Source organism: Bacillus sp. DHT2 (assembly GCF_026241455.1).
GTDB classification, from domain to species: domain Bacteria; phylum Bacillota; class Bacilli; order Bacillales; family Bacillaceae_G; genus Bacillus_A; species Bacillus_A pseudomycoides.
This window is the reverse complement of record NZ_JAPHWH010000001.1, coordinates 1-57,671: the sequence shown is the minus strand read 5'-3', so window position 1 is coordinate 57,671 and position 57,671 is coordinate 1. Positions and strand designations below refer to the sequence as shown.

Sequence of the window (57,671 nt, the reverse complement as noted above, 5' to 3'; positions counted from 1 at the left end):
GTCTTACTATTTGTATCTTTTAAACGTTTGAGCTCTTTTTTCATAAAGTATATGGCAATGAGAACGCCTGGAATTTCTGCAGCGGGACCTGTGTACCATATACCTTCTACACCCCAGAATTTCGGGAAAATAAATAGAAACGGTACCATGAACAACAGTATTTTGCTAACACTAATAAACGTTGCGGACCAGTTTCTCTCTTGTGATTCGAAATAACCTGAGATAAGCAAGCTGACTGCATTAAGCGTAAACAAAGAATTGAATACAACTGTCGTCCAAATACCCAGTTTCTGCAATTCAGGATTACCACCGGAAAAAAATGACACAATTGGATCTGCAAAAATGATTAGTATGGCTGTCACAATCACAAAGAAGGCAACCGTAAAAATGAGTCCCATCTTAATTGCTTGTTTAACACGATCAAGGTTGCCCGCACCGTAATTATAACTAATGATCGGTTGAAGTCCTGTCATCCCACCGAGCGCTGCTAAGGCAAGCAGATTTGTAATGTAACCGTTTTGAATCGTGAAAGCGGCAACGTGCAGCCCACCACCGTAGCTTTGCAGTAAGTTGTTGAAGAAAATAATTGCAATAAACATCATGAACTGACTCGAGAAAGATGCAAAGCCCGTCCAAGCCACTTCACCGATCGTCTTGAGATTAATCATCATATCTTTCATTTTTGGCTTAAGTTTTGTTTTACCAAACCAGAAATAAAAGATTAGGAAAACAGGGATCGATTGCGAAATCGTATTGGCCCATGAGGAACCCATCATCCCCATGTCATACTTCGTTACCATAATCCATTCTGTAATCCCAGCAACAACTGCTGCGACTAACCAACTGTTCATTGATAATACAGGTTTTTCATCGATATTGGTTAAAATACTTAATACAACGGCCAATATCGTTAATGGCAATGAAATCCATAGCAGACGGCTATATTGTACCGCATATCGAAGCGCTTCATTACTTGCTCCGAATAAGGTCATAATATTATTTTCAAAGACCACTCCAAGTACAGCTAACAAAATGGAGAGGAAAAGAGTAAACCATAAAGTTTGTCCCATAATACCTCTAGCTTCTTCGATCTTCCCTTTTCCAAGTCGAAGTGAAATGACCGCTCCGGCTCCCACACCCAAAAGAACGCCAAGCATACGGGTAATAACCATGACCGTAAATCCAATTCCGATCCCTTCGATTTCCAGCTCCTGAAAGCCACTGACGAAATACCCATCGACAACCGCTACAACTCCTAGAATCACGTTAGCCATAATTCCTGCCAAAGCAAACCGTAAATATAGTAACGGAATACTTTTGGTTCCCAGCACTGAATCATACGCCGGCTTATTCATTACTTCTAGTTGCTCTATCTTCGATGACGGACGGTTGTCTACTATTTTCATGAGCATGTCCCCTTATAAATAATTTATATAGCAAGTTAAGCTCAATTAATTCGCATACCAACCTACAGGCTGGGCATGCTGGTGGATATTGATTTGCTTCGTTTCCATAAAGTGCTCCAGCCCAACAGCACCTAACGCTCTGCCGATTCCACTTTGCTTATACCCTCCCCAAGGACCTTCAACATAAGCGAGATGATAACTATTAATCCAAGTAATTCCCGCACGCAATTTACTAATGACACGTTTTGCTCGATCCATATCTTCAGTAAATACAGCACCGGCTAATCCATAAATGGAATCATTCGCTTTTTGGATGGCATCTTTCTCATCTTTAAATTTCTGTACAACAAGGACTGGACCAAAAATCTCTTCCTTAACAATACGCATATTCGCATTTACATCAGCAAAGATCGTTGGCGCAATAAAAAATCCTCGATCAAGCCCATTTTCTGTTAAGCGCTTACCACCACAAACTAATTTTGCACCTTCTTCGATTCCGCTCTTGATGTAATGTAAAACTTCATTCATATGAGGCTCGTTTGTGAGGGCTCCCATTTCAATGTTCTCACTTTCCCCGTTGCCAACTACAATTTTGCTTGCACGCTCGGCCAATCTTTCAATAAACTTATCGTAAATGGTCTCTTGTACAAGCAAACGAGATGCAGCTGAACAAACTTGCCCAGCATTGTGGAAAATACCAAACATCGCATTCTCGACTGCAGTTTCAAAATCCACATCGTCGAACACAATAAGTGGAGATTTACCACCCAGTTCAAGTGTGATTTTTTTCATATTGCCCGCAGCTGCGCGCATAATGCTTTGACCTGTTTTTGTTCCACCGGTAAAGGCGATTTTGTCAACATCATGGCTCTCGGCAAGCTCATTCCCAACCTTTGATCCAGGTCCCAATACCAAGTTTGCCACTCCGTCCGGAAGTCCAATCTCTTCGATAATTTCAAATAATTTTAATGCGCTTACAGGAGTGACATCAGCAGGCTTAAGTACAATTGTATTCCCTGCGGCGAGTGCAGGAGCAATTTGCCAAACAGCTAACATAAGCGGGAAGTTCCAAGGTACAATAAGTCCACAAACACCAATCGGTTCATGAATAATAATTGTTTCTGAAGAATCAGCACGAGTGTAAGATTCCTTTTTCATGCCTTTGATCAAGTCAGCATAATAGCGGAAGCATTGAATCGATACCGGAATATCCACATAAGTGGTTGCACGAATAACCTTACCGTTATTTGCAGTTTCCAAGCGTGCAATTTCAGCTGCCTTCTCTTCAAGACGGTCTGCAATCTTATAGAGATAGTCAGCTCTTTCATCAGCCGATAAATTCGACCAGATTCCGCTGTCAAACGCTTTACGAGCCGCCTTGATTGCTATCTTCGCATCGTCTGCTGATCCATAAGCAGACGTTGCGATCACCTCTCCGGTTGCAGGATTGATAATGTTTCGTCTAGCACCGGATAACGCTTCTATCCATTTCCCGTCAATGAACATGTTAATTTTCATAAACAACTCTCCTTTACGCAATAATATCTAACAGTTTGAAACCAATATGTGCTAGATTTACCAGCATCGTTTTCTGATTATAGAACGGGAATGATTTGAGGCGTTCCTTTTCAAATCGATATCCACCTGCACTCCCCGTAACGATCCATTGTGCCAATAACTTACCAAACAATGTCGAGAGAGACGCACCGTGTCCCGTATAACCCGTTGCGAAATATGCGCCTTCTTTGGATCTGCCGATAACCGGGAACGTATCAATTGTAACCCCGATAAATCCACCCCAACGGAAATCAATCTTGCTTCCTGCTAGTTTTGGCATTATTTTAACCATGGCATCGTAAACACTTTGATAAACAGCATCGCCTAAGTTTGGACGAACATCGCCACCGCCAAATACGATCCGATTATCTGGTGTACGTCGGAAATAGTAAAGGAAACTGCTTGTATCAAAAACCATGCGATCTTTAGGAATGACGGTACTCACCAGTGATTCTGGAAGCTGTTCAGTAGCAATAATACGTGCCGAAATTGGCAGTACGCCTTTGTTCAGTTCATTCATGATTTTTCCAGAGTAACCATCTGTAGCCACAATAATGTCTTTCGCAGTAACAGCACCTTTTTCTGTTACAACTTTCACACTGTTTCGACCGTACTCAATAGATAGTGCTTTCGAATGCTCAAAGATTTTTGCACCGATCGATTTAGCTGCTTCTCCCAAACCAATTGCATAGTTCAGTGGCTGGAACGAGTAACTCGAGTTGTCGACTAAGCAGCCATAATAATGTGGAGAATCGATCTCTTGATGCAACTGACTTCGATCAAGCACGCTTGATTCGTACCCGAAATTTTCGTTTAAGTATTCGCTTTCATGTTTCAATCCTTCAAAATGCTTGGCTTTGTAAGCCGCCACAATGTGACCTGTCTTTCTAAAGTTACAGTTGATTTGATGCTCGTCGATGATGTTTTTAACCAGTTCAACACTAAATAGGGAGAGATCGTTAAGCTGTCTCGCCTCGTCGGCACCATACTTTTTGGCAAGCTCCTGCATCGTTGGCTTATAGCCTGGCAATACCATCCCGCCGTTACGACCGCTTGCGCCATATCCGATCGTTTCTTGCTCAAGGACAATGACACTCTTCCCTAATTTTTGCAAATGATATGCAGAAGAAAGACCTGTGAAACCTGCGCCAATAATGACAACATCCGCCTCTTCATTTCCTTCAAGAAGTTTTCCTTTTTCATAGCTGTTTGCAGTCGCTGTCCACAGTGAGAGAGTATCCATTCGATCCATCTTATCCATAGCTAATTCTTCTCCTTTTGTGACATGTATGTTACAATACAGTCAAAAATTATTCAAAATATTCAAACTCCTTGAGTCTATCATATGACTTAGAGTTTCCTCCAAGTCAATAGCCATTTGAGAGTTTTTTGAATTCTTTTTTGTGAAAAAAGTGGAGTAACTCCACTTTTTTCGTTGGGGGGCATCTATGAAAATTGGTACATTTGCAAAGCTTTTTCATGTTACAACTGATACCGTTCGTTATTACATTGAACTGGGATTATTAATACCAGACAAAAAAAACACCCAGTATCAAATGAACCAATTGTGTCTCGACGACATGACTTTTATTACTGAGCTGAAAAAACTTCATTTTTCACTGCTAGAAATTCAACAAATTTTATCGTATCAGCGTGTCACAAACTTCTCGGACCATGAGGATATCGACTACTACAACAACTTGCTCATTGATAAAAAGAACCAGCTGACCAAGAAAAAAGAAGACATATCAAAAGCTATCCAATTGATTGAAAAAGCGGTTCAAACCAGCTCGCCTTCATCCAAAGAAGAGAACCTTACAGGGATCCCACTTTCCTTTGTAAATCTGCTCTATTGTCCGAAGTGCCATATTCCACTTGAAATGAAAGATGTAACGATTAAAAAAGTCTACATTCAAACGGGGAGTTTAACTTGTACTTGTGGATACGAGGCAGCTATCGAGGAAGGTATTATCATTACCGCGAACTTGTACGAGACGTCTCCTTATCCATCTTATTTTTACGATAAAGAAACGATTAAAGAGATCAATCCCAAAATGATTAACTTATTTGAAAAAAGTAATTTTTGGTTTCAAAAAGTTCTACAAAATGTAGATTTGAAAAACAAATTAATCGTGGAAACAAACGTTGACGCTTTTGTGTCACTACCCAAATATATCGATGTTCTTGAAACGAGCGCATCCTATGTATTCAGTGGCTATTCGCTTGGGATGCTCAAGAAGGTTAGAAAGAGAATTGAGCGTATGAATCCGAAGCCAAACGTCCTTTATATTTTGAATTCTGATTTAAATCTGCCATTGAAACCGCTTAGCATCGATATTTTTGTGGATAGTTTTACAGCAACTGATTTTTCACTGCTCAATCCGCAGTTTCCAATTCATGTTCTAAAAAACTATTTCCATAGCAGTTCAACAATTGTCGGCGGGTACTCCTATTATGATAGCTCGACCAAATCCTTGAAAAACATTTCAGCCTTATATCCAAATTCCCACGAGCATATTTTATATCCAAAATACTTAGAAGAAAATTTATCAGTCAACGGATTTCAAATCACGCAAAGTGAAGATATCGGTTACTGTACAGATCCAGGACCTTATTTTGATTATCATGTAATAGACGAAAAATTCCACATGCTAATGTATTTGGCTAGTACGAAAAAATAGCGCACAAAAAGAGGCTGTCCGAAAAGTAGGCTAGTTCACGGATGAGACAGCTCCCTTGTAGCTAAAATCATGGTTAATCTGAAAAATTGAGGAAGCATTAAAAGATTATCTTCTGTAGAATGGTGTATTACAATGAACAATGTTACATGGTTTGCAGTAAGTAAAAAACAAATTACAAATAAAGAAATCCAAGCATTTTTGGGAAAGTTAAAGGCGGCCCAGACCAAATAAATCAAACAGCATTGAAACATCTTGAAGAAATAATGGATGGACCGGGAGGTTTTATCAAAATTAAAAATCCTAAAGGAATAGAATTTTTGGAGAAAAAACTACAAGATGGAAGTGGAGTTCGATTAAACCTTGATGGAACTTTTAAATGGTATATTGACCAGTAAAAAGGGTGAGTTATAAATGGAAAATTTAGAGATTATATTAACTGATTTTAATAAGAGAAAAATTGATAAATTAATTTACGGAGAACTTAAATTATCTACATTAAAACTTAAATCATCACATTTTTATAATAATATTTCAGAAAAAGATTTGGATTTTTCTCAAGTGAAAAACATAAAAGAGATTCTATTACCGGAAGGAACAGGAAATATATTTTTAGAAGAATTGAAGTTAGGTATTTCATAAAAAAAACGTAGTAATAGTTTTCTCGTTTGATGAACAATATGGTGACATTGTATTTAACTTTCCTGAAAATGAAATATTAAAGGATGAGAAGAACGATAATAAGTTAAGGTTGAAAAAGCTAGTACATTTTCTAGTTGATTTGAAAAAAAATTATGATATTCCAAAAGTTATAATTGGTTATGAACCTATAACTGATGAGGATACTTTGTTAATTGAAATTAATAATATAGTAACTAATTATGACAAAAAAATAGAAAAAATACTTTCTTAATTTATGAGCCTTAAGGTAACTACCTTAAGGCTTTTTTAGGGGCGGAGTATCGAATTAACCACTTCTTTATTCCAAGTCAATGGAATAAAGGTTCTTGACATTAACACGTTGAATACTGAAGTGGAGGAAATTTCGTTAGAGTTAAAAGAAACAGGAGTTACCATATATAATTGCCTGTTTGAAGATGAGTACTGAAAATTATTACCTGATTAAGAAATGAAAGTAGTATAATTTTGTGGAGATACTACTTGATTAGTCTTATAGTATACAAAATACATACCTAGGAAGGAAATGATTATGACAGAATTTAAAAATAGAATGGATGTATCCGATCAAGAAAAGTGGGATTTAACGGATATTTATAAAACGATTGAAAACTGGGAAAACGACTATCAAAAAATCGAAACCTTAACAGAGGATTTAAAAAAATTTAATGGAACTATCCATGATGGTCAGAGCCTACTTGCCTATCTTACGAAAAGTGAAGAAATATCAAGTTTGTTTAATTTAGTCTATGCTTATGCAAGACTTCAATCCGACCTTAATACACGTGATACAGAAGCGCAGTCCCTTGTAGATAAAGCATCACAATTACATGTTAAAATAAGTGCTGCTCGTTCCTTCTTTTCTCCATTTTTACTTAGTATCGATGAGAAAACATTACATTCTTATATAGAGGAAAACGAAGGCTTACAATATTTTAAAGAAGACTTATTTGAATTATATCGATATAAGAAACATGTTTTAAACAAAGATAAAGAAGAAATCTTATCTCAAATGGGTGAAGCTCTCTCTTCTCCTCAGCATACATACGGAATGCTTAATAACGCAGATATTACATTTGGAGAAGTTACAACCAAGGATGGTAATAAAGTAAATTTAACACGCGGGATGTATTCAAAATTAATTAAGGATGAAAGTCGAGATAAGAGAAAAGAAGCTTACAAAGCATACTATCAACCTTATGTGCAATTAAAAAACTCTATTGCTTCTACCTTAGCAGCAGCTATAAAAAACAATGTTACCATTTCAAAAATTAGAAACTATCCATCTGCTTTAGAAAGGTCTTTATTTGGTGATATGGTTCCAAAAGAAGTGTATGATACTTTAATTGATACAACTAAAAAGAACATTGCATCTCTACATACATATAATCATTTACGAAAAGAAAAATTGCAGCTAGATGAATTAAGACAGTATGACTTACATGTTGATTTAGTAAAAGGTGTAAAGCAAGAGATTCCCTATGATGAAGCATTCGAAATCATGCTTACATCCCTTTCTCCACTCGGTGAAGAATATCTTCAAACACTTCGAGGTTTTAAAGATAAACGTTATATAGATGTAAGAGAATTACCTGGAAAACGTTCGGGTGCCTATAATTTTGGCGTATATGGCGCTCACCCTTTCATCCTGTTAAATCATAATGATGACTTAAATAGTCTCTTTACACTTACTCATGAATGTGGGCATGGTATGCATACATATTATTCACATAAGTTTCAGCCGAGAATCTCTGCTCATTATTCAATCTTTGTGGCCGAAGTCGCTTCTACAGTGAATGAAATACTCTTAATTCACCATCTATTAAAAGAAGCAAAAGATATAGACGTACGCAACCATTTAATCAATCACTTTATTGATCAATTTAAAGGAACTTTCTTTACACAAGTTATGTTTGCTGAATTTGAAAAGATTACGCACGAAATGGCGCATCAAGGTAAACCATTAAACGCCCAAGCATTTAATGATGTATATGAAAAATTATTTAGAGAATACAATGGGGATACACTCATATTCGATGAAGAAGTAAAATATGGATGGGCTAGAATCCCTCATTTTTACCGACCATTTTACGTTTATAAATACGCTACCGGATTTGCTTCCGCAATTCAAATTGCAGATCAGCTTTTAAGTGGCGATCCTACCGCTCAGCAAAATTATATCGAATTCTTAAAAGGTGGAAGTTCAGATTATCCGCTCAATCTTTTAAAGAAAACTGGTGTAGATTTAACAACGCCAAAACCAATTGAAAGTGCACTAGGACGCTTTAGTAAACTAATTGAAGAATTTTCGTCACTGTAATAAAAAAGCCTCTCACGCTAGAGGCTTTTTTAAATTCATTTTCCTTCCAATAAATCTTTTGCCATCTTCCGAAATTCCTGATTAAATTCATCGGTCATACCGTTTTGAACATTAGAGAATAGAATAACAAAAATTCGTTTATCCCAATTGAAATTATTAAATGTATTCCACCCAGCTAATACACCGTGATTATGGTAATAATCTGGATAAATGTAAAAACTAAATCCATATTTTCTTGCAGGTGATACAGTAAACATATCTGATAAACTTTGTTTGGAAAGAAGTTTGCCAGTCATAATCGCCTCATCTAATCTCTTCATATCTTCTACAGTTGTATACATTTCACCACAACCGTATAGCCAGTTCATTCTTAACCTAGGAGTAGATATGAATTCATTATCTTTCTTTGTATAACCTTCTGCGAAAAATATATCTCCAGGGAATTTTGCCCCCATGCCAGATTCATGCATTCCAACTGGAGTGAAAATATGTTCTTTTACATATTCAGCTAATGGTTGTTTAGAGATTTTTTCTATAACATAGGCAAGTACCATATAATTATAATCCGTATATCTCCAACCTGTTCCAGCAGGGAATTCAAGATTTTGTGAACCAATCCATGTCACTAATTTTAAACGTGATGCCGCATCAACTTTCCCTTGCCCTTGTTCAGGTAATCCAGATGTATGTGTCAATAAATGTCTTAAAGTAATATTTTTATCCGCTGGGAATGAAGGAATATATTTATTTACATTATCTTCTATATTCAATTCCCCTTTTTCCTGCAACTGCAATATAGACACTGCCACTACTGTCTTAGTGATAGAACCAATACGATATTTTGTTCTTGGCGTTGTTAAGACTTTATCCTGCATATTTGCATAGCCATACCCTTTTCGCAAAATCACATTATTTTGATCCGTCACAAGTACCGTTCCATTAAATCCCTTTTCTTTTAAATATTGGTCTAATTTTTGTGTTGCCCCAGCATAACGATTTCGCTGATTTCTATCTACTTTCGGTGTATCTGTTTCTAGTTTACTAGTAGAATCTGAAAATGCCTTTAAATTCTGCGTTTTACCTTTATTTGTTTGCATGAACATATATACACTTAAGCAAAAAATCGCGATAATAAAGCAAACGATTAAACATCTCTTAAACATACAGGAGCCCTCTTTTTATTCAATTTATACTTGTTACTCTTTTCATTGTTTTATTCTATCTCTACTCATTTAAAAGAAGACTTTAATTTTTGCTTAAATTTATTGAAGAACTATATTCGAGAAATGAACTACATATTACTATTTCATCCTCAATTCTACTACTATAAATTAGCATGTCTCTTGATTATCTATATCTTCCTAAAAAGTTTGTATTATTGGGAATTTATTCAAGAGAAGCTTCCCATACTCAAATTTTTGATCACTTACTATTGTATTTCTTTCTTAGAAAATTTCCACCCAACAATCCGATTCATCTCACTATAATTTTGTTTTTTTATGTAACATTCCTTGCAAACAACATATACAATAATGCCAAAAAAGGTAATCTATTAGCATTCATCGATAAGCAAAATTAACTAGATAGTGAAATGTTCAGTTATCGAACAAACAAAAATAGCATGGTATTTATCGAGTATTACGGAAAATAAATTATGATTGTCAAAAGAAAAGAAAAGATGCAGAAAAATTTTCAAGTAAAATAAATCATGCAAACAATAAAAAGAGAGGAAGCTCATTACGGCCAAAATAATAGGGAATTTCAAAAGAGGAAATGAACGAAAAGCAAATATTAATAAGAATAAGAATCAAATTCATTTATATGTCATAATATCACCATTTTAAAATTCATACCAAAATTGATTATACATCATATTGCAAAAAAATGTCATTCGTATGACTTTTTTTTGCAATTTTTCAATAAACTTATTGCTGAAACAAACAGCAATATAGCCATACACACCCACGCCCACGTATACCCTTTGATATCCACTATGAAGCCAAAAACAGGCGGAGCTAAAATAATAGCAATTTGATTTAGCGTAAGTGCAAAGCTAACCGTAATTCCTACTGAATCCTGCCGCGATGTTTCAACAACTTCAACCATAAAAAGACTAAACCACCCAATGCCGAAGAACCCTAATAAGCCGCTAATTGAACTACCCCCACCTTCACTTCTTTTAGAGGTGGAGGTCTTCTTGGTTAAAATGATAAAATATTATAGTTTATAAAAAACAAGTACTAATACGTTTTTTTCATTGATTAAGGATATAATGTACATAACTACAAGTGAATTATAAAAACAATGCGCACCAATTAATCAATATTAAATTCCAATCTTCTATATTCTCAATAAAATGAAGAATATCATTGAGTATTTATATCTATGCTTTATGTAACAGAAAAAAACGTAAAAGAAGGAGATACAATGAAAAAGACAAAAGAAACAAAAGAAACCGGATGGAACTTAGACAATAGTTATGCCCGTCTACCGGAATCATTTTTTTCCACCCTTAGCCCACCCCCTGTAGGCTTACCAAAGTTAACCATTCTCAATCATCCTGTGGCAACATCCCTAGGGCTAAACATTGAGGAACTACAAAGCGAAGATGGAGTAGCGGTTCTTGCTGGAAACCGAATTCCCGAAGGTTCTATCCCTCTTGCTCAAGCTTATGCAGGGCATCAATTCGGGCATTTCAACATGCTAGGAGACGGCCGTGCGCTGCTAATCGGTGAGCAGCTTACTCCTTCAGGTGAACGATTTGATATTCAATTAAAAGGCTCTGGTAGAACACCATACTCCCGCCGAGGGGATGGCCGCGCCGCACTTGGACCAATGCTACGCGAGTATATTATCAGTGAAGCAATGCACTCGCTTGGTATTCCTACTACCCGTAGTCTAGCTATAGTATCAACAGGTGAGTCAATCATACGCGAAACTGCTTTACCAGGTGCAATTTTGACACGTGTAGCTAGCAGTCATATACGCGTTGGCACATTTCAATACGCAGCAGCAAGCGGTTCAGTTGAGGAGCTAAAAATTTTGGCTGACTATACGATTAAGCGTCATTTTCCAGCTATTCAATCACAGGAAAATCCATACCTAGCGTTACTACAAGAAGTGATGAAGCAACAGGCCAGCTTAATTGCAAAGTGGCAACTCGTTGGCTTTATTCACGGGGTAATGAATACCGATAACATGACCATTAGCGGAGAAACCATCGATTATGGTCCTTGCGCCTTCATGGATGAATATGACCCAGCAACGGTATTTAGTTCCATTGACACGCAAGGCCGATACGCCTATGGTAACCAGCCGTATATTGGTGTGTGGAATCTCGCGCGATTTGCAGAATCTCTATTGCCGATTCTACATACAGACCTAGAACAAGCTGCCCAAATAGCCCAAGATGCGATTTCAGATTTCGGCACACTGTATGAAAAGCATTGGCTCGCTGGGATGCGGACCAAACTAGGTATATTTAACGAAGAAGCAGAAGATAAAGCCCTTATTGATGAGCTCCTTAAAATTATGGAGAAATATCGCGCAGACTATACTAATACCTTCCTTGCTTTAACTTTTGGTACACATAAAGATACCGATTTGTTTAAAAGTCAAGAATTTGCGAAGTGGCATGAAAAATGGCAGGCAAGATTAAGCAGACAGGAGGAATCGAAATCTTCTTCACATCAGCTGATGCGAGACACCAATCCTGCGATAATCCCACGAAATCACCGCGTGGAAGAAGCATTAGATGCCGCAGTCAAACAAGGGGACCACAGCGTAATGGAACAACTGCTTGTTGTTCTTTCAAATCCTTATGCTCACTCTCCTGAACAGTCTGAGTACTGCACACCACCGGCGCCAGCATCCCGCCCTTATCGAACTTTTTGTGGTACATGAGAAAGAATTAAGTTAACACCTTCTCATGATTTACTATTTTTACAACATAATGCTACTCCTTTACCTAATGGAGTAGCATTTTTTCGGTTTTGGTGCAAAATCATTTAATATAGATATAGAGCCTACACAATTTGTTCAACTACTCTTTTCTCAGCGCTAAATACAATTGATTGTTTTTTCATAATATCTAGTGGTAAATCTAGATTTCTATTTTATTAGATAAAGAGAGGCCAGCCAGCATCCAAACCAGGAAGATAAAACATCTGAATAACATGGTGGAACAAGACCATCGTTTTATTAAGAAACGAGTACGCTCTATGTTGGGATTCAAGTCATTTAAAACAGCAACCTCTATATTGAGTGGCGTTGAAGCCATGCATATGATAAAAAAGGGACAGATTGATTTAGAAAACCAGTCTGTCCAAAACCAAAAAGAGTTCATCCGCCAAGTGTTTAGACTTATAGCATAAAATACGATTCCGTTAAGAGTCTACTATTCTCCGTGTTATTCTTCATATATTTGCACCAGAACCGATTTTATCCAATTATTTTAGAATATTAAAATAATTAATAATAATACAAGCAACGAATATACTATTCATTTTTTTGTTATCATTATCATTTTTTATTTGTGACAACTTGTTGAACACCGGATTATTATACATAACCTAGAAAAAAATAGAGAATAATGTAGATTTTTGTCTAATGATATGTATGTACACTTCCTATCTGCTAGATATAGACTGTGAAGTGTAAGGACCTTATCTTACAAAAAACTTAAAGGAGGCTTATAAAATGGGGAAATTTACAGGATTTTCAAAGTTTACACTTGCTACATTAATAGGAATAGGTAGCTTAGGTGCCTTTTCTCAAACAGAAGGTGTAAAAGCTGAAAGTTTGGATCGTATTTCTCATGAAAATGTTGAATTTAATTCACCTTCTACTATCACAAATACTTTTGAACAAAGAGCTAATATTGTCCCTGAATCAAAAGTAATCACAAATCATTATGTGAAGTACTCAAAAACTAGTTATCAGGTTAAAGAAAGTATTCCAAAAGAAATTTATTATTCATCAGATGGTTTTAAAGGTTATATACAAGCAACTACTATAATTGATATTGGTGACCATTTCCTGACTCTCTATTCCGGAACTGTAATTCGATGTTAATTTCATGATTACGTTTATTAAAAGTAGTTTAAAACTTGTGGATTTACAAAAAATAAACCACAAAATTATTCAATTTTATGGTTTATCAAATAAAAGATAATGCTAAGACTACGTCTAATGCTCTTAGATTACCTTCCCCAAAGTTAATTATAGAGTATTAAAGTATTACTGTACAATCAAAAAGCACTCGAATGAGTGCTTTTTGATTGCTATTCCTAATGAAATTCTTTTTCTTTTCTAAAATCTGTTCATACTATTAATTCACAAAGCACTTATGCCCAGATATACAAATCATTTGTGTGAGATTTTTACATACATGTTTGAAATAAAAACTTACATGAATGATTTTAAAAGTTCTTGTACGAATGGAATTACTCCACCCACAAATTTTAAAACAGCCATTGCGATTGCCATAGTATTTCCTCCCCTTGTTTGAGTATTAAGATGTAGTAAATCTTATACCTTCATTTTAGATACATTCCGATATGCAATATTTCATATTAAAAATGTGTTTTATACAGTTATAATAGAATAGGTAAATTCTAAAGCACTCTTAAGTGAACAAAACAGCTAATGAACATATAAAAAAGAAGAGGATTATAAAAACCCTCTTCTTTTTTATGTTAATAAATCTAAGCTTGAATTCATGTTGGTCCTACGTAACTAGTAATTTAATACATAACAGAATATCCAGAAGGGATAGTTTCAAGGGTTTTTTGTAGCTTTTTTATATAAATATCATATTTTTATCTTTAACATTAGGGAATATTGTTAGATGCATATATATATTTTCATTAATCTCTTTTTTTTTAGATATTTAATGATACACTATATGTTGTATAAAGCGAGAGAAATGGTTAAAGGTGGTTATTATAGGTGAAAAAGATATCATTATTTTTGATAATTATTAGTTTGTTATTAAGTGCTTGTAATGGTACTAATATTATTAAAAAAGAAGAGAAAGTTGTAGAAAAAAATACGAAGGGAAATAGCATTATTCCGAAATATTCTATTTCTGATAATTATTACAAAACTATTATTCCTTTAAAAGAACATAAAATAATAAATACAGTTAATATACAAACTAATTCTAAATTAGATATAGATAAATTAGAATTAGGTTTAATGAATATGGCATCTAAGCAATTTGATACAAAAAATCATTTATTACAAAGAAGTGAATATATTGCTCAAAAAACAATAGACGAATTACTCACAAAACAAGAAGTACCTTATGTATCTAATATTATAGAATATGATTATTATACTAAGAAAAATTCAGGTGAATTGAGTTTAGCTGGTGTTGTTATCGGTTTAGCCATGACTTCAAATCATTCTAATGAAGAAGCAAATGTTAAGGGCAGTGAAATTGCTAATCAACTTTTAAAAGTTCTTTATGATAATAAGAACTTTGTAAAAGTTCCTATTACTTTTTCTATTTTTAAACAGGAAACTTCTGATTCTTTAAAAACCGGTACTTTTATTTCTAGTGTAACAGTACAAAAAGGTGAGAATAGTATAGGACAGTGGGTTAATATTAACGAAAAATCCTTTGCTTATCCTTCTGATGATTTTAAACAAGTATATAATGAAGATAATAAAAAGTTAGATGATTTTTCTGTTGAAGTGAAAAAATTCAATAAAGCTGATTATATACCGGTTAATGCTACAATTTTTTATAAAGATGATCATATGGATACTGTAAATATGAATGTTTTAGTTAAATTTAATGGTAAATCAGAACTGATTGCTTTTACACAAATGATAGTCCAAAATATATTAGATGTTTTCCCTAAAGATGTTAAGGTTCAAATGAATATAAAGTCAGAGCAAAAAGTTGAAGCAGTTGTTGTAAGAGAAAAAAATGAAGATGAACCTTTTGTTTCTTTTATTGAATAATGAAAATAAAAAAGACAGTTATTATACTGTCTTTTTTACTTTCATTATTAGTTTAATGTACCATGGTTATTTTATCATTAGCGCTTTAAAATAATTAGGCGAACAAGTGAAAAAAGATTGTGCTCTAAAACAGATTATTTAGCTCTACAATTGTATCCGCTTCTATAAGCTTAAGTTGCTGCCCCGATTTAACCTATTCGTAACGAAGTGCTTCAATTGGATCTAATTTCGCCGCCTTATTCGCTGGAATTAACCCGAAGATAATACCAAGCGTCATCGAGAATAATACGCCGCCAACAACTACTTGCCATGAAACGAGTGGTGGCCATTTCGCAAATGTGGAAACAATATATGCGCCCCCGTAACCAAGACCAATCCCGATTAATCCACCAAGAAGCGTTAACATAACAGCCTCAATTAAGAATTGCAGTAAAATTTTACTACGCGTTGCTCCAAGTGCTTTACGTACCCCAATCTCACGTGTACGCTCTGTTACAGATACGAGCATAATGTTCATAACCCCTATACCACCAACGACTAATGAAATACCAGCAATACCTCCAATAATCATCGTCATGATATTTGTCATTTTAGAAATACCATCTTGAATTTCTTTTAAATTCATTACCTCATATTTACCTGTAAACTCACTTGGCTTACGACTATTTAATGCATCAGCCGCTTTCTTTCCAGCGTCATCTAAATTATCGACATTTTTCGCTTGGACAGAAATCTCTTGAATTTCATCTGTTCCATACAACGACGGCCATAACGTTAGTGGAATTAGAACTTCTGAACCTCCCATTCCCATGAATCCGCCCTTGGCTTTATATACACCAATAATTTGCAGCGGTTGGCCTTTCATTTCAATAATCTTTCCAACTGGATTTTCTTTTTCAAATATCTTTTCTTCTACATCGGAACTAATCATGACAACGTTATTTCCATAATCGATATCTGTATCATTTAAAGAACGGCCTTTTAACACCTTAACTTTATTCGCAGCGAAATATTCGCTGTCTAGCCCTTTAATATTCACCATATCTTTTTTATCATTGACATCAAGTGTTTCCATGTTTGAATTCGTCTTAATTACGTGTGAAATCTCTGGAAGCTTTTTAATTTCAAAAATATCTTCTTCTGTCAATTTCGGTTTTCCCATGGATTCCATACCAAATGAATCATTCATGTCAGGAGTATAGTGAATAGAAATCACACTATTCCCAGAACCAACAAATTGTGATTTTAACGCTGCTTCCCCGCCCTGCCCAATCGCAACAACAGTAATAATAGAGCCGACACCGATAATAATCCCAAGCATTGTAAGTGCTGAGCGCAGTTTATGAGCTAGAATAGAAGATAGGGCAATCTTTATACTATCTAGTAAACTCATATCACACACCTTCTATCTTCTGTAATTTCCCCGTCCCTTAGCACAATTCGGCGCGAAGAATACGCCGCAACTTCATCTTCATGCGTAACCATAACAATCGTTGTACCTTCTGCGTTTAACTTTGTGAAAATATCCATAACCTGCTCTCCAGATTTCGTATCAAGAGCACCTGTTGGTTCATCGGCCATAATGAACGTTGGGTCATTTGCAATGGAACGTGCGATGGCTACACGCTGCTTTTGCCCACCTGAAAGTTCGCTTGGCAAGTGATGCACGCGGTCAGACAATCCGACTTTCCCAAGTGCTTCAAGAGCTCTCTGACGGCGCTCCGCTTTCTTCACGCCGCCATATATAAGCGGAAGTTCTACATTTTCTACCGCTGAAAGACGTGGCAATAAGTTAAAATGCTGGAATACAAAACCGATATATTCATTACGAATAAGGGCAAGTTTTGCTTCATCTGCCGTTAAAATATTCACGCCGTTTAACACATATTCCCCTTCTGTCGGACGATCTAAACAACCGATAATATTCATAAGGGTTGATTTCCCTGAGCCAGATGGTCCCATAATGGAAACAAACTCACCGTTTTGAATTGTTAAACTAATACCATGTAAAATCGGTACCGCTAGCTTCCCTTGGTAATATGTTTTATGAATATTGTTTAACGTAATCATTTTTCTTTCACTTCCATTCCGTCATACACGTTGTCGGAAGGATTTTTAACCACCTTTTGTCCCATTGTTACACCTTCAAGAATTTCTGTCCAATCTCCATCAGTAGAACCTTTTTTCACATTTTGTTTACGAAGCTTTCCTTTGTCTTCTACATAAACAAATAGATTACCAGCTTTTTCAATAATACTTTTACTAGAAACAGCAATCATCTTCTTATTCTCTAAGTTTACTTGCAGTGATACGTGATAGCCTGGAGATAAACCTTCTTGTCCATCTAAACTAGCTTTATATGTATACTGAGACATATTTTGTGTTCCCTCACCAACACCAGCTGCTTGAGCCATCTCTACACTTGTCGGAAATTCACTTACTTCTGTAATTTTCCCTGTCCATTTCTTCTTACTATTTGCTTTTACAGTTGCAGTAAATGTTTGATCTTTTTGGATTTGTGATTTTTGAAGTTCTGTTAATGTCCCTTGAATTTGGAATGGTTCTTTAGATGCGATTTGTAAAAATGATTTTCCTTGTCCACCCATTGCTTGCGTCGAACCTTGTACTGCATCTTTATCTAATTTTTGTACAACACCAGCAAAGTTACTATAAATTGTGAGTTCATCTTGTTTTTTCTTTAATTGTTGTGATTGTAATTGACCTTTTTCTTTCTCAAGTTCAGTTGTTTTTTGCTGTATTTCTAATTCGCTTACTTGCTCTTCTAACGGATCTGTTACTTCTTTTCCAGCGCCGCTATCTTTTGCTTTCTTAATCTCTTTATTTAGTGAATCTATTTTCTTTTTCCCTTGATCATAGCGCATTGTTGCCATTTTTTGATCAAGCTCAGCTTGCTTCAATTGTAGATTGATTTCTTCATTATCATAAGAGAATAACTTCGTCCCTTTTTCTACTTCTTGCCCTTCTTTCACCGCAATATCCTTCACTTTTCCTTTTGTCGGATCTGCATAGAAGCTCTCAATATTCCCAGGCTTTACTTGTCCAGAAATCAATTTTGTATTATTGAGTGTACGTTCTGTTACTTTCTCAAAGCTAACAGCGTCTCCCTTTGCTGTCTCCTTCTTCTTACCTTGCATAACAAAAATATTGACGGCTGCAACGATGACAATTAATGCAATAACCCCAATGATAATCCATTTTTTCTTTTTAGTTGGTCGATGTGTTGTAGTTGGTAACATAATGTCTTCCCCTTAATGATGATATAATTTAGTACATACGTTTATTGAACAATTTATATGGGACAACCCCCTAAAGTAACTGGATATAAACCAAAAAATAAAAGCTAAAAACCTTTTAATACCTTAGGCTATATGAAGCACAAAATAAAGAGGTCGATCCTTTATTTTAAAGAAACTGACCTCTTTATTTTGTGCTTCATATGATATAAATAATTGCAAAAACTAAACTACATCACTGCTTTTAATAATTCTGTTACTAATGGAATTACTCCACCAATGAATTTCAAAACTGCAATTGCGATTTCCATATGATTTCCTCCTCTTTTTTAAGTATTGAATTGTGGTAAATTTTTATACTACTATAATAGCGAGAATTCATTTGGATATCAATGCATTTCAATATGCAATATTTCATATTTATACGCTTTTTTAATTTTTTAATATATCAAATCTAAAGTGTTTTCTGATGAATTCAACAGTTAATAAACATAAAAGTTTCCCTACTTAAAAAGAAGTTAATTTTTGTGATTTTCTTCTTTTTTGTGGCAGATCCTAGATAATTTGACTATTAATAAGTGAAATAATGTTCATTAGACATAGAGGACACCCTCCTATTATAAAGCATGACATTAAAAAAGTTATGGGATCTTCAAAAGAGGTGATACAAGCGACTCAATTGCGATATTTTAACAACCGAATACTCCGTCAGCCTACTCTGTTGTTTGATAAGTGTTTCTCGAAGCGGCTATTATAAATGGCTAAACTGACAAGGATTCCTTGCACCAAGACAATAGGAAAATGAAGAGCTGAAACACTTCATCTAACAGTGTTATGAGAAAGTAAAAGGTGTGTATGGTTATAGTAGGAGGTGATACATATGGTAAATTTACGTGAAATAAGAAATACTCATAAAAAAAGAGATAAAGCATTTTATGAAGTGCTTTATCTCTTTTTTATCAGTGAGGAATGTATTTGGGGATATTTTCGGTATGTTTTTACACAATTTCCGTATCGCATAAATTTTATTTTAATATGTGCTATTACATATTATTTTATCATTCCCCCGACAGAAGAATCCCACTTCAAAGAATGTAAAAGGTGTAGCCCAATGAGTAGGTGGGAGATGAATGTCGGTTAGGCGTAAGCCTAAAGGTTATTGGGTTTACAACGAATAAAGAATACTGGAATTTTAGTATTCAGCGTATCTAGAGATGTAGGTTGTGTGCAACGAATCCGTAAGTACCATATTTTAGAGTTTGTGTATCAAATTCAATGTGTTAAAAATGTATGTTATGTAATTTTATAGTTCTTGGTTTTAATTTGATGTAAAGTATTTATGAATACGATAGTAAAAATTATGACCAATAAAGCCTTTTCCCACAAAAAGTTATGTCTAAGTATAAGATTTTCACATAAATTATACCAATTAATAATTAATAAGATCCCAAAAATCCACACACAACTTTTTAATGTGTTTAAGCGGTATTGATATTCTAATATATTTCTCTTCATATATTTCTGCTCCTATTCGATATAATTAAATAGAATTGTAAACATGATAAGTTAATTTGAAACTTATGTGGAAGAACTTTCTCTTGGAAGAGTCAATAAATCTGGTTACAGCCCTAATTACACATAAAGAAAAAGAATCCCTTATGATTTCTAGGATTCTTTTTCTTGTTTAAAGTTTGCTCATACAAATGATCTGCACCTCAATTCATCTTTGATATACAGACCATTTGTATGATAATTTTTATAAATAATTGCTGAATAAAGAACTTACATAAATGCTTTTAAAAGCTCTTGTACGAATGGAATTACTCCACCTATAAATTTTAAAACTGCCATTGCGATTGCCATAGTATTTCCTCCTCTTTTTTGATGTTAAGATGTAGTACATCTTTATGCTTTTATTATAGTAAGCACTTACTTTCTTATCAATACATTTTAATATGCAATATTTCATATTAAGATGCATTTTAAATTCTCTTCCTTTTTTTATGTGTTCATAGATTAAGTGATACAGGGGTTCAGACGAGATACCTGTAAAACGGGGTACCTTCAACATTTTATAAAATAGTAGGCCTCTTTATCTTGTATATATTGAAGGTCTTTCAAATGAAAATAACCTAAGTCTCGGATACATAAATCATTCGCTGTCACAGTTGGGACACACAGAGAGCCGTAAGTGCGATCATGTTGTTTACCTGGACCTGTATGAATATGTAGGAACTGTCCACTTAACAGATCATACTCAAGTTGAATTTTTATCCCAGCTGTATGGCTGCATCCTCCTGCACCTGGATAAACGAATGAAAATATATCCGGAAGTTGAAATGCAGTTGAATCTAAAATACGAATACGCTTGAAAACAGAAGTGTATGGAGAAGAAATCGGCATAGATGAGGCTAATTTTTTGCTTAGTAGTTCGGCTAGTATGTGTTGTAAAAGTTGGACGGCCGCTTTATTAAATCGTTGATTCAGTCTCTCAGGACTGATGAGTACTTCTGTTGATGCTTCTAAACAGCTAGATAACTGAGTTAAAGAAGTCATAGCTACATTTTGGCTCATCCATACACATAAAGCGACTAAATCTTTTGCTTGGTACTTACTGGTTCGTTGTACAAAACCAACATCTCTAGCAAGATCCCGTAAGGTATTTGGAGATAAAAAACTTTGAATCTCTTGAGCAAATAGTTGTAATTCGTCAGACACAGAAACAAACATAAAAAACGCTATCCTTTTCTATGATTCTACAGAAAGAATAGCGTTTTTTTTCATTTTAGGGGGCATTTCTTTTTATTAGCTTGATAGCGATGTGGCGGTACCCCTATTCTCAATAGAGTACACTCTATTGAGAAGGTTAAATATGCAATTTTGCATTTTATTAATTTTATAGCATGTAAACATATTGATTCGTATATAATTTTAGGGTTATAAGGGTAGCATGCCATTCCGATCAAGTTAAGATATTAAAGTAGGTCCTGAACGAAAATTTTATTATTTTACAGTTATTTATGAGAATTCAACTCTTTTTTTCGTTTTGGGAAACAACCCATTTCTTAAGTTGATGGGTATGTGTAGTGAGTCCTATCTTAGTCTAAGTACATCATAACATTCTAACTATTATGGAGCGTGTATTATAATGAAAAAGATTTTATTATTGTTTATAACATTAGGAATACTTATAGGATGTGAAAAATCTGATTCGTGTGATGAATCAAGAGCCATCTACTCTGGAAATTGTAATTTTTCTAATACACTCACAAGCGACAAAGCTGAATTACAATTAGATTCCAGATAATTGCTTTTATACTTAATTTTAAACTAATTGTTCATCAGATTATTATACATTTCATGTAGATTATTCTTGGGGTTCTGCTGCACAGTTTCACAAGAGATAGACATAGATCAGCGTATATGACTAAATATGGTTCTGTTGCAAAATGTTAGTTAGAAACATAGAATAGCAATTTCCTCTACATTTCTATCTTATGAAGCTAAGCCAAACAATTTATGAATAAATTCTTTCTGGTTTTGGACGGATTCGTCCGGTAAAACAACTTGTCCTTTTTTCATCATATGCATGGCTTCAACACCACTTAATATAGAGATTGCTGTTTTAAATGATTTTAATCCTAACATAGAACGAACTCGGATTAATCACCGCATCTTCTGGCGCCATGTCTAAAAAATATTTAAAGGACATGTCATATTTTGAGCGTTCAACAACATCTACATCTGATAAGTCAAAAATGGACTTTAGCAATAAATATTTGAACATACGAACAGGCGGCACTGCATTGCGGCCATTATCAAGACAATATTTATTCTGTAATTCCTCTAAAACAAAAGAAAAATCAACCAATTCATTAAATTGACGAAGCATATTATCTTTCGGCACGACGATATCGTAAATTGCCATGAAAGGACTAAGGTTAAGAGATTGTTGGTTTGAAATCATCCGAGACACCACCTAGAATTAGTACAACTATTATACATAAAAATGGTGAAGGCTTCCTCGATTTCATCAAGGAAGCCTTCACTTGTTTAAACTATATGGACTTTTTCAGTGGCCTCTTTGATTCTGCCCTCTTTTTTAGCTCATTAATAAAAAATTATTTTTCGTTTCTTTGTCTGAATAACAAGCTGTGATTTAATCCACTTTTAATATAATTGGTTAATTGCTTCCCAATAAGAGTATACAGCTACTTTAGCTTGCTCTTCTGAAGTAAACTGTTCAATGTTTGGTAAAAAACTTCTTCCTTTATATTGAAATAATTTTTCTGTTCTAAATGCTTCTTTTTCATATTCTGCAATTTCTCTATGCAATAGATATTGGTTGTTTCCGACATGCTCAATTAAATAGTTGGACGGCTTAATGATTTTATCTTTAAAAATTTCTGGATTCGCTTGCATTAATTTCATAAGCTTTTCCTTTCATCTATTTCTCCTTTTCATAAACTACTTCTCCTTGTAAAATTGTCATTAAAACTTGAGCATCTGGAATCTTATCCTTACTCATTTCAGTTATATTTTCATCAAGTACTACCATATCAGCAGATTTACCTACTTCAATAGAACCAGTTATATTATCAAGTCCTAATGATTTGGCAGGCTTAATTGTATAAGCATCAATAGCTGCGTATACATCAGGTAAACCTTTTTCACCCATGCTTAGTGAATTCGAAATAGTGACAAGTGGATTCAGTTCATTTACGTCCCAATCACTACTAAGCGATACATTTGCTCCTGTTTTCCAAATTCGTCCTAGCGGCATAATTCGTTTCATCTGTTGATCTGAAAAATACATACTTGCCCAGCTTTGCTTAGGATCTTCCGCAAAATCATGCCCTACTTGAAAATCCGCACTAATACCTAAATCAGCAAAACGGTTAATATCACTATCTTCTACCATTTCCACGTGCGTGAGCGTATAAGGTTGTTTTGCTCCTTCTTTTTTCGCTGCTTCAATTGCATTTAAACTCTCTCTTGCTCCACCGTCTCCAATTGTATGAATCAATGCACCATAACCAATTTTATCGAGTTCGGTCAACCACCATTTCATTTTCTGCTCTGGAATATAGTTCAAACCATATGGAGTTCCTTTAAACCACTCAAATTTATATTTTTCTAGTGTTTTAGCTGTGCTGTTAATACTAATTCCATCACTATACATTTTCACTTGATTAATAAGCATTCGAGACGATGAATCGTCTCGCCTAATTTTTTTGAAATACTCAATTTGTTCTGCTTCATTTAAATTTGGATACACCCACGGACGAAGTACTACTCGTGATGTTAACTTTTTCTCATCATTAACTTTATTCCAGACATCTAACCAACCTCGTTTCCAATATAGACGTCCATCACCAACTGTAGTAATACCATTCTTCGCAACCTCATCTAAGCCATCCAATAAACCTTCGTAATTTTTTTCAAACAGATTTGGTTGTGAACTCCATGCTTTCTCCATCACAATATCACCAGCTGAGTCATAAAGAATACCAAAAGGCTCTCCTGTTCCCGGGTCCCGAATAATTCTTCCCCCCTGTGGATCTTTCGTCTCTTTATTCATTCCAGCCAACTCCATTGCTTTGGAGTTAACCCATACAGAATGAGAGGTTCTTTCCATAATTACTACAGGATTATTGGGGAACAGCTCATCAAGGAGCTGCAATGGAGTCTGCTCTTCCGATTCTTCGCTCATGTCTTTTAACAAACTTTCCAAACTAAATCCCAATCCGCTTATCCATTCCCCTTCTTTTAAATCTTTTTGACAATCCTTTAAATACGAACGTTGGTCTTGTAATGAAGCATCTGGTGACACACTACAATTTCCTGCCGCGGATGATTTTGCTTCAAATATATGATTATGATTGTCCACAAAACCGGGAAGGACGGAACGCCCTTGTAGATTTATGACTTTCGTATCTTTATTTATAAATTCTTCTACATCCTTGTCGGAACCAACAAATATAATTTTACCATCTTTAATTGCTACTGCTTCTGCCATATCTTGTTTTTCATTAGAAGTATAGATTTCCCCATTTTTAAATACTACATTGTCTGGCAAATGGTTAGGCAGAACAGTGCTATTTTGCTTGACTTCTCCCACTTCAGGAGCGCATGCTGAAATCAATACCATATTAAAAAGCAGACAAATGACCATTAGTGCTTTCTTTGGAATTCCCTTCATTTTTCTACTCCTTTTATTAAGATAAATTGCTTTTGAAAATAGAATAAACGTTAACATAGTGTCAAGGTCAAATCATTATTGTTGTTACTTTTTAATAACTGAAAAACAAATTTGCGTCACATAATCCTCTACTGGGCAATCGCATTCAGGACCCTTTAAATAGACTTCACATGGTGGAGCAACTATCAGATATCCATTATTTTCAATCCATTCTTCTAGTGCCATATCACCGTAATCTATATCGTCATAACTCCCATGATGCAAGGTAGTAACAATTTGATGCTGCCCTATTTTTTTATCTCCCACTCCCGTGATGAAGTTCCATTGTTCTCATAAATAATTGGAATTCTTAATTCGATATCACTGTGGTTCGGAATATACTCTTCATCATAGAAGATCGCGGATGGAGAACCTACTATTTGAAATTTATTCACTTGTACTTTTTCATATAGGGAATCAAAATGTTCATCCATATCATTAATATCGATTTGTAATCTTTGCGTTATGACAGTTATTTCACTTCTCATTCCAATTAATATATCGTAGTGTCTATGTTGGATTGAAATGAGATCTATGTTCCTATTTATCATTTCACTCATTTCGGAAATAACCTGTAAATGTTGTCTCACTTCATGAGATAACTCTATAATTTGCGATTGCATATGTTTGATAAGTGAATTTTGGTCTGATGACTGAAGAATTATTTTGATTTTCGAGAGAGGAAATCTGTACTCTCTTAGTTTTTTGATTTGTAATGCCACTTCCAATTGACCCTGTTCATAATATCTATATCCATTTATGGGATTAACATATGCTGGTTTCAGTATTTCCTCTTTGTCGTAATGTCTCAACATCCGAGTACTCATTTTGCAAATTCGAGAAAATTCAGTAATTTTATACATTTAAATACTCCTTGAGTAACTTTATTTACTACGCCTTTTATGATCTCATATAATAACCTTTCACCCTCATAATAAGCATGAACGTGAAAGGTATTATATTTTTTACAGGGAGTTTGCAAACAGACATCATTTCCAATTAAAAAAATCCGAAATGGAGAATTCATCCTCCCGACTTTTCATTCTTTTAAATTTTTGAGGTAACAAATGAATAGGACAATACCACGTTAAGCAATTAATTGCGCCTCCCATTGTCGATATATCTCCTACATGAACTGGAATCGCATGTTTATCAGTATGTTTTTGGATGTATTGTAAGACTTCCTGATCTTTAGATAATCCAAACCTAGGAACATAGAGAGCATCTCTTGTTTCTAACATGTTTATATATAAACCTTTGGCTGATGCTATCTCTTGATCATATTGCCCTTCTTCTGTATATGAAGAAGGAACAACTACAAACTCCGCTTCAGGCATTTGCTCTCGAATAATCTCTTGAATGCTATGCCTAAATTCATAATCTCCTAGAAAGTCACTGATAAACATTGTATGTTCATCAATAAACTTAATCATACCGTCTGCATGTGCAAACACATCTCCTGGTTCAGAAGGAATGATAATAACTCGACTGACATCTAAATCCCATTCCAGTTGCTCTATAATTTCTTTTTCTGTCCAATCATAATTATCATCAAGTATACGATCCGTTAATATAATTGTATCTTTTTTATTCCAAATGAGATTACCGCCATCTAATATCAATGGGGAAGTAATATATTCAAAGTCATTTTTCTTCAGCCATTTATTGAATTGTTGATTTAAATATCGACTTTGACTTTCAGGTAAGTAATTTGGTTGGTATTTAAATTTAACGAGGTGATTTGTTACAACTGGTGCAACGTCTCTTAACCAAATGTCGTCATACTCAAAAAAGTTTGTATCAAAGTCTTGTTCTTCCACAGTTAAAGATATAAGTTGATCAGTAAATGCTTTATTTTCATTTAGGTTCTCATTAAAATAAATAAGATCTTCATAAAATGGTCGATAATATTGATTCGATTTATTTGGTATTGCAGTAAAAATAATTCCATTGTGTATTTGATTCATATTGTTTACCTCACTATTTTAAGGGTTATTGAGTAACTGATTGAAACAAGTCATTATCAAGATAAAGTGAAACTTTAATCAGTGGGGGGCTTCATCCCTCAATGATTATTAGCTCTCACCAATCTGACTTTTACGAGCAGCCCGACCCCCACCTAATTTCTTTGCTTTTGCCGAATTTTGAGATGGGGTTCTTACTGCCCGCAAATAGCTGGATACATACAACTATTCCTCAATTCAATTCTCTTATGATTCTATATTTTAGAAACGTGCACATTTCATGAGTGGATTATAGCACGGAGAAATATTATATATTTATATAAAAAATATAAAGCCGTGGTTAAGCGGAAAATTCGCTCTTGACAAGATTTGAAAACCAGGCCATCATCCATATAAATTCAACTTTTAAAATGAATTACATAATAAAAAAGTTACACTCTCATAATAGTGTTTTGGAATGTAATTGGTTATTTGTTATTAGTAAATTGCGTAATAGTGACCTTTAGATAAATCTCAAGTAATTAATATTAAGTTATATCAAAAAGGAAGAATTATTTTCCCTCAAAACACCTTAGAGAAAAATGATAAATACCAAAATTAAATTTACAAAAATACATAACATAATGAAGAAGTATGAAAAACGAAATTGAGGAAATTTCGTGGTATTAACGTAAAACAGTTCACTATCATATAACTCTGGAGATAAAAATATCATATGTATTTTTTTAGTACTGCTAATTACATGGTAATTATCTATCATTAAACTGAAGCTATGATATAAAGAAAAGTCCATGTGTGTTTTATTAAATGTATTTCTACTTTTGAATTCATTTATGAAGGGAATATAAAAAGAGTTCTAAATGAATAGAACTCTTTTTGTTAATAATATGAATAAATAATTTAAAAAGTCTCATGAAATATGCAATTAGATGATTTTTTTATGAGAATTTAAAGCTGACGACTCTAATAGATTATTTTGATTGTATAAGTGTAATAAATGAGTTTCCACTCCTATACAAATCCCTTCTAGTGGAAGGTCATTTGGATCATGACCGAATGGATCTTCGATTTCAACTCCTATCGCTTCAATCCCTATAAATGCAAAACTAATAAACGTAGTTGCAAGCACTGTAAACCATCCGAGACTATCAACAAGACCAATTGGTAAAGTCCCACAAAATATAATCAGTAAACTTTTTATATGGGCGAAATATGCAAAAGGAATAGGGGTTGCTTTGATACGGTCACATCCACCAATAGCAGTAAGCAGATTATTCAAATCAGCTTCCATATTAATTATTATATTGGGGTGAAGGTGACCAGATCTTAATCCTTTTGATAGGATAGTTTTTAACATAAACACAATAGTAATCGGTAAATAGTTTGACTCAATCAATAGTTTTTTTCCTTATCAGAACATAATTTAAACAAATCTTTTACTTCAGATAAATCTTTTTCATCTCTCAAATGTTGTTTAGCCAATTTGGGAAAAGCAATTAATAGATGTAAAAACTTCAGCTTCTCCTGATCCGTATTTTCCCCTTTAAAATCCCAATGACTTAAAAAACTCACCGCCAAATTCCTAGTAGAGCCACCAATAGCGCCAAATAACTTTCTTCCTTCCCAATACCTATCATAGGCAGTATTGGTCCGAAATACTAATAGTAAACCTAAAGCTCCACCAACAATAACCCATGGAGTTTGATTTATATTTATTTCTACATAATAGTGATTAATTATAACCATACCTGTTGAGATACATATATATAATAAAATTCGAGGGAAAATACCCCTTATAATCGTTCCTTTTAATGTAAATACTCGATGTAAGCTATCTTGATTGTTGTAATGAACCATATTTACATAAACCTCTTTCTTTATTAACTTATTTATATTTTTACGGTAATCAAATTCAACATAAAACCAGCTGGATATTATTAAAAAATACAATACCTAACTTTATTTTACTTAGAGGGATAAAAAAATCCTTTTGTATGAAAAACATACCTGAGCTTTACCATCATCTAATTACAAATTCTTAATTTTACTTGATTGTTTTACAGTCTGTATGTTCTCTGTATTAAAAATTAACAGATTATAAAATTAAATAATAGAATAGTGAATCCAATATCGATTTATCCTTTGTTCATAAACATATGATTTTCTGAACAAGTATCTCTTAACGTACAGTAGCTGTCTGTACGCTAAGCATAAAGCAAGTTAAATAAGTCCATTCATAATGTCTAAAGGAACTTTGCTCACACAAATGATCTGCACATCAATTCATCTTTGATATACAGATCATTTGTATGATAATTTTTATAAATAATTGCTAAATAATGAACTTACATAAATGCTTTTAAAAGCTCTTGTACGAATGGAAGTAATCCACCTACAAATTTTAAAACTGACATTGTGATTTCCATAATATTTCCTCCTCTTTCTTGGTGTTAAAATGTGGGCATTTATGATGATACTCTACTAGAAAAAACTTTTTCCATATATTACATATTGTAATTATAATTTTTAAAGTTATACTTTTTCTATAACTTTAAAAATTTGTATTATCAATTATACACTATACGGAAATAATAACTACTCAGCAATACCTTTAATTTAGGAGTTTCATAGGCGAAAATTCGGTCTATTTTTTTGCTACAACACAAACATGTGCGATAACACTACATCTTGTGATAAAACAGGCAAACATATTTTGGTGAATTTTTTCCAAATATTTTATATCTTCATGAGGTGACTGAATAGTTACCAGAAATATTTATATAAGTTACGTATTAGGGGTGAGTTTTTAGGAGGTTTAAATGAGAAAAATATTGCCAGGAGCCATTTCATCTCATACCCAGTATGGGTATTTAAAGGTGCCGAAAAATGTCAAAAGCGAGTGTCCTAAATGCGGTAAATCAAGTGAATTTACGTTAAAAACGAATTTTTACCAAGTTACAAAAAGAGGATTATTCGCAGAAGGGCTTTGTTTTGAATGTAAAAAGCCATCAGAATTCGTGATTATGTTTAATGATTATATGGATCGAATAAATGAAGAAGTAGAAGTTTATATTTATAGTCCTTCGGATTTAAAAGATCCTTCGGATCAGCTCGAACGCAATAAACATGTCCCTATAGACCTTGTCAGGGCGTATCGCTCTACTTTAAATGTCAGTCAGTCAAAAGATAATTCTGCTGCTGCAGTAATGTCAAAACGAGTTCTTGAAAGTGTCCTCAAACATTTTCTTGGAGAGAAAAGTAATGGGCAGCCTCTTTCCCAGCAATTTGAGCAATTGCCAAAATATATCGATTTAACTAAACCGATTCAAGATGTTGGCCACCTCGTTCATCCAGACAGCCCTCTTTATGAGATGCTTGAATTGAAACAGGAAATTGATGATGAAACAGTAGCTTTATTAACAGAATTATTAGAAGTCCTTATCCAGTATTTATTTGTGTTGCCTGAAAAAATCGAATCCGTACATGATAAGATTGAACAGAAATTTAAAAAGGTGTAGCACGCACATTTTAATATTTTTATACGCTAAGAGATTTTCAAAAACCAACAGCATGATTTCAATTGGGATTTTAATTTAAAGATAAGTTTTGAGAAACCGTTTAAGCTATTTTTAACTTATTTTACGTTTTTTACGTTGAAGTGCATTTGTCTCAAATACTTACTGACGCTTTTGAGATTAGGGGATTTTCTTAGATTAGTAAAATCAACGCTTTTTCATGCCGAATTTTGCTTAGCGTATATTTTCGTTAAAATGTGGGCGGTACGTCCTACTCATCAACTTAAGAATTTTTCTATCCTCAAGTATAAAAAATGTTATTCTTTCTAAACCAACTAAATTATATTTCATAAAAATGTTTTAGACTGCAAAAGATATTTGTAACCTGAAAAGGGATTTTCCATTCACATAATCATCTCTATTGGAAGTGAGTGATATTAACTATTGAGTTCTTAAGAAAAATTGGCTTCTTTAGCTAACTAAAGGCATCAGATTTTAAAGTATTCAGCATCAATAAGTATGTATCCTATGAAGGTTAAGAGAAGAACTAGAGTAAAAAAGATTGTTTTTTGCTTTTTACTTCTTTTTCAAACCATCCCCATCTTTTGTTATCCATATCTAAACAATAGTAATCAACAAGAAGAAATAACAGAATGAGTAAGAAATAGAAAAAGATATTCAGTATAATCATCTCCTTTATTATCATAGACGTATTAACTTCCTTTTAATTCCATTTTATCAAAAATGATGCTATGTCACATTATGAATATTCTATTCATGGGGTACGGAAACGATTCACAGAATAACCCGCCATATCCGAAAATCCCTCTAATTTCGGCTGGTTCTTTTTATTATACTTTGTCTTGTAGTTCTATTTCTTCTGTCTATTTTAGTCAGAGTATATTTCAAAATTACATCAGCATTAAAATACAGGAACATTCTAAAAATCCCCCCTTATAAATTTAAAAATATATTGTTATATTCTTAAACTTATAATATAATAAACTTACAAATTTCTTAATATTCAGAAATTTATAAAGGAGGAATTATTATGGCAATCGCAATTGCAATTTTATCATTTTTAGGTGGAGTAATTCCGTTAGTAACAACTCTTTTAAAAGCGTTCATGTAATCCTTACTTCTTTACAATGAATTATCATCTTACAAATGATCTGTTTATCAAGGCTAAATTGATGTACAGATCATTTGTGTGAGTCTAAATAGCAAAAATGCTTATTTCCCTCTGAACTGTACCCTATAAAATGGACAGTTTAATAAAAAGACCTTTAAAAATTAAGCACTTAAAAAATAGCCACACTCTGTTTATGAAAAGATCGTGGCTATTTTGAGTAGCCCCAAAAAGAAGGAATCGTTGCCGTGCCCCTTATACATTCCTCTTTGTTCACTAATTTACAAAATTCATTTATTAAACTTTTAGAAACTATATGTTATACTTGATAGGTAGATAGTCAGTAGTCGGCAATCTAATTAAACTGTGGGCCCTAGCTTTGCACCTAGCTAGGGCTTTTTGCTATTCATCAAGTACTATGTGAGATACATTCACTATAATTATTTTTATCTATTCCTCATGGTTTCTAACATCTTGTCATTGTAATGTACTATTTCTTTTCTATGTTTCACGTTTTCCCTTGTTTTCCATCATTTCAAATCATAAATCCATTATTTAGTTACTTTATGAAGCAATACTACCATTTGAATTTAGATACAAAATATCAAAATTCAAATAATTAAAATTGATATATTATTGTTCCTACAATACTAGATCTATCAATATATCCCAGACCATTTCGACTATCTTTACTATGGTAACGGTTATCCCCCATTACAAATAATTTATTTGAAGGTACTTCTCTTTCTTCAAAGTTAGCAAGATATTTGGATTTATTACTTAAATCTTTATAAATATAGTTTTCTTTTTTTTCCTTTCCATTAATATACAGAATATCATTTTCTATTTTAACTTTGTCTTTTGGCAATCCAATTATCCTTTTCACATAATACTTAGGATCATTGGGTTTTTTTATAATAACAATTTCTCCATGCTGTAATGGAAAAATTGCTGCACCTGCTCTATTAACTAGTATATACTCTTCATTTTGTAAAGTAGGATACATAGATTTCCCTTCTATTTTACATAATAAAAAGTTTAAACTTATTATCATAAGCATCACTGTAATCAATAAAAACAATGTTATATTACGCCAATATTTTGGGTTCTTTTGCTTCATGTTTTTCCATTCCTTATTGATTATTTTCATGAAAAACGCCTCTACAAAATTTTAATGTAGGGGCGTTTCGTTTATATATATTTACTAGAAGCATTCAACTTGTTTGTTTATGGAGAAACGTTACTTCCTTGATTCTTTTTTAAAGCGAAATATGCATCTAAGATATCTTTACCAATCATTGAATTAATTCCACCTTTATCATCATTTACCCATGGTACAACAACGGAAAATGCAACCTCTGGATTATCATATGGGGCATATCCTGCTAAAGTTAAATTGTAACAATGAATACGATTCCCTTCTGAATCTCTACCAACAGGGTCCTCGCCTCCATAAACTGTTTGCGCTGTTCCTGTTTTACCAGCTGGTTTATAAGGAGCTTTTTGAAAATACCTCACACCAGTTCCATCACCCTCTTGGAACACTTGCCTAAAGCCTTCTTGTACTCGGTCGATATATTCCTTTTTCATATCTACGCGGTTCAGCACAATGGGTTGCATAGTTTGTACAACTTTACCAATATCTTCTTCTTGCGTTGTTTGCTCCCGAATTTCTTGTACAATCTGCGGCTTCATTCGATACCCCCCATTTGCAATGGTAGAAACATACTGTGCAAGTTGCAAAGGCGTATATGTATCAAACTGACCAATAGCTAAATCTAGTAAAAAACCTGGTTGATAATTTTGTTTTTTTTGTTGTCCCAACGTTTCATTTGGTAAATCAATTCCAGTCGAAACTCCTAATCCAAATTGCCCAAAATAATATCTCATCTTATCAAATGTAGCCGCTTTAATATCTAAAGAACTGTTCGGTACATAATTTATACCTGCAATTTTTAAAGCTGTATTAAACATATACACGTTAGATGAAACTTGTAATGCCCTTATATCATCAATAGTTCCAAAGTCTTTCCAAGATTTCTTAGCTTTTGCTGTTCCCTTAAATTTCATTGGTGCATCATAAAAATATGTTCCTGGTGTTATGGCACCTGTCTCATATCCTGTTAAAAGTGTTGCTCCCTTTACAGTAGATCCAAGCTCGTAGGAGCTTGTCATTGTGCCTAAAGCATAATCTTCTACTTCTATATTTCCATCTTTTTTGACTAACTTTTTCCCTGCCATAGATAAAAGTTGCCCCGTTTTTGGATTCATCATAACAACAAATGCTCGGTCTAATAAACGTTCTGAACCTTTAAAAGCTTTTAAATGCTTTTCAATAATCTCTTCTACCTGTTTCTGTAATTTCATGTCTATTGTTAACGTTACATTGTTTCCGCTTTTCCCTTTAGAAACGGTTTCCGTTCGAATAATGTTTCCTTCTTTATCAGTAATATTTTTAATTTCTGCTTTTGTTCCATGTAATACATCTTCATATCGTTGTTCAATATAACTTTTTCCTACGCGATCATTACGGCTATAACCACGTACCATATAAGAGTCTAAGTGTTCTTTAGGCAGTCCTTCTTCAGAATTTGTTATATTACCCAATACCGAACGAAATAAATCACCATTTACATAATTACGTTCCCATTCAACTGTTGTATCTACCCCTGGGTATTTAGCTAAATTTTCACTTATAATGGTGTATTCTTTCTCAGGCACATTTTTCTTTATAATTTGAGGTGTCATTGAGTAGCCCGAACTCATTTTACTTTTAATAGCTAATACTTTTAAATCTTTTGGTGTTAATTCGCCTAGTTCTTTATCTGTGATACGTTCTCGTCTTAATTCCTCTATTTTTTTATCAAGCTCTTTCCCTTCAATATTTTTGGCTCGGAATTTTGCCTCATCTTGTTTTGTAATCTTTTTTTGAGCCTTTTCCTTATTTAACTTTACCCAAAAATCCTTTTTATCTGTTTCGGTTAACTTATTTATGTCTTCTTCTGGCATTTCAAGTACGTTTGCCAAATCTCTAGCTGTTTTTAGAATGCCTTCTGAATCTACACCCTTCATCCTTGTATATGTAATAGTACGAATAGCATTGTTGTTAACAACTTTTTCTCCTTCTCGATCAAAAATTTGCCCACGTGGAACGGGAATGCTGATTGTGGAATTTCCTTGTTTCTCCGCTATATTCTTATAACTCTCTCCATCAATGATTTGTACTTTTCCTAGCTGAATAATAACAGCTGAAAATAGTAAAAATACACAGAAAAACAATATATTCAACCTTAAGGGAATCGTACTTTTTTTAGTATTTTTTTTCTGTTTTTGTTTCATTTCATTCTCCTCTTAAGTACAATATATTAAAATAATACAGTTCTAAATGTAATTAAAAATAATAAGTTTATTACAGCTGATAGATTTCTAATAAAAAATCATTAACTAGTTTAGTATATTGCATTTTACGATTAACGATAATACAACTTCAAATACCCAAGTAAACTTATTAATATGTTATCAAACGGGAGTATTCGTACTTTTCAGAAATAATAAACATTATTGTAAATCAAATAAAAACGACATTATATTAAACGTTTCCAATCCGTCTGTTACTAGCATAACTACTAATGTGAGAGCGATAAATCCATTTTCAAATGAAAAATAAAATAGCAATACCTAGATAAACTCATTTCTTAATTATACAAATGAAAATTTTCCTGTCAAACAAAATTAAAGAACACTTTCTCCATTTAGAGTCTTTAGAGATATCTTTAACGACTATAATCAATTATATTTATATATGAGTTTTATGAAATTTATTCCACAATAAATTTATCCAAAATCTAAATTGTAAGCACCCTGTCCTACGGATTATACACATTTCATATTCAATCTCCTCAACAAGCGTGTTCCACAATTTTGTTATTGTTTGAAAAATGTTTTTTGAATCCTCACAAATTTTATCGAATTGTTAATAATCGTTTTATGAATGAACTGTATAAAATACCTTTTTAGAGTTGTGTAGTGTATAAGTTTTATTCAAAAATATAAATTACGTTTAAACGACATTTAAAATAAATAAATCACAAAAAATTGATTCCGATATACTTATTCACCACCTTTATCAATTTAACTTTTTGACAAATTATTTTTTTGTTGATACATCATTATTACTTATATTAATATGTTTTTATTGCTATATTTTAAAAATACATATTTAATAAAAACAATAAGAATATTCTTGAGTAATAGGAGGTTTTATTATCAAAGATAAACATCGTAAGATTGTCCTCACAATATTAGGTTTTTATTCAATTTTAATACTTTACTTTATGTTTCTTGGTTTTGATAGGTTGGGATTAAAATATATTAATTATGAATACCAATACCAGTTAATTCCGACTAGTATTCCTTTAGGATTACCAAATATGACAGGTGAAGAAGACTTTAACCTATGGGTTTTTAATTTTGGGAATTTAACTGCATTCATACCTTTTGGAGTACTAATTCCTTTGTTATACCGCTGTAGCTTCATTCGATTCATTACCTCATTTTGTATTTCAATTCTTATACTAGAAGTTTTACAAATGCTAACTTTTCTTGGAGGTTTTGACATTGATGATGTAATTGTGAATGCAATGGGTGCTATAATAGGATTTGTTGCATATAAAATAGGATTTCGTTCAAATACTTTTTTAAAAAAACTTATTATTACTTGTGTAACAGCATCAATCCTTACTTTAGGATTGATTGTTGTTGTAGGTGAATTTAACAAATCATTAGAAAAGCAGCCACACTCTCTCAAAAACGGAACTATTATAGGACTAAATCAACTGACAGAAACTAATGGATATGCACCGAAAGATAAAAATTTCCATAGTTTTGAAATTGCTCATAAAAAAATTGAATCTAAATTAAATATGTATAGTAGTAATGGAACAGATTTTCAGCAATTTAAATACTTGTTAAAGGGTAAATATGTAAAAATTTCGGGCTATCTTGGTATCCCAGATGGTGCTAGTAAACGTTCTGGAAAGATAATTATTTCTGTGGATGGAAAAGATGTACAAACAGTTCAATTCTCTGAAAAAAACATATCTACATCAAAAAGTTCCTTTGAAATAGAGTTGGATAAAGCAAATGAACTTTGTATCAAGTTCATTGATACCGATGTATTACTATGGGATGTTACACTTACAGAATGGAAATAATAAAGAATACAAGTCTTCCAATTTAGGGTATATACCGAACACCTATATCTTAATATGCAATATTGCATATCATATTATTATTTATTTCTGTTAAAATCTTAGAAGTGGATTGTTCATCTAGCAGTTCACAACAGCGTATATTTATTAGTATAATGCTAACCCTAATTACAGACAAAGGGAGAAGAATGTTTATCACTCTTCTCCCTTTGTTTATGTAATTTTTCACAAAGCATTTATGAACTACTCGCCACCTACCCTTCGCTTAGAGGTGGCATCTTCTCAGTCCCGCGACGAAAATAATCATTCATCTTTCTTAGCATTACTTCCCTTATTCCCTATATTAGATATCGGGAGAATGAAATTTCTTTCGATACCTTGATTATTTTACAAAATGGTGATATTTTTTTAAGAACACTTAGAGATGATTTACTATATCACTAAATGTTACTAATTTTTTAATTAGAAATCTAAAATGCTGTATCTGTTTATTTAATTGTGAAGAATATCACTTGTATATTATAACTATATTGAGAAATTATTCTATTATGTATATAATGTTTTAGGAATTTATGTCCGTTTCAGGGCTAGGGGATACACCCTGCAGGGTAAAAAAGTAGAAATATGTACATGATGGTCATTAACATACTAAACAACAAATATTAGAGCATTTTTTTAAATGGAATATAATAGGCTACTAGAGGAAGGTATTATGAATCAAAATAATGTATATCCATTTAACCAACAGGTTCGTCATCAACAACTAATACAAAGTAGAAATTTAAAAGCAGCTAGAAGGAAAAAAGCATTAAGTATATGTGTATTAATAACTTTTATTTTGTTATTATTTTTAAATCGCTTTGGAAAAATTTCAACAATATATGTAACTGGAAATGAAATAATTTCAAAAGCAGAAATTATAAGTCTATCCAATTTAAGCGACAAAGATAATTATTGGAATTTACATGAAGAAGATATAAAAAAAAGAATACAGAAAAATAATCTGATTAAAGAAGTCGAAATTTCAAAGAACTTTCCAAGTCGAGTCACTATTAATGTTAAAGAAAATAGCACTGTTGCATATATGATTAAAGATAATAAGTATTATCTTCTACTTGAAAATGGTACAATGTTGGATAAATTTACAAATGATAAAATCTCCAAAAGTGTACCTGTAATAAAACAATTTACTAGAAATGATGAAAAACAACTTAGAAAACTTATTTCGGAGTTAAATAAATTACCGAGCGAAATACAAAGTATAATATCTGAGATTAATTTTTTGCCAACTAAGAATGATAAATTCCATATATATCTATATGCGAAAAACGGGTTTACAGTGAGCGCTTCAATCACTGATTTGTCTGAAAAAATGGAACTATATCCAGTCATAACTAAAAACTTAGATTCTAAACAATACCCTGTAATTCACTTAGAAGATTCTATATTTGCAAATAACAAATTATAAGCCTTGAAATTACATTTGCTATTATAGGAAAAATAAAAAAGAACTTGTAGTAATGAACTGCCCCCAATTGTTAAATTGTGTCTAACTTTTTGGGGTCACTTCAGAACTATCAGCTTTTTGTTATGTTGGGATTTTCAAAAACTAGTTTCTTGTCCTGGTCACATACGGATAAATCGGATCTCTTAATTCGAAGTCATACGTTTCTCCATTCACAATTCCTACCACCTTCCCACTGTCATATAAATCGAGCAAGAAACCGGCCATTTGTTCAGCTGTATGGAACTTAGGAACAACACCATTATATTCAAAATTTTCAACATCATAGGATCGTTTCGCAAATTCGGTCTCTGTTGCAGCAGGAGCCAAGACTTTCGCTTACATGGCTGCTCCTTTTCCTTTCAATTCTTGTGCGAGACCTTCTGTAAAGGCACTTACATAGAACTTTGTCGCGCAGTAGGTCACAGCATCAGCAACAATCAAGTATCCTCCTCCTGAAGAAATATTGATGATTTGCGTTCCTTCAACATCTGTATAGTCACGTACATAAAGAGAGGACAGAACGGTTAAGGCTTCAATATTCAAGTGAAGCATCGTCTCAATTTTATTTAAATTTTGTTCCCCAACGGAAGCAAAGTTTCCAAACCCGCGACTTCAGTCGTGGGTCATTGACAGAATAATTCCCTATTCTTTAATTTTAAAAATCTTATTTGGATTCAGAATATTTTTCGGATCAAGAGCTTGTTTCATTTTTTTCATCACAAGAAGTGCTGCTCCATGCTCTTTTTCTTGATATTTTTGTTTACCAATCCCTACCCCATGTTCACCTGTACATGTTCCACCGCGCTCAAGAGCATACATCACAATTTTTTCATTTGCCGCTTCTGTTTTATGCACTTCCTCTGTATCATTTGGATTCACCATTAATAGAACGTGAAAATTCCCATCTCCGACATGTCCAAGTATTCCCCCAACAATTCCCATAGCATCTAAAGTCTCTTTTGCATACTGTATTGCACTTGCTAACTCTGAAATTGGTACACAAACATCCATACTCATCAGTTTTTTCCCTGGGCAACTATGAACATAAGCGTATGCTAAATTATGTCTTGCTTCCCATAATTTATTTCTTGCTGCTGTTTCTGTTTCAAATGAAACAGCCTTACACTTGTGATCTTTAACAATTTCTTTTGTGAAATCAATATCTTGTTTTAATCCCGCTTCATTTCCATGAAACTCTAAAAATAACGTTGGCTCTTCCCTATAGTTTGTTTCACTATATTTGTTAACTTGTTTCATTGAAAGTTCATCAACAAGCTCAATTCTCGCAATCGGAATGCCAGCTTGTAAAATATCAATTACAGCTTCTACCGCATCATTCACTGTCGGAAAAGATGCTCTTGCTGCCATCGTATGCTCAGGTATTCCATATACTCTTAGCGTTAATTCCGTAAAACAACCAAGTGTTCCTTCTGATCCAACGAAAATACCATTTAAATGATAACCAGATGACGACTTTGCAGCTAAATTCCCTGTATGTATAATCGTTCCATCTGCAAGTACAACTTCTAAATCACGAACTTGATCACGCATAACGCCATACTTTACTGAAGTCGTTCCGCTTGCATTTGTAGCAGCCATTCCACCTAATGTTGCATCCGCCCCTGGATCCACACTGAAAAACAATCCATACTTTTTTAATTCTTTATTAAGCTGTGAACGAGTTACTCCAGGTTGCACTTTAACTAGAAAATCTTTTTCTCTTACCTCCAGCACTTGATTCATCAGTGAAAAATCAATTGTAATGCCATTTTCATATGGAATTACATGACCTTCCAAGCTTGAGCCTACTCCAAATGGTACAACTGGTGTTTGATACTTGTTCGCTAGTTTCATTATCTCACTAACCTCTTTTGTCATTGTTGGAAATACAACAACATCAGGCAGACTGCTAGGATGATAAGATTCATCTTTACTGTGTAGTTCTCTCACCGTTTCATTTACTACTACTTGTGTTTCAGGAAGTACCTCTTTTAAAGCAATTATCAGATTTGCAGTTACAGCTTTCATTTCATTCTCTCCCACCATTCTGTTACAGATTTCATATACAATTTAAGATCTTTTTATAACGATTCATCTGATGAACTATTTCATACATAATAATCTGAAAAAACTAATAATTCAAGTCCTAAATAAAAAACGCCGTGCAATTACTATTAAGTTGGACATCTATAAGTTAATCAACTCACAAAAATATGTAACATGAAATTTAAAAAAATCTTTTTTCTCGTTAATGTGTCAGTCAAATCATCCCCAGTAATATTTGTAAAATAAAGATATTTTGTTTATATTCAAATTAACCTGATTACAATTTAGCAATAGAAATACGATGTAAATATAAATAGCATTTATGGGGGAATCAGACGTGCAATTACCGACCTTTAAATATAATCAAAACGCATTAGAACTAGGGATTATAAAAAAAGAATTTACGACTTGTTCTGTTTGCAAAAACCAACGTGAGTATGTTTATAGTGGTCCTTTCTATTCTATAGAAAGGGTAGAAAGCATCTGTCCTTGGTGTATTGCTAATGGAAATGCATCTAAAAAATTTGATGGAGAATTTCAAGATCCACACTCCTGTGAGGAAGTAAGTGATGAAGAAAAAGTAAAAGAACTTATCCATAGAACGCCTGGATATGGTGGATGGCAACAGGAGTATTGGCTGAGTCATTGTAATGATTTTTGTACATTTATTGGATATGTGGAATGGGAAGAAATCGCTCATTTAGCAATTTCATATAAACGGGTTCCTACACGTTTTATTAGTTCACTACAAAATTGAATATCAATTGCCGTCATTAAATATGCCAGCCTTTCTCTTTGAAATAGCTTAACATTTTCCGGTAATTCTCCCCATACTTCTCTTGAAATTCTTTCCCAAAATCCTCTTCGATGTGCTGCATCATCATATCATGGTAAAAAGCATTTTTTATTACTTCAATTACTGCTGGATGATTCGTCTCTAATGCAGATGGCTTAATATCTCCTCCGAAACTACCAATTAAAGCTGAACTAGAATCACAGAGAATAGAAAACTTCCTTTCATCAGCAGGCCACTCTTCATCCCTATAATGCTGGAATACATGTTTAAGAGGTGTTTTACATGTCCCGATTGTAATTAAGATAACACTAATTCCTTTGCATTCCGCTACAAGTAGTGCTTCCTCTATATAGTGCAAGTCTTCTGACCAAACATCTACAACTATAGATGTTTCCGCATTTGCAATAACGCGGCGTACAGCATTATCTAATGCATTACTTCCTTGCCAATTATAAAAAGCAGGTGCAGGTCTAGGTGGAGTTTTTAATTGATTGATAAGTGCCTTCGAAGTCTGTTCAAATTCAGTTTGAAAAAGACGGATTAATTGCTCAATTGGAACAGCATTATAAAGAACTGTCTCCCCTTCTATGCTTCGACAAGCTCCTTTATCCGTTAATGATCGTAACGCAGCATATACATTTGTTCTTGAAACAGATACCCGTTTTGCAACTTCATAGCCAGACAAATCAGATTCTTCGTGTAATGTCAAATAACATCGCGCTTCTAGATCTGATAATCCTATCTTTTTTAATAAATCAATCATGGAAACACTCCTTACTTTGCACATAAATTTCGCATTGAATTTAAGTGGTATTTTATAATACTACTTAAATTCATATTAATCTTCCCTTAAGGGAAAGTCAACAAAACTTTATCCGTCTTTTCTTACTTACAAAAAATCAGAACAACATTTTATTACGGATAAGTTTCACATGTATAATTATGGTATTCCTCATTTTTATATCGAAATATATTCGTAAAGTCGGGGGAGTTTTTAATGAAGAGTGTTTCTGTTCAAAACCTTGTTCCCCTGCTAATAAGGTTCTGAAAAGTCATTTCAATACGCGAAAACAAAAAAGTACTCATTGAGAGTACTTTTTTGTTTATTCTAATTTACTGACAGTATTCTATTGTCATCAGACTAAGAAACAAAACACATTCCAGACAGAAAAAATACTTATAACCTATATTCAAAAAGAAATATTTTAATGAATTCTATATTGTCCAGATAATTGTTCTTCTCCCATACGAACTAAACGCTTCGTTATTTCTCCGCCTACAGAACCGTTTGCACGCGCTGTAGAATCTGGTCCAAGTGTAACACCAAGTTCACGAGCAATTTCATATTTCATTTGCTCAATAGCACTCGCTGAAGCTGTTATAAGTATTTCATTTGTATTGTAATTTTCACGAATATTCATTGCTTCACCTCCAGTTAATTTCTTATATGTTTCTCTAATTACCCATAAATATACATACATAAATTCAAAATATTTAACTTCATAACAAAGGGATTCTAGAGTAGAAATCTTTTCCTAATCTATATCCTTTAAATTCATCAACATCAATATCTCCAAGGACTTTATTTCTCTACCATCCAAATTATGTTAAGATTATTTTAATATTTCGAAAAATATATAAAAGGAGCCTAATAATAATGGATGTCTACTTAGTACAACCCACAATTGACTTACAAGAAGAATATTTAGAATTCTATCAAGAATGGAAAAATAGTGGTGAAACGATGATTCCTTGGGTTATCACAAAAGATCCTTCTAATTTCCCAGCAATGGTTCAAGAGTTGCTGGATGCAGCGAAAGGTAAAAACATTCCCGATAGTTGGGTACCGGACTCTACCTATTGGCTTATCACAAATGACAACAAAATCGTTGGTGCTGTAAATATTCGTCATCGTTTAACTGAGCATCTATTCAATGCTGGTGGGCATATCGGTTATGGTATTCGTCCTTCAGCAAGACAAAAAGGATATGCTACAAAATTATTAGCTTTATCATTAGACAAAATAAAAAAATTAGGTGTTACAAAAGTACTTGTCGTTTGTGATGAAGGTAATACTGCTTCAGAAAAAACAATTTTGCATAACAGAGGACTTCGTGATAATGATTTTATCGAAGCAGATGGTAATGTTGTAAAAAGGTATTGGATTGAGCTGCAAACATTCAGTTATTAATGAAAATGGAGGGATTCACATGTCTACATTAGCAACCCAATTAGAACATATAATTCATACTGCATCTCAAAAAATTATACTTTTTTCTGACATGGATATAAAACTCGCCCCAACAAAATGGTCTAAAAAAGAAATATTAGGTCATCTTTGCGATTCCGGTACGGTAAACCATAGACGCTTTGTTGATATTCTCACTTCAAAAGAAACAATTATACTCACTGGCTATGATCAAGATTTGTGGGTGCAAGTACATAATTATCAACAATCTTTTTCAGCAAATGAAATTCTAAAATTATGGGAAGCTATTAACATACAAATGATAAAATTACTAAGCAATGTAAAGAATGAACACTGGCAACTTACATGTAAGTTGGAAGACCAACAGGAAGTAACTTTAGAATGGCTTGTTACAGATTATATTGATCATATGAACCATCATCTTAATCAAATATTTACAAAACATAAAAACTAAATTCCTTTTCACCCTTTCCCGATTTGGATTACATAACAAAAATAAAGAGGAAGGCTCACAGCCGGACCTCCTCCTTATTTTTGTTATAAAAAAACTTATGCTTTCTATACATAAGCACCTTTTTTCTCTATCATTATGCATTATGAGTCATTTGTTTTCTTTATTCTTCTTCCTTCTATTGACATCTTTTAACGTTTTACTAAATCCTAAAATCAAAATAATAAATATTATTCCAGCAATTGCTACCATTTCTAAAATGAATTGCATAGTTCTCTCCTCCTCAAAGTTATGCCTATTATTCTTTATTAAAACTGTTATCTATTTGGACAAACTTTCATTTGGTTCACTTGGCGTTTTTATATCAAATTATAGCTGTCTAATTGTAAATATACTTTTAAAACACCCTATTTCCTATTTATTCTAGTTTATCAAAAGAAGTTTTTTAAATCAGTAGATAAAGTAAATCTTTAATAATCGGTTGGGGCTTCATCCCCACTGATTATTAGCCCTCAAGAATCGAGCTTTTACAGGAAGTTTATCTCCCACCTAATCTCTTTGCTTTTGCTGATTTTTGAGGTGGGAGTATTACTGCCCACGAATAGCGGATAAATTTTCATTACTGATTTATACGTATACAAAAAGCCACCCCTTCTAGAAAAATACTAGAAAGAATGGCTCAGATCATAATAAAGTGAAACTTCGATCAGTGGAGATTCCCCTAATCTTCCACTAATCGTTAGTTGAATCTATAAGACTTTTATGTACGGTAATTCTTATCTTGCTGCACGTACCTCAGCAACAAGTTTTCCACCCTCTATGCTCATATAAAGCTTCACAGGCACTTCATTTGTATTTTCAAACACTAAATCTAAATATGGATATGCAATTGTAGCATCTCGGCCTTGTGGAACGTATCCTACTGTTTTGGAGTGTGTAGTTCTCTCCACCATTTTTAAACCAGCTTGATCTGCAGCATTAAAAAGAGTAGAAGATGTTTGACATACTCCTCCGCCATAACCATCTACTAGTTTCCCGTCAACAATCTCTTTTCCTAACTGATACCCCTTGTCTGGTGTTGTATCTCCAATTAATGCGTTAAAAGAGAAACGATCTCCTTTTCCTAATACGACACCACTAATATTACTTGCAGACAAACGAATATTCTCGATTCTACCACCTGTAGAACCACCTAAGTTTGTTTCATATCTTCCTAAAACTGCACCATTTCCACTTGCATCTTCCGGCTTCGCTACAGGTTTTTTCTCAACAATTGGTAGTTGGTACGAAGAATCCCACATTCCTACGTTCATTAGTTTATCTACTAGCTCTTTTTCCATTAACTCATATGAAGGCTTACCTTCTTGCCATGTTCCATCACTTGCCATACGAGAAGGGACCATCTTTTGATCAATAGTTTTTCCGACTTCCTTAGCAACCTTCGTTACTTCTTTTTTAAACTTATTTTCATCTTCAAAATAACCTAAGCTTGCTATATTAACATTTTTTACTTCTTTACCACTTCTAGCATCTACTAAACTTACACTTTCATTGACACCAGTCTTAGCTTCTACCGCATGCTCTCCTATGCCACTTACTAATGAAACTTCACTTATTTTTGTACCACATCCACTCACTATGCTTACACATAGTGCCCCTATTACTATACTTTGTACCTTACGTAACAATATACTCTCTCCTTTTCCCTACCATTACTCTTTGTTTTCAATTTTATGTATGTATGATTACATGACTTTGCAATATGACTACAAAATATTACAATTTGATTTCCACTATATTAAAATTACTCTTTTCTTTAAGAAATGTCTACACATATTTACTTAAAAAACTTAAGTTTGTAATGCCCCTCTTATTTAACCAGTATATACCAAATGATTATTCAAAAACAATTTTAATACATTAATATTTTGGAATTCTTCATAGGCAATTCTCATTTATAAAAACTTACCACAAATTCTCTTGAATACATTTGATGAAGCACCCTATTCAAAATAGGTATTTGCCGTGCCACCTATCCGCTCTTACACATACATTATGATGAATTCAAGAAAATTTAGAGAACGGAGGATGTTTATGTATCCCTATAATTCATATGCCCCCTACAACCTTTATAACTATCAACCATCATATGACGGGCAATCGCAATATCAACCATATATAGAACAAACAGAACAAATTGATCCATATGATCCAAATAGACAATTTCAAATTCCAATTTCCTTTCCAGGTAGTAGCGGCCGTCAGTTAGAAAGACGAGTAAATGAGCTAGAACAAAGAGTAAATCAACTTCAGCAGACAGTAGAACGTCATACACGTAGACTCAATCGATTAAATCAGCGTTTACGTACTGTAGAGAATCGACTAAACATTCCATTTTCAGCACTTGAGGATGGATTTTAAATTAGTAAAACAAAGAACTATATAGGAAGGGACTCTCCCTTCCTATATTTCAAATTAACAGATTGTAAGCCTCTGTTATCCGTTTTATTTTATTAAATTGACGAAAGTTTTCTCCATCTCTATACTGATAAGAGTCAATGAAATGAAACAAGGTGATAAATATGGATTTTGAAATAAACTTCCTCTCCTTCTATGTCGTACGAGTAGAAGGAAAAGGTGAACAAGCAGATAAGCGATATAAACATTTTCAAACGTTAGATGCTGAAGAATATGAAGACAGCCCATTAAAAGAGTTCTTAGATGGTGAATTATTAAAAATATCTAAACGAAAAGTAGAACGTCATGCAAAAACCGAACAAGCCCCAACAAAGATTGGTCGATTTATTGTAGAAACTGGGCACGAATTCGATTCCAACCCTCATTATAATTTATTTAATCGTATCCGTTTTGCAGAAACGAAAGAGAATTTTAAAGATATGAGTGAACCTCTCGTTTATACATATATCGATACAAGTGCAGTACGCGGTGGTGTATTTTTAGTTGCTCAAGCAAAACTGAGGAAATACTTTGACGATCCATTCGTATTCGTTATGAAGTGTGACTTCGAGCCAAAAGTTGCTTCCATTTCCGACGAAACAACACTTATTCGCAACGTTGAAATGGCAATTACGACAAAAAATATGAAATCTATTCAATACCCATACATGCCAGAAGAAGGCATTGTCGAGCCTGGCGAACTAAAAATCCACCAAGCATCACACGCACGCTACTTTGAGGATTTCTTAAAATTCGTCGAATACGAACGCTCTATGCCAGAAATTATGAAAACACAAGTTATGGACATGGTATACGACCAAATCGAAGACGTATTTGAAGAAGGTACGGAAGAACGAGAACAATTCGACCAAGCGATGGAAGTATGGGCCGCCAGTCCTAAGCGTGAAATTATGGAACATTTCACAACGGAAGAAGTAATGGAAGCTACAGCGCAAATTGTGGAGCATACCCCTGAGATAGAATTAAAGCTAAAGGCAGATCATATTTCTGTGAAGGCATTGCTTGCAGATTTTGGGGAACAGATTCATATTGCCAAGGTTAATGATAAATATGTACTAATGATTGAGGCGGATACACTTACGTTTGAGAAGGGATTCTCTCCTATTGAGTTTTTGAAGCCGGATGAGTTAGAGAAAGTAATGGAGCGGATTGCGAGTAAGACGTAAAATAAAAGAAATTTTAGTGTCACTAAAGCGATTTTTGTATTTGGTAATCTAAAAGTAAGCCCGTATAATCGTTAAAAACCCAGCCATTCTTCTTCAATTACTTCGAAGAAGTGGCTGGGTTTTTAATGACAAAATGGCTGGATTTTCAATTGACAAATACACTAACTCCTCACATATGAGTTATCTATTCATTCTTCATACGTACAAATTTCTTTAAGTCAGCTTTTACTTTGATTTGTTTTCTTTAAGTAAGAAATCGTTTGGTCTAAACCAAATGAGACGTCTGAAGCAGGCTTCCATTTTAATACTTCAATCGCTTTACTATTATTTAACTGGCTATGAAGAATTTCTCCTTTATAGATTGAGGCATCATTTCTTTTATTACGACGTTCCATACATGTTCTACATATCGCTTATAAAAGAGTGATAGATTCTTTCTATCTTTGAAATCATCCCACCTTGAGTTAGATGTTGTCGTGAATATTCCTGAGCATTTCTTCCTAAACGTTCACGAAGACTCTTATTTGCTAAAAGCAATTTAAGAGCATCGGAAAGTTGTTGTACATTTCCCGGTTCACAAATGATCCCTGTTTTTCCGTTTTGAATCATTTCTGGTATACCACCGCAATTTGTTGTAACAATAGCTTGACGAGAAAACATAGCTTCAATAATTGAAATCGGAAAATTATCGTTAATGGTAGGTAAGACATAGATAGCAGAAGAGGAAAGGATTTCTGGTATATCTGTTCTTCTGCCAAAGAACCTGATATTGTCGAGACCAAGTTGTAGTACTTGGTCTTCTAGTCTTTCTCTCATGACACCATCACCAACAATCCATATTTCTACATTAGATAAATCTTGTTGAATTTGCGAGAGCGCTTTGAGAAAAATGTCATGACCCTTTCTGGGAGAAAGGCGGGAAACACAGGAAATTACAAGATTATCATCATACTCTTGTTTAGGTATAGAAGCTTGATGAAAATGTATGCCTGTATGAACAGTAACCAGTTGTTCTATCTTTGCGCCATACTCTTTTAAAGGGGAATGAAAAGAATTACTGATCGTTATGATTTGATCGGATGCTCTTATTCCCTGTTTTTCAATTTCACTAAAATAAACTTCCTCAATTGATCCTTTTTTTATTTTATCGAACTTTAACCGGCTTTTTGTAAAATGTCCATGCGGTGTAAAAAAAAGAGGTTTCTTATATTCTAGATTTAGTTGTCCTAATAAAAAGGCAGAAAATAAATCTTGTGCATGAAACACATCATATTGTTCTAGACTTCTTCCTCTTAAAAAAGACTTATACACGTTCATGAAACTAGTGTTTTTTATAATTTTTTCATTGACTGTACCATATCGTTGCAGCAGAAAGTCCCTTGCATGTTCGGCAGCCTGCGGGATATCTTGCTCTAGATGAACTGCTGTCATTTGAGTAGGTGAGATGACATCTACGTCATGACCATACTTTTCAAAACCTGTTTTTAAGGAAGTAATATAATTTGATAACCCTCCAGTATTTGGATATCGCAAAAACGTTACGTAGAGGATCTTTAGTTTATTTGTTTTACTTGGTATGCGATTCTTTTTGATTCCAAATGTCTGAAATGGTTCCATTAAATGATTCTTTTTACTATCTATTTTATAGTATTCATCCATGACTTTTAGCAGGCTCGCATGGAAGGGACAGATGTATTCATTTCGCTCTTCCTTTATTGTATTCAGAAGCATCTCCTCCTAACTCTACTAATGTGAAAATTTTATTTATCTTATAAACCTAATTCTCTTCCCCAAGTTGAAACTTTTTCAAGATGATACGTTAATAGCTCGCCACCGCGGTTATCAAATATTCTTCGTAGCTGGGTATGCAATCCCTTTTCTAATGTTCTCTGCAAATACGCCATTTTATAAAGGTCAATTGGAGCCGTTTTAAATTGAATGCCATTCTTCTGCATTTGTTTTGTATATGATTTCACACAATGCGTGCGAATTTCTTCTGCATGGCTCTGCCAATCTTTTCTGAAACCTAATAATATTTCGACTAAAACAACCATATCAAACCAGACGGGTGCATATTTAATGGACTCCCAATCGATAAACTGGATATTCCATGGTGCACCAGGTGTCACATTGTTGCTGCATATGTTTTGCATATGAAGATCACCATGCGTTATAGATGAACCATTTTCAAATAGTTCCGGGAAAAAATCCGGTCCCTTATGACATAGTTTTATTAGCGGTTTATGATAGGGTTTAATGATCTCCCTTAACTGGTCGTCTTTCGCTGCGTCATCGAGAAAAACAATCGTCTTTCCAATATATTTGGCTCGATTACTTCTCATGTGGCTTGATTCATAAATAGGAAGCCAAGATTTCCAAACATCTTTATGCTTTTTAAAATTGTCTTCAAATGTGCGTGCGTGAAGTTTGGCAACTGTGGGGATAATGTAGTCAAAATGTTTCGGGGAGAAGGTGATTTGGCCGCGTACTTGCTGAACAAATTCCATGAATATCCAGGTATCATTTCCGTTTTTTTCAACATGGTATATTTGAGGAAGAAACTCTTTCAATATAGGATAAGCTCTCTGATATACATTAATCTCTACTTCATTTTTATAGTTTGTTGAATGATATATTTTTAAAATAATGGGATAATGATTCGTTTTTTTTCGAAGAGATAATTTGTAGATACTCATTCTTGTTGTTGATTTTAGACACTCGATTTTAGCAGGGTCTATTACAACCCTCTCAGCCATTGAATAAGAAAGCTTTTCTGAAATCTTCAACTTCTCAAAATGATGGAATAATAATTTTGCCTCGTACAACGTTTTCATTCCTTTCGTTTTTGTTTCCAGGCGTTCTTCAAATGAGACCACGCGCTTCTAATAAATGGCATTGGATCATCCCATGCAAACAAAGCAAACTCTTTTTTGCCTCGCAAGCCTTCATAAAAATCTTTCCACGTCATTTCAGCTCTTTTTTTCTTGTGACGGAACGTTAAATAATACCGCACAAGATAAATCCATTTGACACCGTCTATTTGTTTGAGCCTCGGCCCGGGGTTTTGCTTGGTTAAATATAAATAATACATATAAACAAAATCCACGCCAGCAGGTCCTGTCAAGCTATGCGTTAACCAAAAACGAGGATTTATTTCAATAAACTTATAAACCCCATCTCGGGGGTCCTTTTTAAACTCTGCCATACCAATACCTTTAAGGTTCATTTTTTTAAAAAATGGTAAACATATATCCACCAATTCTGGAACTTGTTTACTAACAATATGAGCTCCCGTTCCAAATTCAGCTGGGAATTGATGATTCTTTTGCAAAGAAAATAACGCTAGTAGCTCCATATTGTCGTCATATAAAGTGGCCACTTTATAAAAATGCTGATTGTCGCCAGGAATGATTTCCTGAATGATGAGCTTTCCATGCTGTCGATACAATTCATACTCATTTCTTAGTTGATCTGGATCTTTTATGAATATGGCCTTTTTATTTATTTTTTTTCGAAACTCATGGCCCAAAGTCGGCTTTAATATACATGGGAAATCGAGGGCCAATATCGCTTCTTCCATTTGTTCTTTATGTTCGATCACATACGTTTTAGGACATGGAATATTATGCTTCACTGCTAATTCATACATTTTGTGTTTATCCAGTATTTCTTCAATCAGCGAATGTTCAGGAAACAAAAATAAATAGTAGTTAGACAGTTCCATTCGATATTTTGAAATGAACACCACATAATCATCCGCACCTGTATACAAAATCGGTTTCAGTTTAAATTCTTTAGCCAAATTGATTAAAAAAGTTAGTAATTCCTTTTCTTCTGATAAAGGACTTGGGCATACTCCACATGAAGCAAGACGTGATTTTCCTATCTTATAAGGTTTCTCTATATCGAACGCATAAACGTTGATCCCTTTTCTCGCTAAGCTTCTGATGATTCCGATTCCATTGGCACTTAAGTCCAGTACAACTGCTGCGTGTTCATGATTCATAGAATTCTTCCTCACTCAAATACTTTTTGTAGATCTTTTCAATATGAGCTGTCATTGTCTCTCTAGTTAAATGCTTTTTAGCAAAGTTTCTTGCACTTTCACCCAACTGCTCCCGACCTTGCTGATTTGCAATGACGAACTTTAATGCACGTGCCAGTTTATCTGTATCTCCTGGAGCGACTAGAATGCCTGTCTTGGAGTGATTCACCAATTCAGGTATGCCTCCCGATGTTGTCGAAATGACACAGGCTCCACTATGCATGGCCTCAATGATAGAAATAGGCAGGCTGTCGTTTAGGGTTGGAAGTACAAAAACATCGGTTTTGCTTAAAATGTTTGGCACATCATTCCTTGCCCCTAAAAACTCCACCATGGAAAGACCCAAAGAATCGACTTGCTTTTCTAAAGTGTCTCTCATCTCACCATCTCCGACAATGAGCACTTTAATGTTATCAGTATATTTTCTTTTCAGCTTTGAAAGTGCGTCAAATAATACATTATGGCCTTTTCTTGGGCCTAATCTCGCTACACATGTAATAACGACCTTCTTGTGTGCTGATGTATTTTTTGTGCGATACTTCTCAGGGTAATCAATGCCCGTAAGCACAGTTGTCATGTTCTCCTGTTTAGTCCCTAGCTGCATTAACGGATCACGAAATGAATCACTGAGAATGATAAGGTGATTGGCAAATTCAATGGCTTTTCTTTCTAATGTTTTATAATAGACTTCTTCCAGCGAACCTTTTTTAAATATACCAAATTTCAGCCGGTTAAAAGTAAACATCCCATGGGGTGTAAACAACAAAGGTTTTCCGTAATATACATTGATTCTTCCTAATATATTCGCTGTAAACAAATCTTGCGCATGGAAGATATCATATTTTTTTAAGTCGATATTGTGAAGAAGCATCTTTTCATAGATATACATATGTCTGTGATTTTTCAAAATCATGCTATTATAACTTCCATAACGTGTATTAAAGAAATTTTTCAATCTGGGAACAACTACTTCACGCAGGGTCTCTACTTTACTCCGAGGAAATTGATTAGGGGAGATAATGTCGACTTGATGTCCTTGTTGTCTTAACCCTTCACTAAGTGCCGTAATATAATTAGATAAGCCTCCAGTATGAGGATAGTCCCAAAACGTAGCAATTAATATAGAAAGGCTTTTCTTTCGGACCGTCTTTGGCCCTGTATTTGTATAACGTTCGTACATTTCATTCTTCTTTTTTTGAAATGAGAACGAATGAATTCCAAAATATTTATCCATTTCTTTAATTACATAAGGATATGGAAACATAAGCTTCTTTTTCATCGCCAGATCCTCCTTACCACTTCGAACGCTTCAGCGTATTGTACGCCAATCGTCATTCCTCTAACTCTTCCTAAATACTGAACTCCTTCATATGAACGAGGATGAGGAAAATCTCTCATTTCTACATCGTAATGTTTGAGCGCCGCAATCTTTGAATCCATTTGATCTGTAATGTCGACAAAATAATTAGCTTTGAAAGCTTTATCATTCGTGTGGATATTCCACTCACTAGAGGAAACCGTTTCAAATGTAATTAATTCTATCGGTTTTTGGTTCGGCAGAGGTCGAGTCGCGGTCAAAACCGCTTGAAAAGTAATTAAATGATCAATATTGACATCTCCATAATGGTGGGTAAAGATTTTACTCGGTTTATAGGTCTGTATTAATTGTTCTATTTCTTTAGTTAACTGATGCAGCGGAATTAATTCTAACTCTAAATTAGCATGCTCGAGGAATATCACTTCTTCAATACCAATTACCTTATTTGCACACCGGCTTAGCTGCTGTATGTGATGGGCTTCCTCTTTTCTTCCTAAAGCGGTAATGATTGAAATTACCCGATAGCCATTTTCTACTAGTCTTTTTAAAGTCCCGCCGGCTCCTAATAGCTCATCGTCAGGGTGAGCACCAATGACTAAAACACACTCTCTCATTATTTTTATCACTCCTTGTACTACTTAACTTATGATTGATGCTACAAAAAGAAACGGTCATTAGCGGAGAGCTTGCTCTATTGTTTATCATTGTTTAACAGTATTCCAACAGAAGTCCCCTTCCTTAAGCATGTGCAGGGCATGGCCCAGGTCGTTCGGTTTTTTATCTATGTTTCACCCATGTATTATAAGCAGAAGAAGGTATATTCTTCACATAGTTTAAAAAATCCTGTGACAGTCCAAATTTTTTAAACCCCTTTAATAATTTAATAGGAGCCTTGCTATTTGAGGTAAAAGCTCTTTTATGGTCAATAACTTTTAACTGACCTTTTTCATTTATTAAAACGTGTCTTACTTCCGTGTCCCATCTGGTAAATCCGATCTTTTTAAATTCATCCAACATTATTAATATTTTTTCAGTTAATTCTTCAGTGATCTGTTTTTCTTTTTTCAAGTGACGTGCAAGTGAAATTCCATGTATATACTCCATGACAATATAATTTTCTCCATATTCATAAAGTCGTGGAATAATAGGTGATGATTGTCCAATTACCAGAGCTTTCAACTCTTTTATTCGAGTTTCTTCCAGGAAAAACATTTTCACACATTTATCATGAGTTAATTGATATACTTCTCCATCCTTCCCATCCCCAATGAGCTTATATTCCTTCAAGTCTCTTCTGCTTATTCTTCTTTTATTAAAGTATGTCTTCATTTGATCGCTCCTTAATAAGTATTTCGTGTTTTTGCAATAGTATTACCTCATATTCTATGATTCATCACTTACATATGTAACCTAGATTAATATATATTTTCATAACTTGATTCAATTCATATGGTTTTTTAATAGATATTATTTTAAAACCTTGAAATGCAATAAAGTGAAAGTTTGATCAGTGAAGGGCTTCATCCCATTGCCATCAAGCTAAGAAATGCAAATATCCCCAAAATAAGAAATTTGCCCCTTTTATAGCAATGAAATTCATTTTTCTCATCTTGAGGTAGTTTATTTTTTAGATTGATAGAGATAAGGCGATTCCCGGGGGCGACTGACCCTATTAAACCGGTTGCCCCCGCTTAACATGGAATAAATACGTTATGTATTAAAAACCGACTCCTATTACATAGCCGGTTTCTTTTATTGCTTCACATACACTTAGTCTTCATTAGGAAACAGTAGGTAAAGTGATATTTGTAAAAATATTGTCTGAATCAACAAAGTTACGTATGTGATTTTTATTTGTATAGTATTTTAAATTCAGAGGTGTAGAGCCTGTATAAACAAACTCATTTCCTTCCAGAACTAGTTCATTCGCTGCATTAGCTGAGCCAGATGCTAATAAGGCACCAAAAGATATATTGTTTATCGTGACTATACAATTTGCTGCTTTATAAATTGTATATGGTCTGTTTGTATCTGATAAAAACAGATTATTTTTGGTATTGATAGTGATATCGCATTCTTCTAATGACGTGTATGATACTTGGTTGTCCACATTTGTAATACCGCATTCACAGGTCGTATCTATAAGCTTTGATTTAGTAACCTTAACGTTCATGGGGCGTCCGTTAAACATATGATTTCTCAGCTCACAATTAATAAATTCTGATCTAGTGAATTCACAGACATCTACATTCTTAGGATTTGGATTTTCAGATCTGACTCGTAAGTTTTCGAATCTACAATTATCATACTCTTTCACTTTAAACGTCATTTCCTTTTGTATAGGGACAGATTTAAAGGTACATCTGCTTATTTTGTTTGCCTTTAGCCACGGTGCAGTAACTAGATTTTCTGTAAAAATAATGTAATTATTATCAAACGTGCAATTATCACCCATTGCAATCATGTCAGGATTTACGTATTGATTGTTTGATAATGAAACCCTGTATGAATCACTAGTTACATTCATGATGCCACCTGTAAAGCTGTTGCCTTCGATATTCACAAACGCCGCACTGAAATTAGAAGTCATAAGGCCAATGTTGTTTTGACAGTTATATAAGAAGTTATCCTTAATGTTTGCATGCACGAGAGAATACAAATTGATTGCAATATTATCAATGTTGTAAATGTGATTGTGCTCTATTAAAACATCGTAACACCCGACTAAGATACCATGATAACTACCGTAAATTTCGTTATCTTTTATCGTACAGCTTGCCCCATAACTATCTTCCATATTTATCGAATATCTAGTCGGGTCATTGAAAAGCGGTTTTCCATCCAAAAACCTAACCAAACCTTTTCCATTATCACGGATTTTATTGTTTACAATTTTGTTATAGCTACCACCTAAAGTAATACCGCCCCTATGCCCATTAAATATTTCACACTTTTTCACTGTATTATGATGGGGAATCCCGCCAAACATAATAGTAATCTGCATATTCTTACTTGGGTTGGTTTCATTGTAATACTGCAATCTAAACCTAGTTGCAGTAACAGGAATAGAAATATCGGTATAAATTCGTCTTTTCTTCATAACCCCTATGAATTTGTTGCTATTGTCGTAAAAGAAGATGTCCAATTCTTTAGTATTTAAATTAGTTCTTCTAGCGTATCCTGCGCCAGCTATAAGGAAAGAATTTATCTTTGGTGTTAAATCTTGAGGTATGTTTAACAGTTTTGTTATGAGTGTATTAGCCGAGGTGATTGGTTGTCCAGTTGTGTAATCTAAAGCACTTAATATAAGTCCTTGATCAAATTCACCATAGTTATATATAGAATCTGAGCTAAATGAAACATTATCACCCATGTAATCGCGAACTGTACAATTTGTCATAGAACAATAACTTGAGCTTCTTTGAAAGAGAACTCCATATGTGTGCTCCATTGCTGCTTCTAAAGGATTCGAGAAACTCCTATCATCCCTACATCCAATGACGGTTCCGCCAAACAAATGAGAATTAGTGGTTTTGCTAAAAACAACACTATTTCCTTTAAAGTTGTAATAATCAGTAGTTGTTCTATTATCGAATGGTGATTTTTTGTTAGAATCATATATTACTTTTAGTGTTGAACCATTTAAATTAAAGTCAATATTAGAAACCATAGCGATTTCACGAGGGTAACAGATCGCATAATTCCCCTTTGGAAGAATCACTTCAGCATAATTGTTAACCGCCGCAAATTGTAATGCACTGTTTATTCCCTGTATATTCTTATCAGCTTGTATATAATCAGCATCTGCATAGGGCTTGGTGGGCAATCCTTCTTTTATACCCCACTGATTTAGTTCAATTAAATAATCCAATTCCCTCACCCCTTCATTTTCTTAAAATAGTATATTCATTGATAAAAGAAATCGTCCCTATAAAAGGAAACTGTTTTAAAAATCACTAAAATTTACAGCCCTATTCATAAAAAAACAGTTATATTCTCTCGTTAGATTTAACAGTACTCCAGCAGAAGTCCCCTTCCTCAAGCGCGTGCAGGACATAGTCCAGTGGTAGGGAGGGGATGAATGTTGGTCGTGCACAGCACGAAGTTTTCGTTTCCTTTTTCTGTAACTTTATGTATACTAGTAGTAAAAGGGAACGTATATTCGTTTCTTTGTTTTTAGGAATCTGAAACACTACAATGAAAAAAGAGGAAGGTGATGACAATGTTGCTGAGCCGAAAATATGAAATTTTCCCAACGGAAGAACAAAAAGAAATGTTATAGGTTTGGCTGCAATATTGTCGCCAAACCTATAACTCTTCTCTTTTAGATAAACAGAGAAAATATAAAGAAAATAAGCAATTGTATACACGTTCTGACATGCAAAAGCAATAAGTAATCGATAAGAAGAGATATCCTTTTCTAAAAGAAGTGCCATCACAGCCCTTACAAGAAGTATTTTTACGACTCAAAAAGGCATATGATGGCTTTTTGAGTGGGGATACAAACTATCCCAAATTAAAAAAGTATAAAGACTATAATAGTCTCACTTCCCCTCAATTTGGATTCAAATCGAATGGGAAACACCGCTTTGCGATGTCATTTGCAGATAACGGAAATTTATATAACAAACAGTTAGGAGAAATAGAGATTCATCTGCATCGGCCGATAGAAGGAACGATCAAACAGTTGATTCTGAAACGCCAATCGAAGAGATGGTACGCTATTTTTAG

The 57,671-nt window shown here is 33.8% G+C and carries 41 protein-coding genes and 11 pseudogenes (1 of these 52 running past the window's edge); 20 read left to right on the top strand and 32 right to left on the bottom strand.

Going from position 1 to position 57,671, the window contains the following annotated elements:
* The 3 genes in view from ORL93_RS00250 to ORL93_RS00240 are tightly spaced (at most 45 nt apart) and all read right to left on the bottom strand, a layout consistent with a single transcriptional unit that may run on beyond the window.
* A protein-coding gene (locus ORL93_RS00250) for an MATE family efflux transporter (RefSeq protein WP_265958725.1) crosses the window boundary here: on the bottom strand, window positions 1–1,406 show its 5' portion. Its footprint begins 13 nt before the window's first position; the window shows 1,406 of its 1,419 coding nt (coding positions 1–1,406); the start codon lies at window positions 1,404–1,406; the stop codon falls past the left edge of the window.
* Window positions 1,407–1,451: 45 nt separating this feature from the next.
* A complete protein-coding gene (locus tag ORL93_RS00245) occupies window positions 1,452–2,924 on the bottom strand; it encodes an aldehyde dehydrogenase family protein (protein WP_265958724.1) in 1,473 nt (490 codons plus the stop codon).
* 13 nt (window positions 2,925–2,937) lie between these two features.
* Complete coding sequence (locus ORL93_RS00240) at window positions 2,938–4,224, bottom strand: NAD(P)/FAD-dependent oxidoreductase (RefSeq protein ID WP_097794063.1); 1,287 nt, start codon at window positions 4,222–4,224, stop codon at window positions 2,938–2,940.
* A 187-nt stretch (window positions 4,225–4,411) separates the two neighbouring features.
* Between ORL93_RS00240 and ORL93_RS00235 the strand changes: the two genes are divergently transcribed.
* From ORL93_RS00235 to pepF, 5 genes are all read left to right on the top strand, one after another.
* Complete coding sequence (locus tag ORL93_RS00235; RefSeq protein WP_265958399.1) at window positions 4,412–5,644, top strand: MerR family transcriptional regulator; 1,233 nt, start codon at window positions 4,412–4,414, stop codon at window positions 5,642–5,644.
* Between the two features lie 242 nt (window positions 5,645–5,886).
* Window positions 5,887–6,039 carry a hypothetical protein gene (locus tag ORL93_RS00230; protein ID WP_003198919.1) on the top strand — a complete coding sequence of 51 codons (153 nt, stop codon included), beginning with the start codon at window positions 5,887–5,889 and terminating at the stop codon, window positions 6,037–6,039.
* A 16-nt stretch (window positions 6,040–6,055) separates the two neighbouring features.
* Window positions 6,056–6,283 (top strand): hypothetical protein, encoded by a 228-nt coding sequence (locus tag ORL93_RS00225; RefSeq protein WP_176524697.1) that lies wholly within the window; start codon window positions 6,056–6,058, stop codon window positions 6,281–6,283.
* Window positions 6,284–6,422: 139 nt separating this feature from the next.
* Window positions 6,423–6,554 carry a hypothetical protein gene (locus tag ORL93_RS00220; RefSeq protein WP_003198923.1) on the top strand — a complete coding sequence of 44 codons (132 nt, stop codon included), beginning with the start codon at window positions 6,423–6,425 and terminating at the stop codon, window positions 6,552–6,554.
* Window positions 6,555–6,851: 297 nt separating this feature from the next.
* On the top strand, window positions 6,852–8,639 hold the full coding sequence (gene pepF / locus ORL93_RS00215; RefSeq protein WP_265958397.1) for an oligoendopeptidase F: 1,788 nt from the start codon (window positions 6,852–6,854) through the stop codon (window positions 8,637–8,639).
* A 35-nt stretch (window positions 8,640–8,674) separates the two neighbouring features.
* Here pepF and ORL93_RS00210 read toward each other — a convergent pair whose 3' ends face one another.
* Window positions 8,675–9,802 (bottom strand): serine hydrolase domain-containing protein, encoded by a 1,128-nt coding sequence (locus ORL93_RS00210; RefSeq protein WP_033796302.1) that lies wholly within the window; start codon window positions 9,800–9,802, stop codon window positions 8,675–8,677.
* Window positions 9,803–10,230: 428 nt separating this feature from the next.
* On the opposite strand from ORL93_RS00210, the pseudogene ORL93_RS31205 reads away from it, so the two are divergent.
* Window positions 10,231–10,420 (top strand): annotated as a pseudogene (locus ORL93_RS31205) (hypothetical protein); the annotation flags it as partial.
* Window positions 10,421–10,526: 106 nt separating this feature from the next.
* On the opposite strand, the pseudogene ORL93_RS00205 reads toward ORL93_RS31205, so the two are convergent.
* Window positions 10,527–10,793 (bottom strand): annotated as a pseudogene (locus tag ORL93_RS00205) (MFS transporter); the annotation flags it as partial.
* 273 nt (window positions 10,794–11,066) lie between these two features.
* Here ORL93_RS00205 and ORL93_RS00200 point away from each other — a divergent pair.
* From ORL93_RS00200 to ORL93_RS00185, 4 genes and pseudogenes are all read left to right on the top strand, one after another.
* Window positions 11,067–12,542 carry a protein adenylyltransferase SelO gene (locus ORL93_RS00200; protein WP_265958396.1) on the top strand — a complete coding sequence of 492 codons (1,476 nt, stop codon included), beginning with the start codon at window positions 11,067–11,069 and terminating at the stop codon, window positions 12,540–12,542.
* 242 nt (window positions 12,543–12,784) lie between these two features.
* Window positions 12,785–13,012, top strand: a pseudogene (locus ORL93_RS00195) (DDE-type integrase/transposase/recombinase); the annotation flags it as partial.
* 325 nt (window positions 13,013–13,337) lie between these two features.
* A complete protein-coding gene (locus ORL93_RS00190) occupies window positions 13,338–13,712 on the top strand; it encodes a hypothetical protein (RefSeq protein WP_003205206.1) in 375 nt (124 codons plus the stop codon).
* 876 nt (window positions 13,713–14,588) lie between these two features.
* Window positions 14,589–15,611, top strand: coding sequence for a CamS family sex pheromone protein (locus tag ORL93_RS00185; protein ID WP_098160641.1), 1,023 nt, complete (start codon window positions 14,589–14,591; stop codon window positions 15,609–15,611).
* A gap of 193 nt (window positions 15,612–15,804) precedes the next feature.
* On the opposite strand, the gene ORL93_RS00180 is transcribed toward ORL93_RS00185, so the two are convergent.
* From ORL93_RS00180 to ORL93_RS00170, 3 genes are read right to left on the bottom strand one after another with little or no spacing between them, the layout of a single operon-like run.
* Window positions 15,805–17,004 (bottom strand): ABC transporter permease, encoded by a 1,200-nt coding sequence (locus ORL93_RS00180; protein ID WP_265958394.1) that lies wholly within the window; start codon window positions 17,002–17,004, stop codon window positions 15,805–15,807.
* A complete protein-coding gene (locus ORL93_RS00175; RefSeq protein ID WP_018781552.1) occupies window positions 17,001–17,681 on the bottom strand; it encodes an ABC transporter ATP-binding protein in 681 nt (226 codons plus the stop codon). Before ORL93_RS00175 ends, ORL93_RS00180 begins: the two co-directional genes overlap by 4 nt.
* On the bottom strand, window positions 17,678–18,868 hold the full coding sequence (locus ORL93_RS00170) for an efflux RND transporter periplasmic adaptor subunit (RefSeq protein ID WP_265958393.1): 1,191 nt from the start codon (window positions 18,866–18,868) through the stop codon (window positions 17,678–17,680). The genes ORL93_RS00175 and ORL93_RS00170 overlap by 4 nt, the downstream gene beginning before the upstream one ends.
* A gap of 877 nt (window positions 18,869–19,745) precedes the next feature.
* On the opposite strand from ORL93_RS00170, the gene ORL93_RS00165 reads away from it, so the two are divergent.
* Window positions 19,746–20,006: a hypothetical protein gene (locus tag ORL93_RS00165; protein ID WP_097795873.1), complete on the top strand. Its 261-nt coding sequence runs from the start codon at window positions 19,746–19,748 to the stop codon at window positions 20,004–20,006.
* A 641-nt stretch (window positions 20,007–20,647) separates the two neighbouring features.
* Here the strand turns inward: ORL93_RS00165 and ORL93_RS31195 are convergent.
* From ORL93_RS31195 to ORL93_RS00125, 9 genes and pseudogenes are all read right to left on the bottom strand, one after another.
* Window positions 20,648–20,834 (bottom strand): annotated as a pseudogene (locus ORL93_RS31195) (hypothetical protein).
* 110 nt (window positions 20,835–20,944) lie between these two features.
* A pseudogene (locus ORL93_RS00160) lies at window positions 20,945–21,595 on the bottom strand (IS4 family transposase); the annotation flags it as partial.
* Between the two features lie 765 nt (window positions 21,596–22,360).
* A pseudogene (locus ORL93_RS00155) lies at window positions 22,361–22,525 on the bottom strand (IS6 family transposase); the annotation flags it as partial.
* Window positions 22,518–22,832, bottom strand: a pseudogene (locus ORL93_RS00150) (transposase); the annotation flags it as partial. The pseudogenes ORL93_RS00150 and ORL93_RS00155, both read right to left, overlap by 8 nt.
* 203 nt (window positions 22,833–23,035) lie before the next feature.
* Window positions 23,036–23,296, bottom strand: a complete 261-nt coding sequence (locus ORL93_RS00145) for a hypothetical protein (protein ID WP_097795871.1) — start codon at window positions 23,294–23,296, stop codon at window positions 23,036–23,038.
* A 16-nt stretch (window positions 23,297–23,312) separates the two neighbouring features.
* Window positions 23,313–25,067 carry an amidohydrolase gene (locus ORL93_RS00140; protein WP_265958392.1) on the bottom strand — a complete coding sequence of 585 codons (1,755 nt, stop codon included), beginning with the start codon at window positions 25,065–25,067 and terminating at the stop codon, window positions 23,313–23,315.
* 84 nt (window positions 25,068–25,151) lie between these two features.
* Window positions 25,152–25,969 (bottom strand): annotated as a pseudogene (locus ORL93_RS00135) (MerR family transcriptional regulator).
* A 126-nt stretch (window positions 25,970–26,095) separates the two neighbouring features.
* Window positions 26,096–27,073: an agmatine deiminase family protein gene (locus ORL93_RS00130; RefSeq protein ID WP_097795868.1), complete on the bottom strand. Its 978-nt coding sequence runs from the start codon at window positions 27,071–27,073 to the stop codon at window positions 26,096–26,098.
* A 922-nt stretch (window positions 27,074–27,995) separates the two neighbouring features.
* Window positions 27,996–28,927 (bottom strand): annotated as a pseudogene (locus tag ORL93_RS00125) (bestrophin family protein).
* Window positions 28,928–29,889: 962 nt separating this feature from the next.
* Here ORL93_RS00125 and ORL93_RS00120 point away from each other — a divergent pair.
* Entirely contained in the window at window positions 29,890–30,588 is a 699-nt protein-coding gene (locus ORL93_RS00120; protein ID WP_018781541.1) for a hypothetical protein, read from the top strand.
* A 1,745-nt stretch (window positions 30,589–32,333) separates the two neighbouring features.
* Here the strand turns inward: ORL93_RS00120 and lepB are convergent.
* Window positions 32,334–32,864 carry a signal peptidase I gene (lepB, locus tag ORL93_RS00115; protein ID WP_265958390.1) on the bottom strand — a complete coding sequence of 177 codons (531 nt, stop codon included), beginning with the start codon at window positions 32,862–32,864 and terminating at the stop codon, window positions 32,334–32,336.
* 77 nt (window positions 32,865–32,941) lie between these two features.
* Window positions 32,942–35,053, bottom strand: coding sequence for a peptidoglycan D,D-transpeptidase FtsI family protein (locus tag ORL93_RS00110; RefSeq protein ID WP_018781537.1), 2,112 nt, complete (start codon window positions 35,051–35,053; stop codon window positions 32,942–32,944).
* A gap of 977 nt (window positions 35,054–36,030) precedes the next feature.
* On the opposite strand from ORL93_RS00110, the gene ORL93_RS00105 reads away from it, so the two are divergent.
* Together ORL93_RS00105 and ORL93_RS00100 are read left to right on the top strand one after the other, a co-directional pair.
* Complete coding sequence (locus ORL93_RS00105; protein WP_265958723.1) at window positions 36,031–36,927, top strand: VanZ family protein; 897 nt, start codon at window positions 36,031–36,033, stop codon at window positions 36,925–36,927.
* Window positions 36,928–37,636: 709 nt separating this feature from the next.
* Window positions 37,637–38,392 (top strand): cell division protein FtsQ/DivIB, encoded by a 756-nt coding sequence (locus ORL93_RS00100; protein WP_255261229.1) that lies wholly within the window; start codon window positions 37,637–37,639, stop codon window positions 38,390–38,392.
* 141 nt (window positions 38,393–38,533) lie between these two features.
* Here ORL93_RS00100 and ORL93_RS00095 read toward each other — a convergent pair.
* Window positions 38,534–39,037: pseudogene (locus tag ORL93_RS00095) on the bottom strand (SDR family NAD(P)-dependent oxidoreductase); the annotation flags it as partial.
* A 36-nt stretch (window positions 39,038–39,073) separates the two neighbouring features.
* On the bottom strand, window positions 39,074–40,459 hold the full coding sequence (locus tag ORL93_RS00090) for an FAD-binding oxidoreductase (RefSeq protein WP_041488675.1): 1,386 nt from the start codon (window positions 40,457–40,459) through the stop codon (window positions 39,074–39,076).
* A 340-nt stretch (window positions 40,460–40,799) separates the two neighbouring features.
* Between ORL93_RS00090 and ORL93_RS00085 the strand changes: the two genes are divergently transcribed.
* Window positions 40,800–41,234, top strand: a complete 435-nt coding sequence (locus ORL93_RS00085) for a CbrC family protein (protein ID WP_097795863.1) — start codon at window positions 40,800–40,802, stop codon at window positions 41,232–41,234.
* Between the two features lie 16 nt (window positions 41,235–41,250).
* On the opposite strand, the gene ORL93_RS00080 is transcribed toward ORL93_RS00085, so the two are convergent.
* Complete coding sequence (locus ORL93_RS00080) at window positions 41,251–42,036, bottom strand: TrmB family transcriptional regulator (RefSeq protein WP_097795862.1); 786 nt, start codon at window positions 42,034–42,036, stop codon at window positions 41,251–41,253.
* A 442-nt stretch (window positions 42,037–42,478) separates the two neighbouring features.
* Window positions 42,479–42,694 carry an alpha/beta-type small acid-soluble spore protein gene (locus ORL93_RS00075; protein ID WP_018767404.1) on the bottom strand — a complete coding sequence of 72 codons (216 nt, stop codon included), beginning with the start codon at window positions 42,692–42,694 and terminating at the stop codon, window positions 42,479–42,481.
* A 236-nt stretch (window positions 42,695–42,930) separates the two neighbouring features.
* Between ORL93_RS00075 and ORL93_RS00070 the strand changes: the two genes are divergently transcribed.
* Window positions 42,931–43,464, top strand: a complete 534-nt coding sequence (locus tag ORL93_RS00070; RefSeq protein ID WP_097795861.1) for a GNAT family N-acetyltransferase — start codon at window positions 42,931–42,933, stop codon at window positions 43,462–43,464.
* Between the two features lie 19 nt (window positions 43,465–43,483).
* On the top strand, window positions 43,484–43,936 hold the full coding sequence (locus ORL93_RS00065) for a DinB family protein (RefSeq protein ID WP_003198931.1): 453 nt from the start codon (window positions 43,484–43,486) through the stop codon (window positions 43,934–43,936).
* 773 nt (window positions 43,937–44,709) lie between these two features.
* On the opposite strand, the gene ORL93_RS00060 is transcribed toward ORL93_RS00065, so the two are convergent.
* A complete protein-coding gene (locus ORL93_RS00060; protein WP_018781528.1) occupies window positions 44,710–45,621 on the bottom strand; it encodes a VanW family protein in 912 nt (303 codons plus the stop codon).
* Window positions 45,622–46,027: 406 nt separating this feature from the next.
* On the opposite strand from ORL93_RS00060, the gene ORL93_RS00055 reads away from it, so the two are divergent.
* Window positions 46,028–46,354, top strand: a complete 327-nt coding sequence (locus ORL93_RS00055; protein ID WP_097795860.1) for a hypothetical protein — start codon at window positions 46,028–46,030, stop codon at window positions 46,352–46,354.
* 161 nt (window positions 46,355–46,515) lie between these two features.
* Window positions 46,516–47,577 carry a DUF3900 domain-containing protein gene (locus tag ORL93_RS00050; RefSeq protein ID WP_097795859.1) on the top strand — a complete coding sequence of 354 codons (1,062 nt, stop codon included), beginning with the start codon at window positions 46,516–46,518 and terminating at the stop codon, window positions 47,575–47,577.
* A 218-nt stretch (window positions 47,578–47,795) separates the two neighbouring features.
* Here ORL93_RS00050 and ORL93_RS00045 read toward each other — a convergent pair whose 3' ends face one another.
* The 8 genes from ORL93_RS00045 to ORL93_RS00010 form a co-directional block, all read right to left on the bottom strand.
* The gene (locus ORL93_RS00045; RefSeq protein ID WP_265958386.1) at window positions 47,796–47,972 is read right to left on the bottom strand and encodes a hypothetical protein; all 177 of its coding nucleotides are present in this window, start codon (window positions 47,970–47,972) and stop codon (window positions 47,796–47,798) included.
* Between the two features lie 7 nt (window positions 47,973–47,979).
* Window positions 47,980–49,308: a glycosyltransferase family 4 protein gene (locus ORL93_RS00040; protein WP_098160491.1), complete on the bottom strand. Its 1,329-nt coding sequence runs from the start codon at window positions 49,306–49,308 to the stop codon at window positions 47,980–47,982.
* A 38-nt stretch (window positions 49,309–49,346) separates the two neighbouring features.
* Window positions 49,347–50,402, bottom strand: coding sequence for a phosphotransferase (locus ORL93_RS00035; RefSeq protein ID WP_265958722.1), 1,056 nt, complete (start codon window positions 50,400–50,402; stop codon window positions 49,347–49,349).
* A 5-nt stretch (window positions 50,403–50,407) separates the two neighbouring features.
* On the bottom strand, window positions 50,408–51,583 hold the full coding sequence (locus ORL93_RS00030) for a carboxylate--amine ligase (RefSeq protein WP_265958385.1): 1,176 nt from the start codon (window positions 51,581–51,583) through the stop codon (window positions 50,408–50,410).
* Window positions 51,573–52,901, bottom strand: coding sequence for a glycosyltransferase family 4 protein (locus tag ORL93_RS00025; protein ID WP_033796312.1), 1,329 nt, complete (start codon window positions 52,899–52,901; stop codon window positions 51,573–51,575). Before ORL93_RS00025 ends, ORL93_RS00030 begins: the two co-directional genes overlap by 11 nt.
* The gene (locus ORL93_RS00020; RefSeq protein WP_006095543.1) at window positions 52,898–53,554 is read right to left on the bottom strand and encodes a PIG-L deacetylase family protein; all 657 of its coding nucleotides are present in this window, start codon (window positions 53,552–53,554) and stop codon (window positions 52,898–52,900) included. Before ORL93_RS00020 ends, ORL93_RS00025 begins: the two co-directional genes overlap by 4 nt.
* Before the next feature lie 163 nt (window positions 53,555–53,717).
* A complete protein-coding gene (locus ORL93_RS00015; RefSeq protein ID WP_265958382.1) occupies window positions 53,718–54,269 on the bottom strand; it encodes an AarF/UbiB family protein in 552 nt (183 codons plus the stop codon).
* Window positions 54,270–54,720: 451 nt separating this feature from the next.
* On the bottom strand, window positions 54,721–56,811 hold the full coding sequence (locus tag ORL93_RS00010) for a right-handed parallel beta-helix repeat-containing protein (protein WP_097795853.1): 2,091 nt from the start codon (window positions 56,809–56,811) through the stop codon (window positions 54,721–54,723).
* 345 nt (window positions 56,812–57,156) lie between these two features.
* Here ORL93_RS00010 and ORL93_RS31190 point away from each other — a divergent pair.
* Window positions 57,157–57,671: pseudogene (locus ORL93_RS31190) on the top strand (RNA-guided endonuclease InsQ/TnpB family protein); the annotation flags it as partial.

Bases quoted from the DNA above. Each gene is read 5' to 3' on its own strand.
- ORL93_RS00245 (WP_265958724.1), bottom strand. From the start codon at position 2,924: ATGAAAATTAACATGTTCATTGACGGGAAATGGATAGAAGCGTTATCC.
- ORL93_RS00240 (WP_097794063.1), bottom strand. From the start codon at position 4,224: ATGGATAAGATGGATCGAATGGATACTCTCTCACTGTGGACAGCGACT.
- ORL93_RS00235 (WP_265958399.1), top strand. From the start codon at position 4,412: ATGAAAATTGGTACATTTGCAAAGCTTTTTCATGTTACAACTGATACC.
- ORL93_RS00225 (WP_176524697.1), top strand. From the start codon at position 6,056: ATGGAAAATTTAGAGATTATATTAACTGATTTTAATAAGAGAAAAATT.
- pepF (WP_265958397.1), top strand. From the start codon at position 6,852: ATGACAGAATTTAAAAATAGAATGGATGTATCCGATCAAGAAAAGTGG.
- ORL93_RS00210 (WP_033796302.1), bottom strand. From the start codon at position 9,802: ATGTTTAAGAGATGTTTAATCGTTTGCTTTATTATCGCGATTTTTTGC.
- ORL93_RS00200 (WP_265958396.1), top strand. From the start codon at position 11,067: ATGAAAAAGACAAAAGAAACAAAAGAAACCGGATGGAACTTAGACAAT.
- ORL93_RS00190 (WP_003205206.1), top strand. From the start codon at position 13,338: ATGGGGAAATTTACAGGATTTTCAAAGTTTACACTTGCTACATTAATA.
- ORL93_RS00180 (WP_265958394.1), bottom strand. From the start codon at position 17,004: ATGAGTTTACTAGATAGTATAAAGATTGCCCTATCTTCTATTCTAGCT.
- ORL93_RS00175 (WP_018781552.1), bottom strand. From the start codon at position 17,681: ATGATTACGTTAAACAATATTCATAAAACATATTACCAAGGGAAGCTA.
- ORL93_RS00170 (WP_265958393.1), bottom strand. From the start codon at position 18,868: ATGTTACCAACTACAACACATCGACCAACTAAAAAGAAAAAATGGATT.
- ORL93_RS00165 (WP_097795873.1), top strand. From the start codon at position 19,746: ATGGTAAATTTACGTGAAATAAGAAATACTCATAAAAAAAGAGATAAA.
- ORL93_RS00145 (WP_097795871.1), bottom strand. From the start codon at position 23,296: ATGAAATTAATGCAAGCGAATCCAGAAATTTTTAAAGATAAAATCATT.
- ORL93_RS00140 (WP_265958392.1), bottom strand. From the start codon at position 25,067: ATGAAGGGAATTCCAAAGAAAGCACTAATGGTCATTTGTCTGCTTTTT.
- ORL93_RS00130 (WP_097795868.1), bottom strand. From the start codon at position 27,073: ATGAATCAAATACACAATGGAATTATTTTTACTGCAATACCAAATAAA.
- ORL93_RS00120 (WP_018781541.1), top strand. From the start codon at position 29,890: ATGAGAAAAATATTGCCAGGAGCCATTTCATCTCATACCCAGTATGGG.
- lepB (WP_265958390.1), bottom strand. From the start codon at position 32,864: ATGAAAATAATCAATAAGGAATGGAAAAACATGAAGCAAAAGAACCCA.
- ORL93_RS00110 (WP_018781537.1), bottom strand. From the start codon at position 35,053: ATGAAACAAAAACAGAAAAAAAATACTAAAAAAAGTACGATTCCCTTA.
- ORL93_RS00100 (WP_255261229.1), top strand. From the start codon at position 37,637: ATGAATCAAAATAATGTATATCCATTTAACCAACAGGTTCGTCATCAA.
- ORL93_RS00090 (WP_041488675.1), bottom strand. From the start codon at position 40,459: ATGAAAGCTGTAACTGCAAATCTGATAATTGCTTTAAAAGAGGTACTT.
- ORL93_RS00085 (WP_097795863.1), top strand. From the start codon at position 40,800: ATGGGGGAATCAGACGTGCAATTACCGACCTTTAAATATAATCAAAAC.
- ORL93_RS00080 (WP_097795862.1), bottom strand. From the start codon at position 42,036: ATGATTGATTTATTAAAAAAGATAGGATTATCAGATCTAGAAGCGCGA.
- ORL93_RS00075 (WP_018767404.1), bottom strand. From the start codon at position 42,694: ATGAATATTCGTGAAAATTACAATACAAATGAAATACTTATAACAGCT.
- ORL93_RS00070 (WP_097795861.1), top strand. From the start codon at position 42,931: ATGGATGTCTACTTAGTACAACCCACAATTGACTTACAAGAAGAATAT.
- ORL93_RS00065 (WP_003198931.1), top strand. From the start codon at position 43,484: ATGTCTACATTAGCAACCCAATTAGAACATATAATTCATACTGCATCT.
- ORL93_RS00055 (WP_097795860.1), top strand. From the start codon at position 46,028: ATGTATCCCTATAATTCATATGCCCCCTACAACCTTTATAACTATCAA.
- ORL93_RS00050 (WP_097795859.1), top strand. From the start codon at position 46,516: ATGGATTTTGAAATAAACTTCCTCTCCTTCTATGTCGTACGAGTAGAA.
- ORL93_RS00045 (WP_265958386.1), bottom strand. From the start codon at position 47,972: ATGGAACGTCGTAATAAAAGAAATGATGCCTCAATCTATAAAGGAGAA.
- ORL93_RS00040 (WP_098160491.1), bottom strand. From the start codon at position 49,308: ATGCTTCTGAATACAATAAAGGAAGAGCGAAATGAATACATCTGTCCC.
- ORL93_RS00030 (WP_265958385.1), bottom strand. From the start codon at position 51,583: ATGAATCATGAACACGCAGCAGTTGTACTGGACTTAAGTGCCAATGGA.
- ORL93_RS00025 (WP_033796312.1), bottom strand. From the start codon at position 52,901: ATGAAAAAGAAGCTTATGTTTCCATATCCTTATGTAATTAAAGAAATG.
- ORL93_RS00020 (WP_006095543.1), bottom strand. From the start codon at position 53,554: ATGAGAGAGTGTGTTTTAGTCATTGGTGCTCACCCTGACGATGAGCTA.
- ORL93_RS00015 (WP_265958382.1), bottom strand. From the start codon at position 54,269: ATGAAGACATACTTTAATAAAAGAAGAATAAGCAGAAGAGACTTGAAG.